The 57215-nt window shown below is 40.2% G+C and carries 72 protein-coding genes (2 of these 72 only partly in view); 70 read left to right on the plus strand and 2 right to left on the minus strand.

Annotated features, from left to right (window positions below; all coding sequences use genetic code 11):
* From fusA to UFO1_RS03090, 42 genes are all read left to right on the plus strand, one after another.
* A protein-coding gene (gene fusA, locus UFO1_RS02885; RefSeq protein ID WP_038667723.1) for an elongation factor G crosses the window boundary here: on the plus strand, nt 1-1227 show its 3' portion. Its footprint begins 852 nt before the window's first position; only the last 1227 of its 2079 coding nucleotides appear in the window; its start codon lies beyond the left edge, outside the window; its stop codon occupies nt 1225-1227.
* A gap of 30 nt (nt 1228-1257) precedes the next feature.
* Nucleotides 1258-2460, plus strand: coding sequence for an elongation factor Tu (tuf, locus tag UFO1_RS02890; RefSeq protein ID WP_038667690.1), 1203 nt, complete (start codon nt 1258-1260; stop codon nt 2458-2460).
* A 153-nt stretch (nt 2461-2613) separates the two neighbouring features.
* Nucleotides 2614-2925 carry a 30S ribosomal protein S10 gene (rpsJ, locus tag UFO1_RS02895; protein ID WP_007937730.1) on the plus strand — a complete coding sequence of 104 codons (312 nt, stop codon included), beginning with the start codon at nt 2614-2616 and terminating at the stop codon, nt 2923-2925.
* Nucleotides 2926-2939: 14 nt separating this feature from the next.
* Complete coding sequence (gene rplC / locus UFO1_RS02900; protein WP_038667726.1) at nt 2940-3581, plus strand: 50S ribosomal protein L3; 642 nt, start codon at nt 2940-2942, stop codon at nt 3579-3581.
* A gap of 80 nt (nt 3582-3661) precedes the next feature.
* The gene (gene rplD, locus UFO1_RS02905; RefSeq protein WP_038667729.1) at nt 3662-4291 is read left to right on the plus strand and encodes a 50S ribosomal protein L4; all 630 of its coding nucleotides are present in this window, start codon (nt 3662-3664) and stop codon (nt 4289-4291) included.
* Nucleotides 4291-4578: a 50S ribosomal protein L23 gene (rplW, locus tag UFO1_RS02910; RefSeq protein ID WP_038667732.1), complete on the plus strand. Its 288-nt coding sequence runs from the start codon at nt 4291-4293 to the stop codon at nt 4576-4578. Before rplD ends, rplW begins: the two co-directional genes overlap by 1 nt.
* A 30-nt stretch (nt 4579-4608) precedes the next feature.
* Nucleotides 4609-5436 (plus strand): 50S ribosomal protein L2, encoded by an 828-nt coding sequence (gene rplB / locus UFO1_RS02915; RefSeq protein WP_038667735.1) that lies wholly within the window; start codon nt 4609-4611, stop codon nt 5434-5436.
* A gap of 50 nt (nt 5437-5486) precedes the next feature.
* Nucleotides 5487-5768, plus strand: coding sequence for a 30S ribosomal protein S19 (rpsS, locus tag UFO1_RS02920; protein WP_038667738.1), 282 nt, complete (start codon nt 5487-5489; stop codon nt 5766-5768).
* 32 nt (nt 5769-5800) lie between these two features.
* The gene (rplV, locus tag UFO1_RS02925) at nt 5801-6133 is read left to right on the plus strand and encodes a 50S ribosomal protein L22 (RefSeq protein ID WP_038667741.1); all 333 of its coding nucleotides are present in this window, start codon (nt 5801-5803) and stop codon (nt 6131-6133) included.
* Between the two features lie 21 nt (nt 6134-6154).
* On the plus strand, nt 6155-6823 hold the full coding sequence (rpsC, locus tag UFO1_RS02930) for a 30S ribosomal protein S3 (RefSeq protein ID WP_038667744.1): 669 nt from the start codon (nt 6155-6157) through the stop codon (nt 6821-6823).
* Nucleotides 6823-7278, plus strand: a complete 456-nt coding sequence (gene rplP / locus UFO1_RS02935; protein WP_038667748.1) for a 50S ribosomal protein L16 — start codon at nt 6823-6825, stop codon at nt 7276-7278. Before rpsC ends, rplP begins: the two co-directional genes overlap by 1 nt.
* Nucleotides 7268-7465 (plus strand): 50S ribosomal protein L29, encoded by a 198-nt coding sequence (gene rpmC / locus UFO1_RS02940; protein WP_038667751.1) that lies wholly within the window; start codon nt 7268-7270, stop codon nt 7463-7465. The genes rplP and rpmC overlap by 11 nt, the downstream gene beginning before the upstream one ends.
* A gap of 70 nt (nt 7466-7535) precedes the next feature.
* Nucleotides 7536-7793 carry a 30S ribosomal protein S17 gene (rpsQ, locus tag UFO1_RS02945; protein WP_038667753.1) on the plus strand — a complete coding sequence of 86 codons (258 nt, stop codon included), beginning with the start codon at nt 7536-7538 and terminating at the stop codon, nt 7791-7793.
* Nucleotides 7794-7862: 69 nt separating this feature from the next.
* A complete protein-coding gene (rplN, locus tag UFO1_RS02950) occupies nt 7863-8231 on the plus strand; it encodes a 50S ribosomal protein L14 (protein WP_038667756.1) in 369 nt (122 codons plus the stop codon).
* 17 nt (nt 8232-8248) lie between these two features.
* Nucleotides 8249-8581 (plus strand): 50S ribosomal protein L24, encoded by a 333-nt coding sequence (gene rplX, locus UFO1_RS02955; protein WP_038667759.1) that lies wholly within the window; start codon nt 8249-8251, stop codon nt 8579-8581.
* 25 nt (nt 8582-8606) lie between these two features.
* Complete coding sequence (gene rplE / locus UFO1_RS02960; protein WP_038667762.1) at nt 8607-9146, plus strand: 50S ribosomal protein L5; 540 nt, start codon at nt 8607-8609, stop codon at nt 9144-9146.
* 14 nt (nt 9147-9160) lie between these two features.
* Nucleotides 9161-9346, plus strand: coding sequence for a type Z 30S ribosomal protein S14 (locus UFO1_RS02965; protein WP_038667765.1), 186 nt, complete (start codon nt 9161-9163; stop codon nt 9344-9346).
* Between the two features lie 24 nt (nt 9347-9370).
* Nucleotides 9371-9769: a 30S ribosomal protein S8 gene (rpsH, locus tag UFO1_RS02970; protein WP_038667767.1), complete on the plus strand. Its 399-nt coding sequence runs from the start codon at nt 9371-9373 to the stop codon at nt 9767-9769.
* Between the two features lie 25 nt (nt 9770-9794).
* Nucleotides 9795-10346: a 50S ribosomal protein L6 gene (gene rplF, locus UFO1_RS02975; RefSeq protein ID WP_038667770.1), complete on the plus strand. Its 552-nt coding sequence runs from the start codon at nt 9795-9797 to the stop codon at nt 10344-10346.
* Between the two features lie 25 nt (nt 10347-10371).
* The gene (gene rplR, locus UFO1_RS02980) at nt 10372-10734 is read left to right on the plus strand and encodes a 50S ribosomal protein L18 (protein ID WP_038667773.1); all 363 of its coding nucleotides are present in this window, start codon (nt 10372-10374) and stop codon (nt 10732-10734) included.
* Between the two features lie 18 nt (nt 10735-10752).
* On the plus strand, nt 10753-11253 hold the full coding sequence (gene rpsE / locus UFO1_RS02985; protein ID WP_007937696.1) for a 30S ribosomal protein S5: 501 nt from the start codon (nt 10753-10755) through the stop codon (nt 11251-11253).
* Between the two features lie 12 nt (nt 11254-11265).
* On the plus strand, nt 11266-11451 hold the full coding sequence (rpmD, locus tag UFO1_RS02990) for a 50S ribosomal protein L30 (RefSeq protein ID WP_038667776.1): 186 nt from the start codon (nt 11266-11268) through the stop codon (nt 11449-11451).
* A gap of 20 nt (nt 11452-11471) precedes the next feature.
* Nucleotides 11472-11912, plus strand: a complete 441-nt coding sequence (rplO, locus tag UFO1_RS02995) for a 50S ribosomal protein L15 (protein ID WP_038667779.1) — start codon at nt 11472-11474, stop codon at nt 11910-11912.
* Nucleotides 11913-13169: a preprotein translocase subunit SecY gene (secY, locus tag UFO1_RS03000; protein WP_038667782.1), complete on the plus strand. Its 1257-nt coding sequence runs from the start codon at nt 11913-11915 to the stop codon at nt 13167-13169.
* Between the two features lie 14 nt (nt 13170-13183).
* Entirely contained in the window at nt 13184-13831 is a 648-nt protein-coding gene (locus UFO1_RS03005) for an adenylate kinase (protein ID WP_038667785.1), read from the plus strand.
* Between the two features lie 2 nt (nt 13832-13833).
* Nucleotides 13834-14580 carry a type I methionyl aminopeptidase gene (map, locus tag UFO1_RS03010; RefSeq protein ID WP_038667788.1) on the plus strand — a complete coding sequence of 249 codons (747 nt, stop codon included), beginning with the start codon at nt 13834-13836 and terminating at the stop codon, nt 14578-14580.
* A gap of 12 nt (nt 14581-14592) precedes the next feature.
* Nucleotides 14593-14877, plus strand: coding sequence for a KOW domain-containing RNA-binding protein (locus UFO1_RS03015; protein ID WP_038667791.1), 285 nt, complete (start codon nt 14593-14595; stop codon nt 14875-14877).
* Between the two features lie 24 nt (nt 14878-14901).
* Nucleotides 14902-15120, plus strand: coding sequence for a translation initiation factor IF-1 (infA, locus tag UFO1_RS03020; protein ID WP_007937682.1), 219 nt, complete (start codon nt 14902-14904; stop codon nt 15118-15120).
* Nucleotides 15121-15196: 76 nt separating this feature from the next.
* Complete coding sequence (gene rpmJ / locus UFO1_RS03025; protein WP_007937679.1) at nt 15197-15310, plus strand: 50S ribosomal protein L36; 114 nt, start codon at nt 15197-15199, stop codon at nt 15308-15310.
* A 14-nt stretch (nt 15311-15324) separates the two neighbouring features.
* Complete coding sequence (rpsM, locus tag UFO1_RS03030; protein WP_038667794.1) at nt 15325-15699, plus strand: 30S ribosomal protein S13; 375 nt, start codon at nt 15325-15327, stop codon at nt 15697-15699.
* 14 nt (nt 15700-15713) lie between these two features.
* Nucleotides 15714-16106, plus strand: coding sequence for a 30S ribosomal protein S11 (gene rpsK / locus UFO1_RS03035; protein WP_007937671.1), 393 nt, complete (start codon nt 15714-15716; stop codon nt 16104-16106).
* A gap of 26 nt (nt 16107-16132) precedes the next feature.
* Nucleotides 16133-16768 carry a 30S ribosomal protein S4 gene (gene rpsD, locus UFO1_RS03040; protein WP_038667797.1) on the plus strand — a complete coding sequence of 212 codons (636 nt, stop codon included), beginning with the start codon at nt 16133-16135 and terminating at the stop codon, nt 16766-16768.
* 93 nt (nt 16769-16861) lie between these two features.
* Nucleotides 16862-17821: a DNA-directed RNA polymerase subunit alpha gene (locus tag UFO1_RS03045; RefSeq protein ID WP_038667800.1), complete on the plus strand. Its 960-nt coding sequence runs from the start codon at nt 16862-16864 to the stop codon at nt 17819-17821.
* Nucleotides 17822-17835: 14 nt separating this feature from the next.
* A complete protein-coding gene (rplQ, locus tag UFO1_RS03050; protein WP_038667803.1) occupies nt 17836-18174 on the plus strand; it encodes a 50S ribosomal protein L17 in 339 nt (112 codons plus the stop codon).
* Nucleotides 18175-18504: 330 nt separating this feature from the next.
* Nucleotides 18505-19338, plus strand: coding sequence for an energy-coupling factor transporter ATPase (locus UFO1_RS03055; protein WP_038667806.1), 834 nt, complete (start codon nt 18505-18507; stop codon nt 19336-19338).
* Nucleotides 19329-20186, plus strand: coding sequence for an energy-coupling factor transporter ATPase (locus tag UFO1_RS03060; protein WP_038667809.1), 858 nt, complete (start codon nt 19329-19331; stop codon nt 20184-20186). The genes UFO1_RS03055 and UFO1_RS03060 overlap by 10 nt, the downstream gene beginning before the upstream one ends.
* 1 nt (nt 20187) lies before the next feature.
* Complete coding sequence (locus UFO1_RS03065) at nt 20188-20991, plus strand: energy-coupling factor transporter transmembrane protein EcfT (RefSeq protein WP_038667812.1); 804 nt, start codon at nt 20188-20190, stop codon at nt 20989-20991.
* Nucleotides 20992-21026: 35 nt separating this feature from the next.
* Complete coding sequence (locus UFO1_RS03070; RefSeq protein WP_038667816.1) at nt 21027-23258, plus strand: UvrD-helicase domain-containing protein; 2232 nt, start codon at nt 21027-21029, stop codon at nt 23256-23258.
* A gap of 136 nt (nt 23259-23394) precedes the next feature.
* Entirely contained in the window at nt 23395-24129 is a 735-nt protein-coding gene (gene truA, locus UFO1_RS03075) for a tRNA pseudouridine(38-40) synthase TruA (protein WP_038667818.1), read from the plus strand.
* A 215-nt stretch (nt 24130-24344) separates the two neighbouring features.
* Complete coding sequence (gene rplM / locus UFO1_RS03080) at nt 24345-24782, plus strand: 50S ribosomal protein L13 (protein WP_007961573.1); 438 nt, start codon at nt 24345-24347, stop codon at nt 24780-24782.
* Between the two features lie 21 nt (nt 24783-24803).
* Entirely contained in the window at nt 24804-25196 is a 393-nt protein-coding gene (rpsI, locus tag UFO1_RS03085; protein ID WP_007937653.1) for a 30S ribosomal protein S9, read from the plus strand.
* A gap of 120 nt (nt 25197-25316) precedes the next feature.
* Nucleotides 25317-25970 (plus strand): hypothetical protein, encoded by a 654-nt coding sequence (locus UFO1_RS03090; protein WP_038667825.1) that lies wholly within the window; start codon nt 25317-25319, stop codon nt 25968-25970.
* Nucleotides 25971-26163: 193 nt separating this feature from the next.
* On the opposite strand, the gene UFO1_RS03095 is transcribed toward UFO1_RS03090, so the two are convergent.
* A complete protein-coding gene (locus UFO1_RS03095; protein ID WP_038667829.1) occupies nt 26164-26928 on the minus strand; it encodes a transglycosylase domain-containing protein in 765 nt (254 codons plus the stop codon).
* 137 nt (nt 26929-27065) lie between these two features.
* Here UFO1_RS03095 and UFO1_RS03100 point away from each other — a divergent pair, with 137 nt between their 5' ends.
* The 27 genes from UFO1_RS03100 to UFO1_RS03220 all read left to right on the plus strand — a co-directional run bounded on the left by UFO1_RS03100 (nt 27066) and on the right by UFO1_RS03220 (nt 55737).
* Entirely contained in the window at nt 27066-27782 is a 717-nt protein-coding gene (locus tag UFO1_RS03100; protein WP_236639318.1) for an N-acetylmuramoyl-L-alanine amidase, read from the plus strand.
* Nucleotides 27783-27846: 64 nt separating this feature from the next.
* Nucleotides 27847-28674 carry an AmmeMemoRadiSam system protein B gene (gene amrB, locus UFO1_RS03105; protein WP_038667835.1) on the plus strand — a complete coding sequence of 276 codons (828 nt, stop codon included), beginning with the start codon at nt 27847-27849 and terminating at the stop codon, nt 28672-28674.
* A gap of 20 nt (nt 28675-28694) precedes the next feature.
* Entirely contained in the window at nt 28695-29210 is a 516-nt protein-coding gene (amrA, locus tag UFO1_RS03110) for an AmmeMemoRadiSam system protein A (protein ID WP_038667838.1), read from the plus strand.
* Between the two features lie 156 nt (nt 29211-29366).
* Nucleotides 29367-30359, plus strand: a complete 993-nt coding sequence (gene amrS / locus UFO1_RS03115; protein ID WP_038667841.1) for an AmmeMemoRadiSam system radical SAM enzyme — start codon at nt 29367-29369, stop codon at nt 30357-30359.
* Nucleotides 30360-30545: 186 nt separating this feature from the next.
* Nucleotides 30546-31004: a YbaK/EbsC family protein gene (locus UFO1_RS03120; RefSeq protein WP_038667844.1), complete on the plus strand. Its 459-nt coding sequence runs from the start codon at nt 30546-30548 to the stop codon at nt 31002-31004.
* A 222-nt stretch (nt 31005-31226) separates the two neighbouring features.
* Nucleotides 31227-33500, plus strand: a complete 2274-nt coding sequence (locus tag UFO1_RS03125) for a diguanylate cyclase (protein ID WP_038667847.1) — start codon at nt 31227-31229, stop codon at nt 33498-33500.
* A 136-nt stretch (nt 33501-33636) separates the two neighbouring features.
* Entirely contained in the window at nt 33637-34668 is a 1032-nt protein-coding gene (argC, locus tag UFO1_RS03130) for an N-acetyl-gamma-glutamyl-phosphate reductase (protein ID WP_038667849.1), read from the plus strand.
* A gap of 30 nt (nt 34669-34698) precedes the next feature.
* Nucleotides 34699-35904 carry a bifunctional glutamate N-acetyltransferase/amino-acid acetyltransferase ArgJ gene (gene argJ, locus UFO1_RS03135; RefSeq protein WP_038667852.1) on the plus strand — a complete coding sequence of 402 codons (1206 nt, stop codon included), beginning with the start codon at nt 34699-34701 and terminating at the stop codon, nt 35902-35904.
* A 14-nt stretch (nt 35905-35918) separates the two neighbouring features.
* Entirely contained in the window at nt 35919-36803 is an 885-nt protein-coding gene (argB, locus tag UFO1_RS03140) for an acetylglutamate kinase (protein ID WP_038667854.1), read from the plus strand.
* Between the two features lie 40 nt (nt 36804-36843).
* Complete coding sequence (locus UFO1_RS03145) at nt 36844-38034, plus strand: acetylornithine transaminase (RefSeq protein WP_038667857.1); 1191 nt, start codon at nt 36844-36846, stop codon at nt 38032-38034.
* Between the two features lie 59 nt (nt 38035-38093).
* Nucleotides 38094-39026 (plus strand): ornithine carbamoyltransferase, encoded by a 933-nt coding sequence (gene argF / locus UFO1_RS03150; protein ID WP_084159915.1) that lies wholly within the window; start codon nt 38094-38096, stop codon nt 39024-39026.
* A 27-nt stretch (nt 39027-39053) separates the two neighbouring features.
* Nucleotides 39054-40268: an argininosuccinate synthase gene (locus UFO1_RS03155; protein ID WP_038667864.1), complete on the plus strand. Its 1215-nt coding sequence runs from the start codon at nt 39054-39056 to the stop codon at nt 40266-40268.
* The gene (gene argH / locus UFO1_RS03160; RefSeq protein ID WP_038667868.1) at nt 40265-41680 is read left to right on the plus strand and encodes an argininosuccinate lyase; all 1416 of its coding nucleotides are present in this window, start codon (nt 40265-40267) and stop codon (nt 41678-41680) included. Before UFO1_RS03155 ends, argH begins: the two co-directional genes overlap by 4 nt.
* A 67-nt stretch (nt 41681-41747) precedes the next feature.
* Entirely contained in the window at nt 41748-42821 is a 1074-nt protein-coding gene (locus tag UFO1_RS03165; protein ID WP_038667871.1) for a branched-chain amino acid aminotransferase, read from the plus strand.
* Between the two features lie 162 nt (nt 42822-42983).
* Complete coding sequence (gene cdaA / locus UFO1_RS03170) at nt 42984-43802, plus strand: diadenylate cyclase CdaA (RefSeq protein WP_038667874.1); 819 nt, start codon at nt 42984-42986, stop codon at nt 43800-43802.
* On the plus strand, nt 43802-44725 hold the full coding sequence (locus UFO1_RS03175) for a YbbR-like domain-containing protein (protein WP_038667877.1): 924 nt from the start codon (nt 43802-43804) through the stop codon (nt 44723-44725). The genes cdaA and UFO1_RS03175 overlap by 1 nt, the downstream gene beginning before the upstream one ends.
* 80 nt (nt 44726-44805) lie before the next feature.
* Nucleotides 44806-46401, plus strand: a complete 1596-nt coding sequence (locus tag UFO1_RS03180) for an NAD(P)/FAD-dependent oxidoreductase (RefSeq protein ID WP_038667880.1) — start codon at nt 44806-44808, stop codon at nt 46399-46401.
* Between the two features lie 43 nt (nt 46402-46444).
* Nucleotides 46445-47788, plus strand: a complete 1344-nt coding sequence (gene glmM, locus UFO1_RS03185; protein ID WP_038667883.1) for a phosphoglucosamine mutase — start codon at nt 46445-46447, stop codon at nt 47786-47788.
* Nucleotides 47789-48178: 390 nt separating this feature from the next.
* Nucleotides 48179-50008 (plus strand): glutamine--fructose-6-phosphate transaminase (isomerizing), encoded by a 1830-nt coding sequence (glmS, locus tag UFO1_RS03190; RefSeq protein WP_038667886.1) that lies wholly within the window; start codon nt 48179-48181, stop codon nt 50006-50008.
* A 931-nt stretch (nt 50009-50939) separates the two neighbouring features.
* A complete protein-coding gene (locus UFO1_RS03195; RefSeq protein ID WP_051788794.1) occupies nt 50940-51905 on the plus strand; it encodes a glycosyltransferase family 2 protein in 966 nt (321 codons plus the stop codon).
* Nucleotides 51906-51927: 22 nt separating this feature from the next.
* Nucleotides 51928-52101, plus strand: coding sequence for a HAMP domain-containing sensor histidine kinase (locus UFO1_RS26165; RefSeq protein ID WP_144390859.1), 174 nt, complete (start codon nt 51928-51930; stop codon nt 52099-52101).
* Nucleotides 52029-52187: a hypothetical protein gene (locus UFO1_RS25115; protein ID WP_158442770.1), complete on the plus strand. Its 159-nt coding sequence runs from the start codon at nt 52029-52031 to the stop codon at nt 52185-52187. Before UFO1_RS26165 ends, UFO1_RS25115 begins: the two co-directional genes overlap by 73 nt.
* A 422-nt stretch (nt 52188-52609) precedes the next feature.
* The gene (locus tag UFO1_RS03200) at nt 52610-53215 is read left to right on the plus strand and encodes an undecaprenyl-diphosphatase (protein ID WP_051788795.1); all 606 of its coding nucleotides are present in this window, start codon (nt 52610-52612) and stop codon (nt 53213-53215) included.
* A gap of 13 nt (nt 53216-53228) precedes the next feature.
* Nucleotides 53229-53780 (plus strand): RNA polymerase sigma factor, encoded by a 552-nt coding sequence (locus tag UFO1_RS03205; protein ID WP_051788796.1) that lies wholly within the window; start codon nt 53229-53231, stop codon nt 53778-53780.
* Nucleotides 53777-54253 (plus strand): anti-sigma factor, encoded by a 477-nt coding sequence (locus UFO1_RS03210; protein WP_038667889.1) that lies wholly within the window; start codon nt 53777-53779, stop codon nt 54251-54253. The genes UFO1_RS03205 and UFO1_RS03210 overlap by 4 nt, the downstream gene beginning before the upstream one ends.
* A 9-nt stretch (nt 54254-54262) precedes the next feature.
* Nucleotides 54263-55105: a hypothetical protein gene (locus tag UFO1_RS23960; RefSeq protein ID WP_051788797.1), complete on the plus strand. Its 843-nt coding sequence runs from the start codon at nt 54263-54265 to the stop codon at nt 55103-55105.
* 32 nt (nt 55106-55137) lie between these two features.
* On the plus strand, nt 55138-55737 hold the full coding sequence (locus UFO1_RS03220; protein WP_038667891.1) for a DedA family protein: 600 nt from the start codon (nt 55138-55140) through the stop codon (nt 55735-55737).
* A 348-nt stretch (nt 55738-56085) separates the two neighbouring features.
* Here UFO1_RS03220 and UFO1_RS03225 read toward each other — a convergent pair whose 3' ends face one another.
* Nucleotides 56086-56784, minus strand: a complete 699-nt coding sequence (locus UFO1_RS03225) for a polysaccharide deacetylase family protein (RefSeq protein WP_038667894.1) — start codon at nt 56782-56784, stop codon at nt 56086-56088.
* A gap of 213 nt (nt 56785-56997) precedes the next feature.
* Between UFO1_RS03225 and UFO1_RS03230 the strand changes: the two genes are divergently transcribed.
* On the plus strand, nt 56998-57215 hold the 5' portion of the coding sequence (locus tag UFO1_RS03230; RefSeq protein WP_038667897.1) for a LacI family DNA-binding transcriptional regulator. 829 nt of this gene lie beyond the right edge of the window; the window shows 218 of its 1047 coding nt (coding positions 1-218); the start codon lies at nt 56998-57000; its stop codon lies off the right edge, out of view.

The raw sequence follows: 57215 nt of genomic DNA on the forward strand, positions 1-57215 counted from the left end.
CCAGCTATTAAAGGGATTAATCCTGATACAGAAGCAGAAGACGAACGTGCAGCTGATGACAGCTTGCCATTCTCAGCTTTAGCATTCAAAATCATGGCTGACCCTTATGTAGGTAAGTTAGCATTCTTCAGAGTATACTCCGGCGAACTTTCTTCCGGGTCTTATGTATATAATTCCACTAAAGGAAAGAAAGAACGTATTGGACGTATCTTGCAGATGCATGCAAATCACCGTGAAGAAATCGAAAGAGTATACACAGGCGATATCGCTGCTGCTGTAGGACTTAAAGATACTACTACTGGTGATACTTTATGTGATGACAAAAACCAAATTATTCTTGAGTCCATGGTTTTCCCTGAACCAGTTATTTCGGTAGCTGTTGAACCTAAAACCAAAGCTGACCAAGAAAAAATGGGTATCGCACTGCAACGTTTGGCAGAAGAAGATCCTACATTCCGTGTGAATACAGATCAAGAAACTGGTCAAACCATTATTGCTGGTGTTGGTGAATTGCATTTAGAAATTATCGTTGACCGGATGCTTAGAGAATTTAAAGTGGATTGTAGCGTGGGTAAACCTCAGGTTGCTTATCGTGAAACTATCCGCAAAAAAGTTAAATCCGAAGGTAAATTTGTTCGTCAGTCTGGTGGTCGTGGACAATATGGTCATTGTTGGTTGGAAATTGAACCTCTTGAACCAGGTCAAGGTTTCATCTTCGAAAGTAAAGTTGTCGGCGGTTCCATTCCAAGAGAATATATTGCACCTATCGGAGCTGGTTGTAAAGAAGCTATGGATAATGGGGTTTTAGCGGGTTACCCTATGGTAGACATTAAAGTAACTGTACTTGAAGGTTCTTACCATGATGTTGACTCCTCTGAAATGGCATTTAAAATAGCTGGTTCAATGGGCTTTAAAGCTGGTTGCGCAAAAGCCGGTGCTGTAATCTTGGAACCATACATGAAAGTAGAAGTTATTGTTCCAGAAGAATACATGGGCGATGTAATTGGCGATTTGAACTCACGTCGTGGACGCATAGAAGGTATGGAAGCAAATAACGGCTCCCAATCCATCAAAGCATTTGTGCCATTGGCTGAAATGTTTGGTTATGTAACTGACTTACGTTCAAAAACTCAAGGTCGCGGTAACTACTCAATGGGCTTTGCTCATTATGATGAAGTACCAAGAAGTATAGCTGAAGCGATTATCGCCAAAGTAAAAGGCGTATAATCCTGGAGAAATAAAGGAGGCAAAAATACAATGGCAAAGAAAAAGTTTGAAAGAAATAAACCACATATTAACATTGGAACAATTGGTCACGTCGATCATGGTAAGACATCTTTAACAGCTGCAATTACTATGACTCTTTCCAAACATGGTGGCGGAGAATTCATGGCTTATGACATGATCGATAAAGCTCCAGAAGAAAGAGAACGTGGTATTACAATTAATACAGCTCACGTTGAGTATGAAACTGAAAAACGTCACTATGCTCACGTTGACTGCCCAGGCCATGCTGATTATGTAAAAAACATGATCACTGGTGCTGCACAAATGGATGGAGCGATTCTAGTAGTAAGTGCTGCTGATGGCCCTATGCCACAAACACGTGAACATATTCTATTGTCTCGTCAAGTAGGCGTACCTTCAATGGTAGTGTTCTTGAACAAAGCTGACTTGGTTGATGATGAAGAATTAATCGAATTAGTTGAAATGGAAGTTCGTGAACTTCTTTCCAGCTATGATTTCCCTGGTGATGATATTCCTGTAGTTTGTGGTTCCGCTGTACAAGCACTTAACTGCGGTTGTGCAAGTCGCGAATGCAAATGGTGCGGTAAAATATTCGAATTAATGGATGCGGTAGATGAATACATCCCAACTCCTGTTCGTGCAACAGACAGACCTTTCTTGATGCCTGTTGAGGACGTGTTCACGATTACTGGTCGTGGTACAGTTGCTACTGGCCGTGTAGAACGTGGCGAAATCAAAGTTGGCGACAACATTGAAATCGTTGGTATGACTGAAAAGCCTAGAACTGTTGTTGTAACAGGCGTAGAAATGTTCCGTAAATTGTTGGATTCAGCAGTAGCTGGTGATAACATTGGTGCATTATTACGTGGTGTTGAGCGTAAAGATATCGAGCGCGGTCAAGTATTGGCTAAGCCTGGTACAATTAAACCTCACACAAAATATAAAGCAGAAGTATACGTGTTGTCTAAAGAAGAAGGCGGCCGTCATACTCCATTCTTTACAAACTACCGTCCACAATTCTACTTCCGTACAACAGATGTTACTGGTGTAGTACATTTGCCAGAAGGTGTAGAAATGGTAATGCCTGGTGACAACATTCAAATGTCAATTGAGTTAATTACTCCAATTGCAATTGAAGAAGGTTTACGTTTCGCGATTCGCGAAGGTGGCCGTACTGTTGGTGCTGGCGTAGTAACTGCTATTGAAGCGTAATGAACTTATTGGGGCGGCTATAGTCAGCCGCCCCAATAAAACTGGTTTTTATTCTATAAGTATGCGATGACGTGAAAGGTTGCCTGCAGGCTGCAGGGGGAATTTTCACGGAGAATGTCCGTTCTAGAAACTGGGCGATAAGGAGGAAATACAATGGCTAAACAACAAAAAATCAGAATTCGTCTTAAAGCGTATGATCATAAAGCACTTGATCAAAGTGCGGTAAAAATAGTGGACACTGCAAAAAGAACAGGTGCTATGGTTTCCGGGCCAATTCCACTTCCTACGGAGAAAAATATTTTCACTGTCTTGCGTTCACCACATGTCAATAAGGATTCCCGGGAACAATTTGAAATGCGTACCCACAAACGTCTGATTGACATTCTTGAGCCGACTTCCAAGACCGTTGATGCGTTAATGCGTCTGGATCTTCCGGCTGGTGTTGACATTGAAATCAAGCTGTAGGAGGAGGTGTAATAATGGCTAAAGGAATTTTAGGTAAAAAACTTGGTATGACACAAATTTTTACTCCAGATGGTAAAATGGTTCCTGTAACTGTAATAGAAGCAGGTAACAGTGTCGTGTTACAAAATAAAACTGTTGAAAATGATGGCTACAATGCGGTGCAGTTGGGTTTTGGCACTGTTAAAGATAAAAGCGTTACTAGCCCAATGAAAGGTCATTTTGCCAAAGCAGGCGTTAAACCTGTTAAGCTTATTCGCGAAATTAGATTGGCTGAAGCGTCTGAATATACTGTTGGTCAAGAAATTGGCGTAGATATATTCGCTGAAGGCGATATAGTTGATGTTACTGGTACTGCAAAAGGTAAAGGTTTTGCTGGTGTTATCAAACGTTGGAACTTTAGACGTGGACCTATGGCCCATGGTTCTAAATCACATCGCGAGCCAGGTTCTATGGGACCTAGGATGAGCGGCGGCGGCGGTAAAGTATTCAAAGGCAAAAAATTACCTGGTCGCATGGGTAATCAAAAAGTTACGGTACAGCGTTTGACTGTTGTTAGAGTAGATGCTGAACGGAATTTGATTTTGATAAAAGGCGGTATTCCTGGTCCTAAAGGTAGCTTTATGATGATTAAGAATACTGTAAAACCTAAAAAATAATCTCGCGGGTTCGCTGGTTTGTGGTTAGTTAAGCTCGCTTCAAATCTCGAACCTCGAACCACGAAAGGAGGATGTGCTATATGCCGAAAGTAGCAGTATATGATATCACTGGTGCAAAAACTGGTGAAATGGAATTAAATGATAGCGTTTTTGGTGTTGAAGTTAATGAATCCGTACTACATCAAGCAGTAGTAATGCAGCTTGCTAGTCAACGTTTAGGTACAGCTTCAACTAAAACTAGAGGTCTAGTACGTGGCGGTGGTAGAAAACCTTGGAAACAAAAGGGCACAGGTCGTGCGCGCGCTGGTAGTACCCGTTCCCCAATTTGGGTAGGTGGTGGTACTACATTTGGTCCGCAACCTCGTTCTTATGCGTTCAGCATGCCAAGAAAACAACGTCGTCTAGCAATTAAATCTGCTTTAACTGCAAAACTTCAAGATGGAGAATTGGTAGTAGTAGACAGCATTGCTTTTGATGCACCAAAGACTAAAAATGTAATCGACATGTTGAGTAGTTTTAACACTACAAGCAAGAAAAACTTAATCATTACTGGTGAAATGTTGGAAAATGTTGAAAAGTCAGCACGAAATATTCCTGGCGTTAAAGCAATTCCCGCTGCCAGTAGTTTAAATGTATATGATCTTTTGTATCATGACAAAGTGTTTGTTACTAAAGATGCAATCACCCGTATTGAGGAGGTGCTAGCCTAATGCAAAATTTGCGCGATGTACTTATTCGTCCGCTTGTTACTGAGAAAACCACTGCTATGATGGAAGAAAACAAATATACTTTCGTTGTACCATTGAGAGTTAATAAAGTTGAAATACGTCAAGCAGTAGAACAAATTTTCAAAGTAAAAGTACTAGCTGTGCACACCGTTCGTGTGATGGGTAAAACCAAACGTATGGGCAAGACACAAGGTAAGCGTCCAGATTACAAGAAAGCAATTGTAAAACTGGCTCCTGGTCAGAATATAGAATTCTTTGAAGGTGTGTAATCTGAAATTTATTAAGAAGGAGGGGCAACAATGGCAGTAAAAAGCTTTAAACCTTATACTCCAAGCCGAAGATTTATGACTGCGTCTAATTTTGAAGAAATTACCGCAGATAAACCAGAGCGTTCGCTAGTTGAGCGTCTACAACAACATGCTGGCCGTAATAACCAAGGTCGTATGACTGTTAGACATCAAGGCGGCGGCCATAAACGCCTGTATAGAATTATTGATTTTAAACGTAATAAAGACGGAATCGTAGCGAAAGTAGCTACTATCGAGTATGATCCTAATCGTTCTGCTCGCATCGCTCTACTTCACTATGCAGACGGCGAAAAACGTTACATTTTGGCTCCTAATGGCCTAAAAGTTGACGATAAAGTTATGAGTGGTCCTGAAGCGGATATTAAAGTAGGTAACGCGTTACCAATTAAAAATATTCCTGTAGGTACTCAACTTCATAATATCGAACTTAAAATCGGCAAAGGCGGACAAATGGTTCGTTCTGCTGGTGCATCTGCACAGCTCATGGCAAAAGAAGGCGAGCATGCACTTTTAAGATTACCATCTGGTGAACAACGTAAAGTGCATATTAATTGTAAAGCAACCATTGGCCAAGTGGGTAACTTGGAACATGAAAACATTACAATTGGTAAAGCTGGTCGTTCTCGTTGGCTTGGCATTCGTCCTGCTAACCGTGGTGTTGCGATGAATCCGATTGATCATCCACATGGTGGTGGTGAAGGTCATTCCCCAGTTGGACGTAAACATCCTGTTACACCTTGGGGTAAACATGCTTATGGTGTTAAAACTCGTCGTAATAAAACATCGAATAAGATGATTGTTAAAAGACGTACGAAGTAATTAAAGCCTGAGTTTACGGGCTAACTGGATAGAGAAGGGAGGCTAATCAAGTGTCCAGATCAATTAAAAAGGGACCTTATGTTCATCCGAGTGTGATGAAGAAAATTGATGCAATGAATGCAGCTGGTGAAAAGAAAGTTATTAAGACCTGGTCGCGTAGTTCTACCATTCTTCCTAATTTTGTCGGACATACCGTTGCAGTACATGATGGACGTAAACACGTACCTGTCTATGTTACTGAAGATATGGTAGGTCACAAACTAGGTGAGTTTGCACCTACTCGCACATATAAAGGGCATTCTGGTTCGGAAAAATCCACATCATTACGGTAATGTGGTGAAAGTTACTGGAAGGGGGTTAGTATATGGAAGCTAAAGCAATTGCAAGACACATTCGCATTGCTCCACGTAAAATTCGAGTTGTTATTGACTTGATTCGTGGTAAAAACATTGGTGAAGCTTATGCAATTTTGAAACATACGCCGAAAGTTGGATCTGAAGTTCTATTGAAATTACTCCAATCGGCGATTGCAAACGCAGAACACAATTTTGATATGAATTCCGATAAACTTTACGTTTCTGCAGCGTATGTTGACCAAGGACCTACATTAAAACGTATTCATCCGCGGTCACGTGGGCAAGCTTTTAAAATTTTAAAACGCAGCAGTCATGTAACAGTTGTTGTAAACGAAAGATAACTAGCGAAGGAGGGAAACAAAGTGGGTCAAAAAATTCATCCTCATGGGTTACGCCTTGGGATCATTAAGACTTGGGATGCTAAGTGGTATGCTGGTAAAGACTTTGCTGATAATTTGCATGAAGATATTAAAATTCGTAAATTTATCAAAACAAAAGCTTTCACCGCTGGTATATCCAAAGTAGTTATTGAACGAGCTGCTAACCGTGTTAAAGTTGTTATTCATACTGCAAAACCTGGTATGATCATTGGTCGTGGTGGCGCCGGTATTGAAGAGTTGAAAAAGAACTTAAAAACGCTTACTGGTAAGCAAGTTGATATAAACATTGCGGAAGTTAGACAACCAGATATGGATGCACAATTGGTTGCAGAAAATATTGCTGCTCAATTGGAAAGACGTATTGCTTTCCGCCGTGCTATGAAACAATCGATCCAACGCACTATGCGTATGGGCGCAAAAGGTATTAAAGTAATGTGTGGCGGTCGTTTAGGCGGCGCTGAGATTGCTAGAAGTGAAGCTGCCCGCGAAGGTAGTATTCCTCTTCACACTCTTAGAGCTGACATTGACTATGGTACAGCTGAAGCTCATACTACTTATGGCTTAATTGGCGTAAAAGTATGGATTTATAAAGGCGAAATTTTGCCAGAAGTAAAAAAAGCCGCTGCCGCTGTTGAAGGGAGCGAAAAATAATGCTACTGCCAAAAAGAGTGAAACATCGTAAACAATTCCGCGGTCGTATGAAAGGTAAAGCCCAAAGAGGCAATACCGTAAGTCATGGCGAGTTCGGTTTGGCAGCGTTAGAACCAGCTTGGATTACTAACCGTCAAATTGAGGCAGCTCGTATTGCAATGACTCGCTACATTAAACGTGGTGGTAAAGTTTGGATTAAAATATTCCCAGATAAACCGATTACAGCAAAACCTGCTGAAACTCGTATGGGTAGTGGTAAAGGTTCAACCGAATACTGGGTAGCAGTCGTTAAACCAGGTCGTGTAATGTTTGAAATGGATGGCGTTAGCGAAGAAGTGGCTAAAGAAGCTATGCGCTTAGCTGCTCATAAACTTCCTATTAAAACAAAGTTTGTTAAACGGGAAGCTGTTGCTGAACCGCAAGAAGAAGTGGGTGGTGAAGTACATGAAGGTTAAAGATTTCCGTGAAATGAACGCAACTGAACTTAACCAGAAAATAGCTGTACTTAAAGAAGAATTATTTAACCTCAGATTTCAACTAGCTACTGGTCAGTTGGAAAATCCTATGCGGATTAAAGAAGTTAAAAAAAGTATTGCTAGAGTTAAGACAATTCAGCGCGAACAAGAAATGAAACAAGCGTAGCGTTCTAATAAACGTTCTTAAGTAATAAAGCCGTTAATAGTAAGTAAGAACGGAAGGAGGCTAATTGGACGTGAGTGAAAGAAATGACCGTAAGGTTAAAATAGGTAAAGTAATTAGCGATAAAATGGATAAAACCATCGTTGTAGCTATTGAACGTTTGGAACAACATCCTCTTTATAAGAAATCAATAAAGAAGACTGTTAAATTTAAAGCTCATGATGAAAACAATGATAGTCATATTGGCGATATTGTAGAGATCATGGAAACTCGTCCGCTGTCTAAAGATAAGCGCTGGAGAGTTGTGGAAGTTATTGAAAGAGCTAAATAAGTGAGGTTTGGAGTTCGCAGTTCGAAAAATTGAACCTCGGACCTCTAACCTCGATAAGGAGGGAACAGGATGATTCAACAACAAACAATCCTTAATGTTGCTGATAACAGCGGTGCGAAACAAATCATGTGCATCAGGGCATTAGGCGGTTCTTACCGTAGATATGCTAACATTGGTGATGTTATTGTTGCAGCAGTAAAAGCTGCTTCTCCAGGCGGTGCAGTTAAAAAAGGTGATGTAGTAAAAGCCGTAGTAGTTCGTTCAAGAAAAGGCTTACGTCGCCCTGATGGTTCTTACATCCGCTTTGATGAGAATGCCGCAGTTATTATTAAGGAAGATAAAAGCCCTAGAGGGACTCGTATATTTGGGCCAGTAGCGAGAGAACTGCGTGAGAAAGATTTTATGAAGATTATCTCGCTGGCGCCGGAAGTAATCTAAGTTAGGAGGTATCCGGAATGTCAGAAGCGAAAAAATTACACGTCAAAAAAGGCGATAAAATTGTTATTTTGTCTGGTAAAGATAAAGGAAAATCAGGCAAAATAATCCAAGCATTGCCGAAAAAGAGTAAAGTTGTAGTAGAAGGTCTTAATACAGTAAAACGTCATACAAAACCTTCACAAAACTTGCCTCAAGGCGGAATTATCGTAAAAGAAGCTCCGTTACATTCAGCAAAAGTTATGCTGGTGTGCCCTGCTTGCGATAAACCAACACGCATTAAAAAAACGTCTCTTGCAAGTGGAGCATTCGTTCGTACTTGTAAAAAATGTGGCGAAGTTATTGATAAATAATCACGCAGAAAGGAGGTAACTACACTTGTCCAGAATGAAAGAAAAGTATAGTGATGAAGTAGCCAAAGCGTTAATGGAAAAATTTGGTTACAAAAACATTATGGAAATTCCTAAAATTGAAAAAGTGGTTTTAAATATGGGCGTAGGAGAAGCAGTTAGCAATCCTAAAGTCCTAGATGTTGCAATCAATGATATGACGATTATTGCCGGTCAAAAACCAGTAGTAACTCGTGCAAAAAAATCAATTGCTGCATTTAAAGTCCGTGAAGGTATGCCAATCGGCGCTAAAGTTACCCTGCGTGGGCAACGTATGTATGAGTTTTTAGATAAACTATTAAACATTGCATTACCACGTGTTCGCGATTTCCGCGGCGTTAGCCCAAAATCTTTTGATGGTCGTGGTAACTATTCTATGGGGATTAAAGAACAATTAATATTCCCTGAAATTGAGTATGACAAAGTGGATAAAGTTCGTGGTATGGATATTATTATCGTAACCACTGCGAAAACGGATGAAGAGGCACGCGAACTGTTAAAGCTTATGGGCATGCCGTTCAGTGCGTAAAAGGAGGGACACTCGTGGCCAAGAAAGCATTAATTGAAAAATGGAAGCTCGAACCTAAGTTTAGCGTGCGTAAGCACAATAGATGTAAGGTCTGCGGTCGTCCACATGGTTACTTACGTAAATTTGAAATGTGCCGTATTTGTTTTAGGGAATTGAGCTATAAAGGTGTCATTCCTGGGATAACTAAGGCTAGCTGGTAGATTACAGGAAGGAGGTAATGTTAAATGGTAATGACCGATCCAATTGCAGATATGCTTACTCGTATTCGTAATGCAAACTCGGTTTATCATGATAAAGTAGAAATTCCTGCTTCAAAAATTAAGCAAGCAATTGCTCAAGTTCTAAAGGCAGAAGGCTTTATTAAGGATTTTGAAATTGTTAAAGATGATAAACAAGGTGTGCTAAGAGCAAGTTTAAAATATGGACCTAATCGTGAAAAGGTAATTACTGGCATTAAACGTATTTCAAAACCTGGATTGCGTGTATATGCAAGAAAAGATCAAATGCCCCGCGTATTGGGTGGCCTAGGAGTTGCAATTATTTCAACTTCTAAGGGAATTATGACTGATAAGCAAGCTCGCCGCGATGGACTTGGTGGCGAAGTATTAGCTTTCGTCTGGTAATTTTTGTAGTTAAGGAGGTGCACATATGTCAAGAATCGGTAGAATGCCGATTGCTATTCCTGCCGGCGTAACTGTTACGATTGGCGAAGGCAATTTGGTATCTGTAAAAGGCCCTAAAGGCGAATTGACTCGTGCCATTCATAAAGATATGATATTGGAACTAGAAGACAATACCCTTGTTGTAAAAAGGCCTTCAGATGAAAAACAACATAGATCATTGCATGGTTTGACTCGTACCTTATTGTCCAACATGGTAACTGGTGTTACTCAAGGTTTCACAAAAACTCTTGAAATTGTTGGCGTTGGTTACAGAGCAGCAAAAGTAGGTAACAAAGTAGCATTAACATTAGGTTTCTCTCATCCTTTAGAAGTTGAGCCTCCTACTGGCATGTCTCTAGATGTTCCTGCTCCAAACAGAATTGTTGTTTCTGGTATTAATAAAGAAGATGTTGGCGCGTTAGCAGCTAAAATCCGTAAGTATAGACAACCTGAACCTTATAAAGGTAAAGGCGTTCGTTATGAAGGTGAAGTTGTTCGCCGTAAAGTAGGTAAAGCAGGCGGTAAAGGTAAGAAGTAGATTTTAAGCGAAAGGAGTGACCACTTTGCTTCGTAAAGGAATTAAGAATGAGGCTAGGCAAAAACGCCATTTACGTGTACGTAAACTTGTTACAGGTACTGCAGCAAGACCACGTTTAAATGTATTTCGTAGCTTAAGTCATATTTATGCACAAGTTATTGATGATGTTACTGGTACTACTTTGGTAGCGGCTAGTACTATGGATAAAGATTTAGGCTTAACATATGGCGGTAATACAGAAGCAGCTAAGGCTGTAGGTGCAGCAGTTGCAACACGTGCATTAGCAAAAGGTATTAACAAAGTGGTATTTGACCGTGGTGGTTATATTTATCATGGTAGAGTAGCAGCTTTGGCCCAAGCAGCGCGTGAAGCAGGGCTGGAATTTTAAGCAAAAGGAGGTAAATGAATGTCCAGAATTGATTACACAACTCTCGATTTAAAAGAGAAAGTTGTATTCATAAACAGGGTTGCTAAAGTAGTAAAAGGCGGTCGCCGTTTTTCCTTTAGTGCGCTAGTTGTTGTTGGTGACGAAAATGGTCACGTTGGAGCTGGCTTAGGTAAAGCTGGTGAAGTGCCTGAAGCAATCAGAAAAGGTGTGGAAGATGCTAAAAAGAACTTAATTAACGTTCCTTTGGTAGGCACCACTATTCCTCATCAAATTTTAGGTGTATTCGGCGCTGGTAAAGTATTTATGAAACCTGCATCGGAAGGTACTGGTGTTATTGCTGGTGGTCCAGCACGTGCTGTACTTGAACTTGCCGGGATTCATGATATCTTAACTAAATCCCTTGGTTCTTCTAATGCTAATAACATGGTACGTGCTACTTTAACCGGTTTGAAGCAATTGAAACGTGCTGAAGAAGTAGCCGCACTTCGCGGTAAAACCGTTCAGGAACTTTTGGGTTAAGGAGGAATTATAATGGCAACACTCAAAATCACTCTTACCAGAAGCCTGATCGGCAGACCAGAAGATCAACGAGCTACTGTAAAGGCTCTGGGGCTTAAGAAAACAAATACTTTCGTAATGCAACAAGATACTCCAGTTATCCGCGGCATGGTTCGCAAAGTGGAGCATTTAGTTACGGTTGAAGAAATACAAGACTAATTAGAGAGGAGGCGCTAATAATGAAATTGCATGAATTAGCACCTACGCCTGGTTCAAAGAAAGTGCGCACTCGTGTTGGTCGCGGCTTGGGTTCAGGTCTTGGCAAAACATCGGGTAAAGGTCATAAAGGTCAGAATTCTCGCGCTGGCGGCGGTACTCGTCCTGGTTTTGAAGGCGGTCAAATGCCTCTTTACCGTAGATTGCCAAAACGCGGTTTTTACAACAAATTTGCAAAAGATTATGCAGAAGTAAATATTTCTGACTTGAATCGTTTTGAAAATGGTTCAGTTGTTGACCCTGTAGCTTTAGTTGAAACTGGTGTATTGAAAAATGTTCGTGACGGCGTACGTATCTTGGGTAACGGCGAACTGACAAAATCACTTACTGTAATTGCTAACGGCTTCACTAAGTCAGCTGAAGAAAAAATTATAGCAGCTGGCGGAAAAGTTGAGGTGGTCTAAGTGCTTTCTGCTCTGTCCAATATACTAAAGATCACTGAGCTTAGACAAAAGGTAGTTTTTACCCTAGCCATGTTTTTAGTATTCAGAGCTGGAACGCATATTCCAGTTCCTGGAGTAGATGTTTCTGTTATTGAACAAATGTTTTCTAGTGGTAACCTATTTGGTTTACTAGATTTGTTTTCTGGTGGAGCATTAAGTAAGTTTTCCATCTTTGCAATGAGTATTACACCCTATATTAATGCTTCTATTATTATGCAGCTCATAACTGTTGTTGTCCCAACCTTTGAACAATGGTCTAAAGAGGGCGAGGAAGGTCGTAAAAAGTTAACACAAATTACTCGTTACGGCACCGTTCTTCTAGGATTTATTCAGGCAATTGGTATGGCAATTGGACTGAAAGCCGCAATTATTAATCCAGGCATTGCTTCTACAATATTGATTGCATTGACACTTACAGCAGGAACTACTTTCCTAATGTGGCTTGGAGAGCAAATTACTGAAAAAGGTATTGGTAATGGCATTTCGCTAATTATCTTTGCCGGGATTGTATCAAGATTACCTGATGGTTTGTATATGTTATATCAATATCTTGCCGCAGGTACCATTAATTTCTTCAATGTATTGTTATTCGTGATTATTGCTGTGGCCATGATTGTTTTGGTAATTGCCATTACACAAGGTCAACGAAGAATTCCGGTACAATATGCTAAACGAGTAGTTGGTCGTAAAACCTATGGTGGTCACTCTACTCACATTCCGCTGAAAGTAAATCAAGCGGGAGTTATACCAATAATCTTTGCGTCATCCGTGCTGATGTTTCCAGTAACTATTGCCCAGTTTGTTGATATTCCCTGGGTAAAAACCGTGGCAGGCTGGTTTGCGTGGGGTACGCCGCTACAAACAACATTGTATGCGCTACTCATTATTTTCTTCACGTATTTCTATACTGCGGTTACTTTGAACATATCGGATATGGCAGAGAACATGAAAAAATACGGTGGTTTTATTCCAGGACTGCGCCCGGGTAAACCGACTGCTGATTATTTGGATCGAGTCATGACCAGAATCACCCTTGCAGGTTCAGTGTTTCTTGCAGGTATTGCCATACTGCCCAACTTTATTGCAGCTGTGACAAATATTCCAGGGTTAAATTTTGGCGGTACCGCCCTTTTAATTGTGGTAGGCGTGGCACTTGACACAATGAAGCAAATAGAGGCCATTGTTCTAATGCGTCACTATCAAGGCTTTATGAAGTAGGGAGGTCGCTTCGCATGTATATCCTGTTAATGGGACCGCCTGGGGCTGGTAAAGGTACACAGGCGGCTGAATTAGTTGCAGAGTTTCAAGTCCCCCACATATCAACAGGCGATATGTTTCGTGCTGCTGTAAAGGAAGGAACTGAACTTGGCAAACAAGCGAAAGCTTGTATGGATGCTGGGCAACTAGTACCTGATAGTATCACTATTGGGATAGTAAAAGAAAGACTGGCTAAACCCGATTGTCATAAAGGTTTTATTCTAGATGGGTTCCCGCGTACAATTGAACAAGCGAACGCTTTAGATGGTACACTGGTTGAACTCGGAATAAAACTAGATCGTGTAGTTAACATCACTGTTCCTACGGAAGATTTAATTAGTCGCATGACAGGGCGTCGTATCTGCAAAGGTTGTGGCGCTACCTTCCATGTATTATTTAATCCTTCTACAGTTGACGGTAAATGTGATAAATGCGATGGTGAATTATATCAACGTGCTGATGATACGGAAGAAACAGTTACAAAGCGTTTATCCGTATATAACGGTCAGACGAAACCATTAATTGAATACTATCAAGACAAAGGTCTTTATAGCGAAATTGATGGACGTCAAGCGATCGATAAGGTATTTTCTGATATAGTTCACAGCTTGAGGGGCGAGTAGGTATGATCATCCTTAAATCAGAGCGGGAAATCAATTACTTGCGTGATGCAGGTAAGATAGTGGCTGAAACACTAGATGAAGTTAAAAAAGCTGTTAAGCCCGGAGTCACTACGCTAGATCTGGATCAGATTGCCGAAAAATATATTAAAAGCCGTGATGCTATCCCTGCTTTTAAGGGATACCATGGTTTTGCAGGAAACATTTGTTCTTCAATAAATGAAGAAGTAGTACATGGCATTCCAGGGTTAAGAAAGTTAAAAACTGGAGATAATGTTAGTATTGATATTGGAGCGGTAATAAATGGATACAATGGTGATGCCGCGATTACAGTGCCTGTTGGTGAAGTAGATGCTGAAGTGCAAAAGCTTTTGGATGTTACAGAAGAGTCTTTGTATAAAGGTATTGAACAAGCCGTCATAGGCAATCGTCTAAGCGACATTTCCCATGCCGTTCAGATTCACGCAGAACAACATGGATTTGGTGTAGTGCGTGATTATGTTGGGCATGGCATTGGACGGAGTATGCATGAAGATCCTCAAGTGCCAAATTATGGCGCTCCTGGCCGTGGTCCACGATTAAAGGCTGGTATGACCTTGGCCATAGAGCCGATGGTCAATCTGGGCACATATGAAGTAAAGACACTTGACGACGGTTGGACGGTTGTAACTCTTGACGGCAAGCGCTCAGCGCATTTTGAACATTCAATTGCTATCACGGATGGTAAGCCGGAGATTCTAACTAAGTTATAGGGGGCAGCTCTGGTGTCAGTCGTGAATATATCAATGGGGCAACTTGTTACTAGTGTTGCCGGACGTGATCAAATGCAAGTTTATCTTGTAGTTGGGATTAAAAATAATAAGATTCTCTCACTGGTTAACGGTAGAGAACGAAAAATTGCTAATCCCAAGCAAAAAAACATCCGGCATGTTAATGTTCTTAAATCGATTGCCAAAGGTCTGGCGGAAAAACTTCAATCTGGTATGAAAATTACAGACGAAGAAATCCGCCAAGCCATTCAGGTTTTATACAAGCCAGATAATCTGTGATAAGCGGACGAGGAGGGATATCTCGTGTCCAAGCAAGATGTAATTGAGGTTGAAGGTACGGTTGTCGAAGCCTTGCCTAATGCTATGTTCCAGGTCAAACTGGAAAATGAGCATGTCGTATTGGCGCATGTATCAGGTAAGATCCGCATGAACTTTATCCGGATTTTACCTGGGGATAGAGTAACTGTAGAGCTTACGCCTTATGACTTAAAGCGTGGCCGTATTACCTACCGTTTCAAATAGCGGATTCGTAAGGTAAGTGCTTTCGGTATCAATCGATAGCGCGAGTTCGTGAATATATGAAAAGGAGGACTGGCAAATGAAAGTGAGACCGTCGGTCAAACCCATTTGTGAAAAATGCAAGGTAATTAAACGTAATGGACATGTAATGGTGATTTGTGAAAATCCTAAACATAAACAAAAGCAAGGATAGGAGGTGTACTATAGATGGCACGTATTGCCGGAATAGATTTACCACGTGATAAAAGAATCGAAATATCTTTAACATATATTTATGGTATCGGTCTTAAAACTTCAAGGGATATCTTGGCACTTACTGGGATTAATCCTGACACACGTACTCGTGATTTAACCGAAGAAGAGGTTGTCAAACTACGTGATGCTATTGATAAAAACCTTAGAGTAGAAGGCGACTTGCGTCGTGAGCAGTCACTTAACATTAAGCGTCTGATTGAAATCGGCTGCTATCGTGGTAAACGTCATCGTATGGGTCTTCCTGTACGTGGTCAACGTACTAAGACGAATGCCCGTACTCGCAAAGGTCCAAAACGGACTGTTGGAGCGAAAAAGAAAAAAGCGTAGAGGAGGGATAAAGATTGGTTGCTAAGAAAGCTATTAGACCAAAAAGAAAAGAACGTAAAAATATTGAGCATGGTCAAGCGCATATTCGTTCTACTTTCAATAATACAATTGTGACTATTTCCGATACAAAGGGTAATGTTTTGTCTTGGGCTAGTGCGGGTGGACTTGGATTTAGAGGTTCCCGTAAAAGTACTCCATTTGCTGCACAAATGGCAGCAGAAACAGCTGCTAAAGCTGCAATGGAACATGGACTTAAACAAGTTGAAGTTTTTGTAAAAGGACCTGGCTCAGGTCGGGAAGCAGCCATTAGATCACTACAGGCATCTGGTTTAGAAGTAAGTTCTATTAAAGATTGTACGCCTGTACCTCATAATGGATGTCGTCCACCTAAGCGTAGAAGAGTATAAGAAGTTTCGGGAGGTGTTAAATATACATGGCTAGATATACAGGACCTGTTTGTAGACAATGCCGTCGTGAAGGCACAAAATTATATCTAAAAGGCGAAAGATGCTATACGGACAAATGTTCAATAGCTAAACGTGCGTATGCACCTGGTCAACATGGCCAAGGCCAAACACGTAAAAAAGTTTCAGAATATGGAATTCAATTGAGAGAAAAACAAAAAGCACGTCGTGTTTATGGTATTTTGGAAACTCAATTCCGTTCTTATTTTGACAAAGCTGATCGTCAAAAAGGTATTACTGGTGAAAACTTACTAGTATTACTAGAAAGAAGATTGGATAATGTGGTATATCGTCTTGGTTTCGCAGCAAGCCGTACGCAAGCTAGACAATTGGTTCGCCACAGACATTTCACTGTTAATGGAAAGAGAGTAGATATTCCATCTTATTTAATTAAACCAGGTGATGTAATTGCAGTACGCGAAAGCAGCAAAGAATCACCATTAATTAAAGAAATTACAGAATCTCTTGCTCACAAAACAGTGGCGCCTTGGTTGGAAAGACCAACTCAAGATGTAATGAATGGAACAGTATTGCGTTACCCCACTCGTGAGGAAATTGATACTCCAATTCAAGAGCATCTGATTGTCGAATTGTACTCTAGATAATCAAGGTATGCTTTTTGAAAAAAGTCCGAATGTATGCCCTCAACCGTGGGTATGGCGTAACTTAATTGTACGCAAAGAGGAGGGTTTTTCCAAATGATCGAAATCGAAAAACCGAAAATTGAAATAGTAGAGCTTAGTGAAGACAGCCGTTATGGTAAGTTCGTCTGCGAACCACTTGAACGTGGTTATGGTACAACACTTGGCAACAGTTTGCGTCGTATATTGCTGTCCTCCCTGCAGGGGGCCGCAATTACAGCCGTCAAAATTGAGGGTGTTCTTCATGAGTTTTCTACTATTCCTGGTGTTCGGGAAGACGTTACCGACATTATCCTGAATTTGAAAACATTGCGCTTAAAAATGCACAGCGACGAACCAAAGACATTGAGGATTGAATGTTTAACTGAAGGGGAAGTTACAGCAGGTGATATTATTGCTGACCCAGATATTGAAGTTCTAAATCCTGAACTGCACTTGGCGACCGTTGATGCTAGTGGTTCTCTTAAAATGGAAATAACCGTAGAACGTGGTCGTGGCTATGTTCCTGGCGACAAGAACAAAAAACCGGATCATGTGATTGGTATTATTCCTATTGACTCCATATTTTCACCTATTCAGAGAGTTAACTATCAGATCACAGATACTCGTGTCGGGAACGTCACTGATTATGATAAATTAACGCTGGAAGTATGGACCGACGGAAGTATTCGTCCGGAAGAGGCTGTTAGCAAATCTGCTAGTATTATGGTAGCTCATTTGAAGCTATTCCAAAACTTAGCAGGTATTATTCCTGAGGAAGATAGTATGGATGGCACTTTTACCGAAGTGGTAGAAGAGGGCAACTCCAAAATCATGGATATGACCATTGAAGATTTGGATCTATCTGTACGTTCTTACAACTGCTTAAAGCGGGCAGGAATTAATTCTGTGGCAGATTTAGTGCAAAAATCCGAAGATGACATGATGAAGGTACGTAACCTTGGTCGTAAATCAATGGAAGAAGTAAAGAAAAAATTAATCGAGCTAGGTCTTGGACTTAGCGAAGAGGAAGAATAAAGGGAGGGAAGAAAATGGGCTATAGAAAGTTAGGACGAGACTCTAGCGCACGTAAGGCGTTGTTTCGCAGCATCTTGACTTCCTTCTTTGCAAACGAGCGTATTGAAACAACAGAAGCAAAAGCAAAAGAAATCAACGGTCTTGCTGAAAAGATGATTACTTTGGCTAAGCGCGGTGACTTACATGCTCGCCGTCAAGTGTTATCAAGCCTCATGGATGAAGAAGTAGTTACAAAATTGTTTGACATAATTGCCCCTAAATATGCTACGCGTCAAGGCGGTTATACCCGTATTATGAAATTGGGACCGCGTCGTGGAGATGCAGCACCAATGGTAATATTGGAACTGGTCTAACGTTTGCAATTGGGCCAGGTGACAAAGGCATATACTTGGCCTCGTCGCCTGGTTATTGTGGTTTATAGGGAAAAGGCGGCCTTTACGGGCCGCCTTTATTTCTAGGTGAAAGTATATATTTTTTTGAGGATAGAGCGATGGGAGACGAAATGATTGAACCACAGAGGCACAGAGAACACAGAGCGAATATATTCGATAGTGTTTTCTGATTTTTTGGGTTAATTATCTTTTGTATTCTCAGCGTTCTCTGCGCCTCTGCGGTTCAAAACGTTCTATGTCTTAGAGAATTTGAAGTGATTTCACTATCATTTCGATATAAAGGGGAACGATATGGGAGAGTTTATTAGTGTGAAAGATATGTGCCATACCTATGCTAGCCATGAAGGTGAACAAGTACAGGCACTTGATCATATAAACGTATCGATTGCTAAGGGCGAATTTGTCGCCATTATTGGCACAAATGGTTCAGGGAAATCGACTTTAGCCAAACATTTCAATGCACTCTTAATTCCTACAGAGGGAGAATGTATAGTAAATGGATTAAATACACTCGACCTGGATCATGTTTGGAAAATTAGGCAGGCAGTTGGTATGGTGTTTCAAAATCCGGATAATCAAATTGTAGCTACGATAGTAGAAGAAGATATCGCTTTTGGTCCCGAAAATTTAGGGGTAGAACCAGCTGAAATTCGACGCCGAGTAGCTGAAGCTTTAAAAGACGTAGGTATGGAAGAGTATCGTAATCATAGTCCTCATTTATTATCTGGAGGTCAAAAACAACGTGTGGCGATTGCTGGTGTGCTTGCCATGCGTTCTAACTGTTTGGTATTAGATGAACCAACAGCTATGCTAGACCCTCAGGGGAGACGGGAAGTATTATCGACAGTATTAAGGCTGCATCGTGAGCAGAAAATAACAATCGTATACATTACTCATTTCATGGAGGAAGCAGTAGCCGCTGACAGGGTAATTGTTATGGGACAGGGAAAAGTTGTTATGGAAGGTACCCCAAAAGACGTATTTAGCCAAGTAACTCTCTTAAAGGAATTAGGTCTAGATGTGCCTGTAGCAGCAGAACTCTCCTACCATCTAAGGCAACGTGGTATAAATATTCCAGAGACAGTGATAACAGACGAGGCATTGGTGGTGGCTGTATGTCCATAAAATTGCAAGAAGTGACGTATGTGTATATGTCAAAAACTCCTTATGAAAAAATAGCAATTAAAAAAATTAATTTAGAAATAAAACGAGGCGAATTTGTAGCGATTATTGGCCATACTGGATCAGGCAAATCAACACTCGTACAGCATTTAAATGGTTTATTAAAACCCACATCAGGTACAGTTAGTATTGATGGGGAAAATATCCATAGTAAAGGACCAGCAGCAGGGCAAGCTAAACGCAGTGTCGGCATGGTATTTCAATACCCCGAGCACCAATTATTTGAAGAAACCGTATATGAAGACATTGCTTTTGGCCCGCGTAATCTTGGCATACCAGAAGCGGAAATCGATGATCGGGTGAAAAAGGCCCTTTCATTTGTCGGTCTTGATTTTGACAAGTTTGCTAAGCGCACTCCTTTTCAGTTAAGTGGCGGTCAAATGAGACGTGTAGCCATTGCTGGAGTTGTTGCTTTAGAACCACAATACCTAATATTAGATGAACCATCAGCAGGTCTTGATCCCCGGGGACGTGATGAAATTTTTAGCCAAATTATGAATCTATCCCAGGCTACAGGAATTACCGTTGTATTAGTATCACACAATATGGAAGATGTAGCACGGATGGCGAGTCGTCTTTTAGTAATGAAGGATGGGGAAATTAGCTTAGATGGATCGCCTAAAGATATTTTCGCTGACTATCAGGCAGAGCTACAACAAGCAGGTGTTGACGTACCTCCTCTTACTATACTTATGAATAAATTTAGGCAGCATGGTCTACCAGTTGATGCGACGGCAATAACAATGGATGTTGCTGCGGACAGTGTATATAATGCAGTGAGGAGGGGTTAATTTGTTGAAAGATATTATGTTAGGGCAATACTTTCCAGGAACTTCTTTCATTCACTTATTAGATCCTCGGACTAAAATTATTAGTACCTTATTATTTATTAGCAGTATTTTTTTGGCGGATAATTATCAGGCATATTCTATACTAGCTATTTTTGTTGGGGTAATAATATTATCCGCAAACATACCTGTTACCATGATGCTGCGCTCATTAAAGCCATTATGGATGATTATTGTACTGACCTTACTTATTCATATTTTTACGACACCAGGAAATGTATTATATACCATGGGACCCCTAGCGGTGACACATGAAGGAGTACGGCAGGGGATTCTTATGACCATGCGGCTTGTTTTTTTAATTATGGTATCTTCTTTATTAACTTTTACTACATCTCCTATTGCTTTGACAGATGGAATTGAGCGATTGCTCAAACCTTTCAAGAAAATAGGACTTCCCGCGCATGAATTAGCAATGATGATGACCATTGCTCTACGCTTTATTCCTACATTACTTGAAGAGACGGATCGCATTATGAAGGCTCAAATGGCCAGAGGGGCCGATTTCTCCTCGGGAAATATAGTACGACGTGCTCGCAATATGATACCCTTATTAGTACCTCTATTTATTAGTGCTTTCCGGCGTGCCGATGAATTAGCGACAGCTATGGAAGCGCGATGCTATCGGGGGGGAGATCAACGGACTCGGATGAAAGAACTACAAATCGAAAATAGAGACTGGTGGGCCTATGGGATATTATGTTTAGTCATCGGGGTTCTAGTTGCAATGAGAACATATAGACAATAAACTCTGAGACTTTTAGAGAAAAGGTAGGAGGTTATATGGTTAAAGACCATCCAGATTATGCATTAGAAAAAGCGCACTTAGAGAAGACATTGATTGAGATGAATGAAATTATCTCTTCATTAGAAGCAGATATTGAGAAAAGAACGCAGCAGATGCGTATATCATTAGAACATAAAGATAAAATTAGCACCTATGTTCATTCCATGATGAAGAATGATAATGGGGAAAAAATTTATGATATACAAGAAGCTTTGGACAGTCCCTATTTTGGCCGAGTTGATTTCAGGGAAGATGATACAGAAAAATATGAGAGTTTCTATATCGGTCGGGTAAAAATTACTCGATTAGATATTCTTACAATACAAGATATATTAGTTTTTGACTGGCGGGATCCTGTGGCCACTATCTTTTATGAGTGTCAAGATGGAAGAGCTAGTTATGACGTACTAGATCGATATCATTACAGTGGTGATGTGAATTTAAAAAGGCAATATAAAATTGTCCAAAGTATACTAGAAAAAATATCTGATGATTATATTTTTGATCAACTGGCTTCCCGTCAAAAGGAGGCTTTACTTGCTGACCCCTTTTTAACGGAACGCTTACTACAAGGCACTAGCAATAAGTTAAAGGATATTGTTACATCCATTCGGGCAGAGCAAAATAAAATTATCCGCGAAACCTTACATCAAATTATTATCATTCAAGGAGTAGCAGGATCGGGGAAGAGTACAATTGGCCTCCATCGATTATCCTACCTTTTATATAATGAAAAATTAGACCCACAAAAGATGATGGTCATAGCTCCTAATAAATTGTTTCTTGATTATATTTGTGAATTACTGCCAGAGATAGATGCGGATGATGTTAGACAATTAACCTTTACGGATGTAGTGAACGAAATAACCCAAACTACTTTTTCTATTACCCAGGATGAAAAAGCCCAACTCTTTTTGGAAAGTAAGGTACAAGATAGTAGGCGGGAACAGTTAGGAGCCGTTGCGAAAGTAAAAGGATCTTTAGAATTTATGCAAGTATTAGAGGCATGGATCGAGAAAAAGATAGAAAAATTTTGTGTAAAATTGAAAGAAATCCGTCTGTTTGATGATAAACTTCTCATCACAAAAGAACAGCAGATTGAAAAATTCATGGAAGGTAGTACGTCGAGTACTCCTTATAACGAAAGAGTAAAGACTTTAACTGGTTATATTCACTTTCGACTGAGGAATTTTCTCGAAGTGTTAGAAATTGAACAACAACGTAAAGTAGGTAGTACCGACAAGATCTATGAACAATACACAAGACAAGCAACGCAATTTCTGGCAAGTCACTTTTTAAAGTGGTCTTGTGATGATATTATAGCTTCCTATATTGAAGTCTTTAGTAATAAAAGTATTTTTAAACCATTTAAAAAGAAAAACTATGATGTTCCTTTTATTACAGAGTATTCCCTAGGGATTTTGCAGGAGGGAAAGGTCGAAAAAGAAGACTTAGCACCTCTTTGTTATCTGACCTACTTGGTAATCGGCTGGAATCATATAATGAAATTTGAACATATTGTGGTGGATGAAGCGCAGGATTTAAATGCCTTAGAATTTATGATACTCAAGCTATTATCTAAAAATAGCTCCTTTACGATTATGGGGGATATATCCCAAGGAATTACCTCTTACCGGAGTATTGAGAGTTGGCAAGTATTGATGAAAGAAGTATTTGCTGACGTAAAGTCTGTCTATCGTGAAGTCAATTATAGCTACCGTTCTGCACGTGAAATTGTAGAATGTTTTAATAAGGTTATGCCCAAAGGGCATTCAGCTGCGATTCCCGTATATGAAATAGGAAAAGATCCAGTATACCAACAAGTAAAAACAGAGGATGAGACTGTGGCGGCGATAGAGGATGCCATAAAAGGATTTAAAGAGAGAGACTGTAAATCCATCGGGATTATTACTAAGTTAGAAAGTAGCAGCATTTCCTTATACCATGCACTTAGGGAAAAGGGAATCGATCAGGAGGATCTGCATTTAATCACCAGTGATACCCTTTCTTATCAAGGCGGTATTTCGATTCTTCCAGTCGGCTTAGCCAAAGGATTAGAATTTGATGGTGTCATTATGTGCAATGCATCAGATAAGGAGTTTAAGAATAATAACTTCGATGCGAAGTTACTATACGTAGCTTTGTCTCGCCCGTTATATTATTTACATATCTTATATCGTGGTAATCTTACACCCTTGTTAATGGAGAAAGTTAAGACTAACGATTAACGCAGAGAGCGCAAAGATGCACAGAGACGTGTTATATACCCCTTTGTGTTCTCTGTGTCCGCGTAAGCGGCTTTACGTCCTCTGCGTTAAAAAAAATTTCGTTAAGTATATATAGTGAGTGACGAGGTGTGTAAATATGCGTAATATTAAATTAACAATCGCTTATGATGGGACAGCCTATCATGGCTTTCAACGCCAGCTAAATGCGATTGCAATACAACAAGTACTAGAAGACAAATTGGCGAAAGTATTCGGCCATAACTTTCGAATTCATATGGCTGGCAGAACAGACGCTGGGGTGCATGCTTATGGCCAGGTGGTCAATTTTAAGACTAGCTGCCCAATCCCTGTAGATCGTATTGTAATTGCATCCAGAAAGGTACTGCCTTACGATATTGTAGTTACACATGCAGAAGAAGTTCCTGACAGTTTTGATGCGCAGTACAGTGCGAAAAGTAAAATCTATGTTTATAAAATTTATCAGCATACGGTGCCCGATCCTTTTTTGCGAAATTTAATTTGGACCATTCCCCAGACCTTAAATGTCGCAGCTATGGAAAAAGCGATGCAAATTATATTGGGAACTCACGATTTCTCCGCTTTTCGTGCTTCTGGCGGTTCGTCTGTCAGCCCGGTTCGTACTATTATGGAAGTTAAATGTCAGTTGCAGGATAAGGTATTAGAGCTTTCCTTTTGGGGAGATGGCTTCTTGTATCATATGGTGCGCAACTTAACAGGTACTTTAGTGAATGTGGGCTTAGGAAGGACTTCTGAAGAAGGATTTAAGGCTATATTAGAGGGGCGAGATAGGAAGAAGGCAGGGGCTACAGCACCTGCTCATGGGCTCTATTTAAAAGAAGTGTTCTACTAAATTAAGTTGGGGAAAACTCGAAATCTGTGGGTAATTTCCTTTAAAATGTGGATAACTCAAAAAAAAATGATTTTACATGACGATAATTCTTGACATTGGGCAGGGAATTTAATACAATGTTTTTATGAGATTTATGCCATGACTTCCGTTAGCCCCGGAGCTCAAGGATACAAAATCAATTTTTTTTGTAATGTTGTGACAAGGAGGTATATCGCATGAAAACATTTATGGCAAATGCTGCCACCATAGAACGTAAGTGGTATGTTGTAGATGCTGAAGGTAAAACTTTAGGTAGATTAGCTGCCGAAGTAGCAAAAGTTCTTCGCGGCAAACATAAACCGACTTTTACTCCGCATGTTGATACTGGTGACCATGTTATCGTTATCAACGCAGATAAAGTAGCATTAACAGGTAAAAAATTAGTGCAAAAAACTTATTTCCGTCATTCTGGTTATGTAGGTGGAACTACATTCGTTACTGCTGGCAAAATGCTTGCGGACAAGCCAGAAAGAGTGCTTGAGTTGGCTATTAGGGGTATGTTACCTAAGAACCGTCTTGGCCGCCAAATGTATCGTAAATTGCAAGTATATCGTGGTGCTGAGCATCCGCATGCTGCACAATTACCTGAAGTATTAGAAATTAACGTAAGATAATCCGGAAAGGAGGAACATATTATGGCATTGGTTACTTACTACGGCACAGGTCGCAGAAAAACCTCGGTTGCCAGAGTTCGTCTGGTTCCGGGTGAAGGCAATATTCTTGTTAACGACCGTACTATTGCAGAATATTTTGGTCGCAAAACATTAGAACTTATTGTAAAACAACCGCTTAATTTGACAGAAACTCTTGGCAAATATAATGTACTAATTAAAGTGGAGGGCGGCGGTCCTTCAGGACAAGCTGGCGCTGTTCGTCACGGTATTTCTCGTGCATTACTTAAAGTGGATGCTGAGTATCGCCCATCTTTGAAAAAAGCTGGTTTCCTTACTCGTGACCCACGGGAAAAAGAGCGTCGTAAATACGGCTTGAAGAAAGCTCGTAAAGCGTCTCAGTTCTCCAAACGTTAATATTGTTTTATACAAAATCCAGAAAGAGTTACTCTTTCTGGATTTTTTATGTCTAGCAGGAAATAGGATAAATAAGGTATAATAAGAAGAAAGAAACGAAAAAGATGGAAGGAGTTAGTTATGAGAAAAATAACATTGTTGATCTGTTCTATGTTGTTTTTATTTTCTAGTGTAGCCTTTGCTAGTTTGGATGACACTAAACTATCGATTGAAAAACAATATGGAGATTACCGCTTGCTGATTGATTCTGATAATCAATTGTGGACCAAAGCTGATTGGGAAGCCAAAGGAGCGAAAAGAGCGAAGGCAGCATCTTATCGATATTCCTTTAGTCGTCAAGGAATTGGCGTACAGATGGAAGTCATGTATGCAAATAACAAACCTGATGCCTTAGTAGTCGCTCAGCGGTTCACACCTGACATGCCAATTACAATAAAAGAAATGAAAAAGTATTTTCCAGAAGTGTACGCTTTAACAAAAGCGCCAAAAGCTAATTTTTTTGCAACCTATAGCTCCATAAGCCGAAATTTTCAAGAGGGACAATCTCCTGTAAGCATGGGAGTACTTATTAGAGAATTATCAAATGGAAACTATTACACTTTATTAGCCTTCAATGTTCAAGATGAAGGACGTTTGCTAAAAAATATTGAGTATATTAGTGAAGATACATATATTAGGGAGTTTACCATAGAACGTGCATCACGCACGACAGTACATGATACTATGGATACAAGCAAGCCAGATTGGCAGCCAATAAAAAATTACTTTAATTAAAAAAGAGGCCATTGGCCTCTTTTTTATTATGCTAAAGATGTTAAGGTCTACAAACCACAAAGACACAATGCCGTTAACACGGCACACAAAGGATAAACTATAAGTAGAACTTTTTCGTAAACATCTCTTTGTGTCCTTTGTGTCTTTGTGGTTTGAATATTTTGTGTATGTTTTGAAGACACAAGTGTTTTATTTATTTTGCTAGCCTGATGGGAGCCGATTTGGCCTCCTCGGCTGTTTGTGGCCCAAGGAAACCTTGGCGGCTCATGACAGAGAGAACAATAGCCTGTCGATGTTTTGCAGCATTAAAATCAACGTAGGGTGAATTAAGAGATGGAGCGGTAGGTAGTCCTGCCAATAGGGCGCATTCGGCCAAATTAAGATTGACGGGTGCTTTATCAAAGTAGATTTTTGCCGCATCACCAATTCCATAAGCACCAGAGCCAAAATAAATCGTATTTAAATACATTTCTAAGATTTCCTCTTTGGAATAGCGCAGTTCCATATCCATCGCCAGTAAAAACTCTTCTGCCTTTCGGCCATAGGTTTTGTCTTGTGTAAGAAACAAGTTTTTGACAAGTTGCTGGGTAATGGTACTGCCGCCTTCCGTAAAATCTCCTGTTTGCATATTTACTAACATAGCCCTTAGTATTCCTTCAATATCAAAGCCAAAATGACGATAAAAACGACTGTCCTCTACTGCAATAATAGCTTGCTGCATTGTTAGAGGAATATATTGTATTTTTACATATTTCTTTTTATCTAGCTTTTCATCTACAGCACTTTTTAAAGCGATCATCCGATATGGACGCTCCCAAGAACTAGATAAGTGGCTGTTGATAGCTTGAGAGGAGGGGATAGCGGGTAATGATCCTTTTAGAAAGCTAGTGCCACCGGCCCAAGCAAAGGATAAAATAAATAATATCATCAAGAGCATTATCAATCTGCCAAATCTCATATGTAGCCTCCTAGTATGTCCTACTATTATTTTACCTCACTGCATGATGTTTGGCTATACGTGCTTTTTTACGTATAATACAAAAATTCGTTGCATAAAGTTAAAGGAGAGTGTCGTATAGTAGGGAGTTGTATAGAATGAAGTTATTTCTTCTGAGAAAATCCAGTTTGAAAAAGGTCTTTATGCTAAGCGTGACTATGGCAGTACTTCATTTTTTAACAATGCAATATATTCTAGGCGATGATATACAAAATGTGGACATGTCAGTACTCTCTGGGCATAGCATTACCATTGATCCTGGACATGGAGGCATTGACAGTGGCGCAACTGCCAATGAGGTGGATGAAAAGGATGTTACCTTATTGATTTCTATGAAACTAGCGACCCTATTAGAGCAGTATGGTGGGAAGGTCGTACTTACAAGGGATAAGGATATTGATTATTACACAAAGGGCAAGGGCGGCAAACGTAATGATTTATTAGAGCGTGTTAAGAGAATTGAGGAGTCAAAAGCTGATGTTTTTCTTAGCATACATTGCAACGCTTATCGAGGGGCAAATTTGACGGGAGCTCAGGTTTTTTATAATCCTCAGCTAGAAGAAAATAAGATATTGGCAGAACGATTACAACAAGTTCTTAAACAATTTCCTCCAGGAAATAAGCGTCAAGCAAAAGAGGATTCTCATATTCTATTATTAAAACAAATAAATACGCCAGGAGTACTCATTGAAACAGGATATTTAACAAGCAAAGAGGAAGCCTTATTATTAACAGATGAAAATTATCAACAGAAGATGGTGGAGAATATTGCGAAGGCGCTAGCGTATCATTTCTATAAAAATGCGGCAAAATAGAAGCTATACTGAGTTAAACAAAGAAGGAGACTAATAGGCCTTATAACTAGAAAGGAGCAGTCATATGAAAAATTTAGGAATTTGTGCTCTTATGCCTCATCCTCCCATTATGATACCTGAAATAGGAAAAGGTGAGTTGGATAAAATAAAAAATACAGTTACTGCTGTTGAAGAAGCAGCAAGGAGGATCAAGGAGTTTAATCCCCAAACCATTGTTTTAATGACTCCTCATGGTCCCGCCTTTGAAGATGCGGTAAGTATTAGTGTTCACCCTCGGCTGAAAGGGAACTTCTCTTCCTTTGGAGTCCCAGATGTTTCTTTAGGATTTGAGACAGATAGTTTACTTGTAAGGCATATTCTTAAGAAAGCCGATCGCCTAGGCGTAAACATCGTAGAGTTAACAGATGACATGGCTAAGAACTATAGATTGAAGTTAGAACTTGACCACGGGGCATTGGTACCCCTTTATTATCTGTATAAAGCAGGATTTAAGGGACAATTGGTTCATATTTCAGTAGGTATGCTTTCCTATGAAGAGATGTATACCTTTGGTAAAGCAGTACAGGGAGCCATTGGCATGGTTGATAAGCGAGTTGTTGTCATTGCCTCTGGTGATTTGTCCCATCGATTAACCCCTGATGCACCTGCGGGCTATAGTCCCCAAGCTGCCGAATTCGATCGGCAGGTTATGGAAGCGGTAGAGAATGTAAACATAAAATCCCTACTAGAAATCGATCGGGATCTTGTAGAGGTTGCAGGAGAATGTGGCCTTAGACCGATCTTTTTTCTCATGGGAGTCGTGGGCGGGCTTAAAGCTACGGGAGAAAATCTGTCTTATGAAGGTCCCTTTGGTGTAGGTTATGGAGTATCCTTAATTAATGTGACTAAATAAGGTAGAAGGAGGTGTTAATTATGACTGATGAAAGTAGCGTTGTAGGACTAGCTAGGGCTAGTTTACAGCATTTTTTAGAGAAGGGCAGTGTTTTGCCAGTACCGAATACTTTGCCCGAAGAATTAAAGGGGCAGAAAGGCGCCTTTGTCTCTTTAAAGAAACAAGGCGAATTACGAGGCTGTATTGGTACCTTTAGGCCGACTCGATCTAACATTGCCAGTGAAATTATCTACAACGCGATTAGCGCTGGTACAGAAGATCCTAGATTTTGGCCAGTAGAATTAGAAGAACTGCCCGAAATTACGATTTCTGTAGACATATTAGAAGCACCGGAGCAAATAGACAGCGTGGACAAGCTAGATCCACAGCAGTATGGCGTGATCGTTAAACAGGGAAGACGAAGTGGACTCCTTTTACCCATGCTAGAGGGTGTTAACACTGTGGCAGAACAAATTAGCATAGCTAGAGAAAAAGCAGGCATTGGTGCTGAGGAAGAAATAGGACTATATCGATTTTCTGTAACCCGTTATACATAATGTTATCTATTTTTTTATTAAATGCTAAACTGAATAAGTGTTACGAACCACAAAGACACAATACCGCTACGCGGTACACAAAGAGGACGTCTATAGTGTTCTTTGTGTCTTTGTGGTTCAATAAGTTCGCTAAAAAATCATAATGGAGTGACTTAAATGCGGGAGGCTATGTATTATCGGCCCCATGAGCAAGGTTTGCGCTGCAGTCTATGTCCTAAAGAATGCATAATCAGAGAAGGAGCAACTGGTTTTTGCCGGGTACGTAAAAACATAGGCAATACACTATATACTGCAAATTATGGTGAGTGCTCGTCTTATGCTCTTGATCCTATAGAGAAAAAACCTTTATATCATTTTTATCCAGGTAGCACTATTTTATCTCTTGGTACTTGGGGTTGTAATTTTTCCTGTTCTTTCTGTCAGAACTGGGAGATTGCGCAAGAGGATCCTAAGACGATGAAACTGTCGCCAGATCAAGCAGTAGAATTGGCTAGACAAGAGAAGAAAAACAGGAATATAGGGTTAGCTTATACCTATTCTGAACCAAGTGTATGGTATGAATATGTTCTTGATACTGCTAAAGCTGTTAAGCAGGCAGGTATGAAAAATGTACTAATAACCAATGGTTTTATCAACCGAGAGCCTCTAGAGGAAATTCTGCCATATATTGATGCGATGAATATTGATATTAAGGCATTTAACAAAGAATACTACCAGAAGGTATGTGCAGGAGAGTTGGAAGATGTCAAAGAAACGGTAGCGTTAGCATCTTCTGCATGTCATGTAGAGATTACCACGCTGTTAGTTCCAGGGCTAAATGATAAAAAGGATGAAATTGAGCAATTGACCACTTGGTTGGGGAAGATAAATGCGGACATCCCTCTTCATTTTTCTCGATACTTTCCAAATTACAAAATGGATTTACCTTCGACTCCTGAAAGCACCATGATAATGGCGCAAGAAATAGCAAGGAAACAGTTACATTATGTATACCTTGGAAATTTGGGGGAAAAAGGGATTAATACATATTGTCCCCAATGTGATAAATTAGTTATTGATAGAAAAAAGTGGCAAAGTGAGATGGAGAATAGAAATATATGTCCTCAATGCAAAAATCCAATTCATATAATTGGTGAGGTTAGTATTTAAAAATACCTATTTTATAATCAAAAAGAGAGTAAAAGTACCCTACAATTAGCAAAATTGTAGGGTACTTTTGCGAAAGTATAGAGTAGTTTGTTTAGATAGCAGGAAATGGAGGAAAGTTGCATAATACTATCTTTTATGATACAAATGTTCTTAGAAGTTGATTGATTGTAGCAGGGAGAGGGTAATATGCCATTAGAACGTGTTAAAAAGTTTCTAAGTCAATTTCCTGACCTAGAAATCATTTTATTTGATCAAAGTACTCATACAGCAGAGCTAGCGGCGCAAGCATTAGGTGTTTTGCCAGCACAAATAGCAAAAACCCTAGTATTTCTTGCGGATACAGCACCATTATTGGTGGTAACCTGCGGTGATAAAAAAATAAATACCAAAAAACTAGCTAAGAATCTTAGTTGTAAAAAAGTCCGATTTGCCGATGAACAAACAGTGGTAGATGCTACTGGTTTTTTTCCAGGTGGTGTTTCGCCGATAGGATTGCTTACAGATGTACCTGTTTACTTAGACCAAAGTTTATGGGATTTTTCGATTGTTTACGCTGCGGCTGGTACTGCTAATTCGGCTTTGCCAATAAAACCTGACCGCTTATGTGAAATTACTAAAGCGAAAATCATTGACGTTTGTTGTTGAATTTGCAATGTGAAAATACCTAAGAACCACTTTCTATGGGAGTGGTTCTTAGTATTTATTAGAATAATTGATTTCATAAGTTTAGATAGCAAAAAACGAAGGAAATTAAGAATATTTGTCGAAGTTATTACGGATATGTGCATTTTTACCAACTACAGAAAAGCTGCTTTTCTCGCCTTGAGATTGCACTGTAGATAACTATAAACTGTTGTGGAGGCGAAGATGAAAGTAAAAGCTTCTTTTTTAGCTTTCCTAACCGTAGTAACCATTCTTTTTGGCGTGTTTGTTTTTACCAAAATAGATCAACAACAATATCAAGAAAAGGTTCGGGGAGAAGTGTTAGGTCAGTTGCGGGCCATCCAGGCTAAATTGGAAGGGGAGTTGAATGCGAGGTTATCGATAGAAAAAGGACTCAGCGCCTTTGTATTAACCCATCTTCAGATACATCCTCAGCATGAGATTACCCAAACAGAGCTAGAACAGTTTGGCACAGAATTTATGCCTCAATTTTCAGGAATAAAAAGTATTTCTTTAGTGCAAGACAGTATAATTACTCATGTATATCCTTTAAAAGGTAATGAAATAGCGATCGGCGCAAATATTTCTCTGTTAAATGATCAACGTAAGGTCTTTGAAATGGTAAAGGAAAGCCGAAGTAGTATGCTTGCTGGGCCAGTGAACTTGTTTCAAGGGGGGAGGAAGCTAATTAGTCGTACCCCGATTTATTGGACCCCTAAGGGCGGAGCGGAAGCAGTTTATTGGGGCCAAGTTAGTCTTGTGCTATCCCAAGAAACCTTATTTGCAGAAGCAGGGCTGTATGACCCAGCACTTTTAGTTGATGTTGCGATTCGTGGTCGGGATGGGCTGGGCAGCGAAGGAGAAGTATTTTGGGGTAATGAAGATGTTTTTACAGGGAACCCTGTTATTGTAAATGTGAAAGTTGGCAACGGCTCTTGGCAGTTAGCTGCAACACCCCTCTCCGGTTGGGAAGCCAAGAGTCCAAATTTTGTTTGGATTTGGGTGATAGGTGGATTCTTAGCTTTTACCTTAGGAGTATTAGTATGGTCGTTAATCTATACCCAGGAAATGCAGAAGTCCTTAAAATTAAGCGAAGAACGATTTCGCCAAATGTTTACCAAGCAAGAAGCGATTATGTATTTAGTAGACCCAGATACATTTGATATTATCGATGCGAACGAAGCAGCCCAAGCTTTTTATGGTTATAGTTTAGACATATTTAGAAAAATGAAAGTGACGGATTTAAATCTTCTCTCAGATCCAGAGATGAAAGAGATATTTACTACCGCATGCGGCGAAAGAAAAGGACACAAGGAATTTAAACACCGCTTGGCTACTGGGGATATTCGGGATGTTGAGGTTCATTCGACCTTGATACCTTTAAATACGAAAGAGTTTTTCTTTTCTATTGTTCATGATATTTCAGAGCGGAAGAAAGCAGAAGAGCGTTTGCAATATGTAACCTTTCATGATTCACTTACAGGCTTATATGCAAGGTCTTATTTTGATGAAGAAATACACCGCCTTGATCAACGTCTTAGCGGCGCAGTAGGTTTAATCGTTTGCGATTTAGATGGCTTAAAACTTGTCAACGATACTTTGGGTCATGAAAGTGGCGACCAAATGCTAATTAATGCTGCTACGATTCTCAGAAATTGTTTTCGCGGCAGCGATGTGGTAGCTAGAATTGGTGGTGACGAATTTGTTGTTATCATGAAGGACAGCTCTAAGGAGCAAATGCAAGAGGCTTGTGAGCGATTAAAGGATGGGATTCGGTCTCATAATAAGGAACACCAGGGAGTGCCTGTTAGCTTATCTATAGGATTTGCCATAAGTAATAGCCCACTACTAGTTATGAGAGAGCTTTTTAAAGAAGCCGATAACAATATGTACCGGGAAAAGCTGCACCGTGGCCAAAAGGCGCGCAGCGCAATTGTACAAACTGTTGTCGATCTTTTGGCGGAGCGAGATTATATCATGGAAGGGCACGGAGATCGATTACAAGAGATGGTTTCTAGCCTGGCGAAAGCAATCGGCTTATCCAAAAGAAAAATCAATGATTTATGTCTGTTAGCTCAGTTTCATGACATTGGAAAAGTAGGAGTACCCCAAAGTATTCTGCTTAAAAAAGATTCACTTACATTAGAAGAAACAATGGAAATGAGACGCCATTGTGAGATTGGTCAACGGATTGCATTGTCTTCACCAGATCTAACACCCATTGCAGATTGGATCTTGAAACATCAGGAATGGTGGGATGGTACAGGTTATCCCTTAGGGATAGCTGGAGAAGACATTCCTCTTGAATGCCGCATTTTAGCGATTGCAGACGCCTATGATGCTATGACAAATGATAGGCCATATCGTAAGGCTTTAAGTTCAACTGCCGCGATTCATGAGTTAAGGCGATGTGCGGGAACCCAATTTGATCCAGCACTAGTGGCAAAGTTTTGTGAAATTGTCGGGATTGATAGTTAGGGATAGAATAATTGTCCTAAATAGGAGTGCAAAATATAAAAATGCGGCATCCTATAGTAGGAAAAAGTAGTAAAAAACTATTGCATTATTATACATGTATAATGTATAATTATAAACATTATAAGGGGGGACGGCAATGAAAGTTAGTATTATCGGCGCAACAGGGTATACTGGGTCAGAATTATTGAGAATCTTGTTCAGTCATCCAGAAGTGGAAATTGCTAATATTACTTCAGAAAGCCAGACAGGTGGAAATATTACAGATGCATATCCTCATTTGGCAGGATGTTATGATAAAAAATTGACAAGTATGAAGGATCTTAGTCAATTTGCTGACAGTCAAGCTGTGTTTATTGGTTTACCCCATGGGCATGCTATGAGTATTGGAAAACAATTAGCCGATCAAGGTATTAAGGTCATTGATTTAGGAGCAGATTATCGTTTTCGTGATGAGTCAGTATATGAGGCTTGGTACAAGGTGCCACACACCCATTTAAATTCCGGCGCCGTGTACGGTCTAACTGAGTTGTACCGTGAACAGATAAGGGCGGCAAGCATTGTTGGTAATGCAGGTTGTTATACGACCGCCAGTATTTTGGCGTTAGCACCTTTAGCAAAATATCAATTAATCGATATGAAAAATATTGTAGTAGATGCGAAATCTGGAGTTTCAGGCGCAGGACGTGGACTTAGTCTAAATACCCACTTTACCGAGATGTCCGAAAATCTAAAAGCATATAATATAGGTGGTCATCGCCATACACCTGAAATTGAGCAGGCCTTGCAGGAACTCGCAGGGCAAGAATCAATTATTAGCTTCACGCCTCATTTGATTCCTATGGCAAGAGGAATCTTAAGCACTTGTTATGCTACTTTAAAAGAAGGGGTAACACCAGAAGCAATTGATCAGGCGTTTTATGAAATGTATGGGCAGGAATACTTTATTAGACTCCTAGGGAGGGGCGGGTATCCAGCGACGAAACATACAAGAGGATCTAATTTCTGTGACTTAGGCTGGCATATTGACACCCGCACGAATCGTGTGGTTGTTGTATCAGCGATTGATAATTTAGTTAAGGGGGCGGCAGGTCAAGCCGTACAGAACTTTAACGTAATGTTTGGTCTTAACGAAACTAGCGGTTTAAAACAAGTAGCTTTATATCCTTGATGTAGGATAGTTAAATAAGGAGGCATATTTATGTATACAGAAATTAAAGGTGGCATTACAGCACCAAAAGGATTTAAGGCTGCCGGAGTGCAAGCTGGAATAAAAAAGAGCGGTAAACATGATGTAGCAGTTATCTATAGTACGGTACCTGCCAGTGTAGCGGGAGTTTTTACGAAAAACACTATGGCAGCAGCTCCTGTTGCTGTTTCTCGTTTAGCTTTGGAAAGTGGCGTTGCTTCTGCCATTGTAGTTAACTCTGGCTGCGCGAATGCATGTACCGGTGAGCAGGGACTGCAAGATGCTATGGCTATGACAAAATTGACGGCTGAATTACTAAGTATACCAAAAGAAGACGTTCTTGTAGCATCTACTGGAATTATTGGCGTGACTCTCCCTATGGAAAAAGTAAATGCCGGTATTAAAGCAGCTGTTGCTGAGTTAGGTCAAGATGAACAAGAAAAATCCATGTTGGCGATTATGACTACAGATACTTTTCCCAAGAGCTGCGTTTATGAATTTGAGTTAGGTGGAGTTCCTGTACGAATTGCAGGCATTGCGAAAGGTTCAGGGATGATTCATCCGAATATGGCAACAATGCTAGCCTTTATCACTACGGATGCAGCCATTGCTCCTGCTATGCTAAAACAAGCACTGACGGATGCGGTCAACGTATCTTTTAATATGATATCCGTAGATGGAGACACTAGTACCAATGATATGGCAAGTGTCCTTGCTAATGGATTAGCAGGTAATAAAAAAATTGAGAGCATGGATGAAGATTATGCTGCCTTTACGAAAGTACTGACAGATGTATGTATTTATTTAGCAAAACAAATTGTCGTTGATGGTGAAGGGGCTACCAAATTTTTAGAAATAAAGGTACGGGGAGCTGTCAGTTTTGACGATGCAAAAAAAGCGGCTATGGCAATCTCTAAATCACCTTTGGTTAAAACCGCTTTCTTTGGTCAAGATGCGAATTGGGGACGTATCTTGTGTGCAGTAGGTTATTCGGAAGCAGCGGCCGACCCGACGAAAGTATCCTTGTCGATTGGTGATATGACCATTGTAAAACAAGGAATGGGAATTGCTCTTGATGAACAAGCACTCAAGAAAATTATGGCGGAAGAAGAGATTAAGGTAGTGGTAGACTTAGGGTTAGGCCAAGAGGAAGCTACCATGTGGACCTGCGACTTCTCCTACGAATATGTGAAAATTAATGGGGAATATCATACATAAGAGGGGGCTGGAATGTGAAGAATTCATTGGAAACTGCCGCGGTATTAATTGAGACTTTACCGTACATGCAAGATTTTTATGGCAAAACAGTTGTTATAAAATATGGCGGTAATGCTATGATTAATAGCGAACTAAAAAATAGCGTAATTCAAGATATTACTCTTTTAAAATATGTAGGCATGAGGCCTATTGTTGTACATGGCGGCGGTCCCGAGATTACTAGTGTTTTAAATAAATTAGGTAAAAAAACGGAATTTGTCAGTGGTCTTAGGGTAACAGATGCGGAAACCGTATCCATTGCAGAAATGGTCTTAGTAGGCAAAATTAATACAGAGATCGTAAATCTGTTAAATCGGAATGGCTCTAAAGCCGTAGGGTTAAGTGGTAAAGATGCAGATCTGATTATGGCCAAAAAACATTTTGCTGAAGTACATGAAAATGGCAAAGTCAGTATGGTAGATATCGGATTTGTCGGTGAAGTTGATAAGATCAATACGGATATATTAAATACACTCTTAGACAGTGGTTATATCCCCGTTATTGCACCGATTGGTGTAGGGAAAAGTGGGGAAAGTTATAATATTAATGCAGACTATGTTGCAGGGGAAGTTGCAGGAGCTTTGGGAGCGGAAAAATTGCTGATGCTTACGGATGTAGAAGGCATCTATCGTGATTATAAAGATAAAAGCTCCTTCATTTCCTCGTTATCCTTAGTAGAAGCGCAGAAAATGATTGCAGAGGGGTCCATTGGCGGCGGTATGATTCCTAAAGTGGAAACTTGTATCAAAGCTTTAGAAGGCGGCACTGGAAAAACCCATATTATTGATGGAAGGCAGCCTCACTCCATACTACTTGAAATTTTCACTTCTCAGGGAATTGGCACACAGGTTGTAAAGTAAGAGTGTTTTCATAAAACACTGAATATGAGGAGGGCGTAATGTGAATACACAAGATGTGATCCAAGTTGTTGAAGACTATTACATGCCAGTCTTTGCGCGCTACAACATTGTATTGTCCCATGGTGAAGGGCCTTATGTTTACGATAAGGATGGTAAAAAATATTTAGATTTCTTGGCAGGTATTGCTGTTAATGTGCTAGGCCATGCTCATCCGAAGTTAGTAACAGCCATTGCTGAGCAAGCTGGAAAATTAATTCATTGCTCGAACCTGTATTATACAGAGGTTCAAGCTAAGCTAGTAAAAAAACTAGCGGCAGTCAGTGGCTTAGATAAAGTATTTATTGCCAATAGTGGGGCAGAAGCCAATGAAGGGGCAATGAAGCTAGCCCGCAAATATGCAAAACAAATCAATCCGAATAAGGTGGAAATTATTACGGCTACCCATTGTTTTCACGGCCGTACCTTAGCAACCTTAACTGCTACTGCCCAACCTAAATACCAGGAAGGGTACGAACCTTTGCCTGGAGGTTTCAAGTATGTCCCATTTAATGATATAGAGGCTTTAAAAGCGGCTGTATCAGAAACGACTTGTGCAATTCTTTTGGAACCCATTCAAGGTGAAGGCGGCATTAACATGCCTGATGCAAGTTATTTTAAACAAGTTCGTGAATTATGTGATGAAACAGGAGTACTTTTAATTTTGGATGAGATCCAAACGGGTATGGGGCGTACGGGCACTATGTTTGCATATGAACAATTCGGTATTGTGCCTGACATTGTAACTATAGCCAAAGGATTAGGCGGAGGAGTACCAATTGGTGCTTTCATTGCTAGTGACAAAGTGGCTTCCGTGTTTCATAGTGGTGATCATGGTTCTACATTCGGCGGAAATCCATTAGCTTCCGCTGCAGCCAATGCAGTACTGGATGTTATGGAAAATGAGAAATTATTAGAAAATGCCGCTAACATAGGCAATTATTTAGAAAAAGGCTTATTAGTACTTCAAGCAAAATATCCTAAACTGATTACAGAAGTAAGGGGAAAAGGCTTGATGCTTGGAGCAGAGCTAACAGTTCCAGGTAGAGAAATTGTCAACCAATGCTTAATAAAGGGCGTCATTATAAACTGTACTGCAGGTAATGTATTACGGTTTGTACCACCACTTAATATTGAGCGGGTACATGTGGATGAAGTGCTAGCGGTATTAGATGCCGTACTAGCAGCAGTATAAAGGGTAAAAAAGAGAATTATATCACAAGGATGATATAAAGATGTATGGGGGTTTTTGTTGTGGGTATAGAGGTGAAAGATTTAATATCTATTCATGATTTGTCGACTAAGGAAATCAATGACATAATGGACTTGGCTAAAACGCTAAAGGCACAATTGAAAAACGGTGAAGAACATCATTTACTAAAAGGCAAAACCTTGGGAATGATCTTCCAAAAGGCTTCCACTCGTACAAGAGTATCCTTTGAAGTAGGTATGTGGCAGTTAGGTGGCGCAGCGTTATTTCTAAATGCGAATGATTTGCAGATTGGCCGAGGAGAACCTGTCAAAGATACTGCCCGTGTATTATCGCGGTATGTAGATGGTATCATGATTCGTACCTTTTCCCATGATGAAGTAATAGAACTAGCAGAGTATGCTACTATTCCAGTAATTAATGCTCTCACAGATTTGATGCATCCTTGCCAAGCACTAACCGATATCTTTACTGTTCTTGAACATAAGGGAAGATTGCAAGGCTTGAAAATGGCTTATATTGGCGATGGCAATAACATGGTAAATTCGCTGCTGCAGGCTTGCGCGAAAGTGGGGATGGATATCTCCATCGCAACTCCTAAAGGGTATGAACCCGATGCTGCAATTGTGGCAGAAGCACTAGAAGTTGCTGCTGTGACGGGGAGTAAGATTGTATTATGCCAAGATCCTTTTGAGGCAGCCAAGGATGCAGATGTTTTCTATACCGATGTATGGGCGAGTATGGGCAAAGAAATCGAGCAGGAAGATCGCCGAGAAGTATTCGTTAACTATCAGGTTAATGATGAACTTCTTAGTGTTGCAAAAGCCGATTCTATAGTGCTGCATTGTTTACCAGCTCATAGAGGAGAAGAAATTACAGAAGAAGTATTGGAAAGCGAACAATCCGTTGTTTTTGATCAAGCGGAAAACCGCCTTCACGTGCAAAAAGCAATTATGGTATTATTAATGGGAAAATAGAAAAGCTACATAAGGGGGATTATAAAGATGAGTGATATTAAAAAAGTCGTATTAGCGTATTCAGGAGGCTTAGATACCTCTGTTATTATTCCGTGGTTAAAAGAAAACTACAATTGTGAAGTAATTGCTATGTGCGCCGATGTAGGGCAAGGGGATGAATTGGCCCCTGTACATGATAAAGCGCTAAAATCAGGAGCTAGCAAAGTCTATATTGAAGATTTAAAACAAGAGTTTGTAGAAAGCTATGTTTGGCCTACTTTGAAGGCTGGTGCAGTGTATGAAGGAAAATATCTGTTAGGTACTTCTTTTGCTAGACCTATTATTGCCAAAGCATTAGTAGCCATTGCAGAAAAAGAAGGCGCAGATGCCATTGCTCATGGTGCTACAGGTAAGGGAAATGACCAAGTACGTTTTGAGCTTACCGTAAAAGCATTAGCACCTCATTTAAAAATTATTGCTCCTTGGAGACTTTGGGATATTCGCTCTCGTGAAGATGCTTTTGATTATGCAGAAAAACACAACATTCCTATTCCAGTAGCAAAGAGCCGTCCTTATAGCATGGATCGCAATATCTGGCATTTAAGTCATGAAGGCGCAGATTTAGAAAATCCAGCAAATGAGCCAATGGATGATGTTTATATGGTGTCAAAATCCCCTGAGAATGCACCAGACAAAGCAGCTTATGTAGACATTTGCTTTGAAAAAGGGATTCCAGTAGCCATTGATGGTGAAAAAATGGGTGCAGTAGCATTATTAGAAAAGCTAAACACTCTTGGTGCTGAACATGGTATTGGTATTACGGATATTGTAGAAAATCGTTTAGTCGGGATGAAATCTCGTGGCGTATATGAGAATCCAGGCGGATCGATTTTATACTATGCTCATAGAGAATTAGAGTATTTAACATTGGATCGTGCAACGATGCATTACAAAGAACAAGTTGCCATTCGTTATGCAGAACTTGTATATGACGGAATGTGGTTCTCTCCACTAAAAGAATCTCTTGATGCATTTGTGGATTCTACCCAGCAGACTGTAACTGGTACGGTTCGCTTGAAATTATATAAAGGCAATATCATGAGTGCTGGATCTAAATCTCCTTACTCTTTGTACCATGAAGGCTTTGTAACTTTTGGTCGTGACGAAGTGTATAACCAAAAAGATGCAGAAGGATTTATTAACCTTTTCGGCTTACCTTTAAAAGTAAGAGCGTTAATGATGAAAGAGGCGGAAAAGAAATGAGTAAGTTATGGGGCGGTAGATTTGCCAAAAATACAGATGTAATGGTGGAGGAATTTACCTCCTCCATTTCTTTTGATCAGCGCATGTACGGAGAAGACATTGCTGGAAGTATTGCTCATGCCACCATGCTGGCTAAATGCGGCATTATTGCACAGGAAGAAGCAGATACAATTATTGAAGGACTCAAAACTATTTTGGCTGATATTGAAGCTGGAAACTTCAGTTTTGAAATTGCCTTAGAAGATATTCATATGAATATCGAAAAAAGGTTAACAGACCGTATAGGAGCAGTCGGTGGAAAGCTTCATACAGCTCGTAGCCGTAATGACCAAGTAGCATTAGATACCCATATGTATTTAAAACACGAAATTGGGGCTATTGGTACATTAATCCAAGATTTGCAGCAGGCAATTGTGGAAGTAGCGCAAAAATATCAATCCGTAGTTATGCCTGGCTATACTCATTTGCAACGGGCGCAGCCCATTCTATTTTCTCATCATATGATGGCTTACTTTTTTATGTTAACCCGTGATTTTAGAAGATTAAAGGGTGTATGGGAAGGTACGGACATTATGCCACTAGGAGCAGGGGCACTTGCGGGTACAACTTTTCCCATTGATAGGCATTTTGTAGCGGAACAATTGAACTTTAGTAAGGTTTATGAAAATAGTATGGACGCTGTCAGCGATAGAGATTATATTTTAGAATTCTTATCTTGTGCTTCCATTCTCATGATGCACTTAAGCCGTATTAGTGAAGAAATTATTCTTTGGTCTTCGGCAGAATTTTCCTTTATTGAACTCGATGATAGTCATTGTACCGGTTCTAGCATCATGCCTCAGAAAAAAAATCCAGATGTGGCGGAACTAGTAAGAGGAAAAACAGGGCGGGTTTTTGGTCACTTAATGGCTTTATTGACGACAGCGAAAGGCTTGCCTCTTGCCTACAATAAAGACTTACAAGAAGACAAAGAGGGTATGTTTGATACCATTGATACCTTAAAATTCAGTTTAAGCGTCTATGCTTCCATGCTGAGAGCTATGAAAGTAAATGATAAGGTTATGGGAGCAGCAGTACGTAATGACTTTTCCAATGCTACCGACATGGCAGATTATTTAGTAAAAAAAGGACTGCCTTTCCGCCAAGCTCATGAGGTAGTAGGGAAATGCGTGGCCTATTGCTTAGGAAACGATAAATGGCTGATGGATTTATCCTTAGCTGAGTTCAAAGAATTTTCCCCCTTGTTCGAGTCTGACATTATAGAAGCGATAAAAGTAGAAACTTGTGTGGATGCGCGTAATTCTTATGGTGGAACTTCGTCTACGGGAGTAAAACGTGAATTTACGGTAGCCCAAGAGATCCTTTCAAAACAGCAAAGCGTACTTGACATGTATACAAAAGGCAATATATAATAACCATAAATGTTACAACGTTACACAATATACAGCTTTTTTTTTAATGACAAGGAGGCGCTCTGGTATGACTGAGATTGCAGTTAAAATGAAAGAAACAGTAGGTACTATGCCACCTGAGGAAAAATTGGGATTTGGCACATACTTTACGGATCATATGTTTACTATGGATTATAATCCACAGAAAGGTTGGCACAACCCTACCGTTGCCCCTTATAATGAGTTTTCTGTTTTTCCAGCGGCTATGGTTTTTCACTATGGGCAGGCTATCTTTGAAGGTATGAAAGCATTTCGGACGGAAGATGATCGCATTGTTATATTCCGTACCAAAGATTATTTGGAACGGTTCAATCGATCGGCGGATGCTCTTTGCATACCAAACATTGATGTGGCTGCAGTAACAGAAGGCTTAAAGAAAGTCGTGGAAGTTGATAAAAAGTGGGTACCAACGAAAGTCGGTACAGCTTTATATATCAGACCATTTATTATTGCTACAGATCCATATGTAGGGGTAAAAGTATCTGATACCTATAAATTATTCATTTTATTATCGCCAGTAGGAGCCTATTATGCGGCGGGATTTGATCCTGTTAGTATAAAAGTAGAAGATAAATATGTTCGTGCTACCTTAGGCGGTTTGGGAGAAGCAAAAACTCCTGCAAATTATGCAATGAGTCTTAGGGCGCAAGAAGAAGCAAAAAAAGAAGGCTTTGCTCAAGTATTGTGGTTAGATGCTGTGGAGCGTAAATATATTGAAGAAGTTGGTACGATGAATATCTTCTTCAAAATCAACGGTGAAATAGTTACTCCCGATTTAGTGGGTAGTATTTTAGGTGGTATGACAAGAAGAACTGTACTGGAACTGGCTAAGGCATGGGGGATAAAAACTTCTGAACGACGTATATCCGTGGAAGAAATTTTTGAAGCTCATGAAAAAGGTCAACTGGAAGAAGTGTTTGGTACAGGTACAGCTGCTGTTATTTCACCTGTTGGCGAATTGTCTTGGAAGGGCAAAAAAATTGTCATTAATCATAATAAGACAGGGGAATTTGCTCAAAAATTGTTTGATACAGTAACTGGTATACAATATGGTAAATTAGAAGATAAATTCAACTGGATTGATGAAGTAACGAAATTATAAGACGAGAATCGAAGCATATAAAATTAATACCTCCTTTTTTTAGGGAGGTATTAATTTTTTTTTTGACTAGAAGATAAATAATAAAGGTTTTCCGTAATATTGGGTAGAATAAATTAATATTTATTGTTATTATTCTTACGATTATGATGAGGAGTTTGGCCTATGTTGCTACAAATTCAAGGAATTATCTCAACCATTAGCTTATTGGATCTTGTGGATATGGTTATCGTGGCTTTTGTTCTGTATAAACTGTATGTGATGATACGAGATACTAGAGCCTTAGCTCTACTAAAAGGGCTGATCGTTCTCTTGATTGCTACAGTTATCAGTAAATGGCTAGGTCTTAACGTCATTAACTGGCTACTGAATAAAACCATGACCGTGGTGCTGGTTGCCCTACCGGTTGTTTTTCAGCCGGAACTTAGGCGTACCCTAGAGCAGTTAGGGAGAGGAAAGTTATTCAAGAAGAGTGTATTCTTAGATGAACAAGAACAAGAAAATCTACTAGATGAGTTAGGTAAAGCCGTAGCTGTATTAGCCAAAAACAAAATTGGTGCCCTTATTGTACTAGAGAGAGAAACAGGACTTAGTGATTATATTGAGACGGGGATTAAAGTAGATGGCCTTGTTTCTAATGAATTTTTAATTAATATTTTTATCCCGAATACTCCAATGCATGATGGAGCTGCTATTTTAAGAGGAAATCGCATTATGGCGGCAGGCTGTCTTTTGCCATTGACAGATGATCGTAGCTTGAATAAAGAATTGGGCACAAGACACAGGGCTGCTATTGGCATCACAGAGCAAACCGATTCGGCCGTAGTAGTGGTAAGTGAAGAAACAGGTATTATTTCCTTGTCGCGAGGTGGCAGACTCGTTAGAGATCTAGATGCTAATTCTTTAAAAGAAAAATTACGGCCACTGTTTGCCAGTAAAAACCATACACTTGGTAATTTCTTAAACTGGAGGCAGTTTTCATAATGGATAGATTACCGAAGACAAATCTAACAGCAAAGATCGTGGCTCTTGTTTTAGCGGTTATCCTATGGGTGTATGTAATGAATGAACAAAATCCTCCCGTTGAAGTAAATATGGAAGTGCCGTTAGAAATACGCAATACTTCCAGTTCTTTAGTGCCTGTAGATATTCCCGAATTTGTACGCATTAGGGTACGTGGGCCACGGACTTTGATCGCTGGACTTTCTCAGCAAGATATAAAAACATATGTTGATTTGCGAGGGTTAACTGAAGGACTTAATACAGTCAAGGTTCATACTACCGTTCCGACGAGTATGGAAGTAGTAGAAGTGATCCCTGAACGAGTTACCTTTCGCCTAGACCGTGTTGCAAATAGGCAGGTGCCGATTGAAGTTAGGTTAGCCGGATCGCCTTCGATTGATAGTGTTGTGGAGAAAATTAATTACAGCACCGCTCATGTAGTGGTAGAAGGGCCGAAAGGTTTATTAGATACAGTAGTTAAAGCGGTTGCTACAGTGGATGTTTCCGGGAAGAATACTGATTTTACTATATCTGCCCCTCTTATTTTGCTGGATCAGAATGGTAAAGAAATGGGAGAAGGAGTAAGTTTTAATCCGGGAAATGTGTCTGTTACCCTATCTTTTGCACCTAGTGTTAGCAAAAAAGTTATCGATACCAAACCTAGTGTTACTGGGGAATTGCCAAAGGGTTATATTATAAAACAGATTATAACGAATCCACCTAGAGTTGAAGTAAGTGGCGCTCCTAACGTGGTAGAAAAAACAGACTTTATCTATACGGAACCTATCAGTTTGGATGGCATAGACAAAGATAAAGAGTTCGAAGTCAAGCTAATAGGAAAAGAGGGCATTGTGGTTCCGAAGAAGAGTATAAAAGTGAATATTAGTGTAATAAAACAGCAATGATAGAAATACAGAAAAGAAAAAGTATAGGTATGGATGGATACCATACCTTACTTTCCTATAATAAAGGAGCGAAAAGCTAGTTGTTACGGATAATAAATATGCGGGTGCTGCTGGATACCAATACAACAATCAATAAGTTAGCAGCAAAAAGGCTGAAATTACCACCCCAAGCTGTGCTTGAGGTGGTCATTGTACGTAGGGCTCTTGATGCCCGTCGAAAAAATAACATAAGTTTTGTATACACTCTTGATGTAAAGACGGCGGTTCCAGAGGGGCAAGTCTTATCCCGCTTAAAGGGGGATAAGGATGTATCCCAGGTGGCTGAATATGTACCTGAACCCATTATATTGGGACTAGAAAAATTAGAACATCCTCCTGTAGTCATTGGTTTGGGGCCAGCAGGTATGCTAGCAGCCCTAACCTTAGCGAAACATGGTTATCGTCCGTTGGTTTTAGAACGGGGACGAAAAATCGAAGATCGTACGAAAGATGTTAGTAAGTTTTGGCAGACAGGAAATTTTGACCCCATTTCCAACGTGCAGTTTGGAGAAGGGGGCGCAGGAACTTTTTCTGATGGAAAACTGACTACACGTGTAAATGATCCGTTAATGCGTCAGGTGCTGGAGCTTTTCGTTAAGGCGGGAGCACCCCAAGAGATTACTTATCTTCATAAACCACATATTGGCACTGATAAACTGAGAGATGTTGTAAAGAATATACGGCAAGAAATCATCGCATTAGGCGGCCAAGTGGAGTTCGAAGCCAAGGTAACAGATGTTGATATAAAGGATGGACAGTTAAAAGGACTGGTTGTCAATGAAAATCGGTATATTCCTTGTTCGGTAGCTTTACTAGGTATTGGTCACAGCGCTCGGGATACCTATGAGATGCTTCACAAACAAGGTGTTGCTATGGAGGCAAAAGCCTTTGCCATTGGTGTCCGTATTGAACATCCCCAGGATGTAATTGATGTATCTCAGTATGGTATTTCGGCGGGGCATTCCCAGCTGCCTGCTGCGGATTATGCTCTTGTGTATCATGATAAAGACGCAGGCCGCACTGCCTACTCTTTTTGCATGTGCCCAGGTGGCCTAGTAGTAGCTGCCTCCTCTGAAACAGGAGGGGTAGTCACCAATGGGATGAGCCTGTATAATAGAGCATCAGGAGTAGCCAATAGTGCTTTGGTAGTTAATGTTACTCCAGAGGATTTTGGCAATGAAATATTGGGTGGTATTGCATTCCAGCGCAAATATGAACAATTAGCATTTTCCGTTGGTGGCAGTAATTACCATGCACCGTTACAGACGGTGGGAGATTTTTTGGCAGGGACAACAGGTAGTACTACTTTTATTACAAAACCAAGTTATCGGCCGGGAACAGTTGCCACTGATTTGCGGCAATGCTTACCACAGTTTGTTACTGATACACTTGCGAAAGCATTGCCAGAATTTGAGCGAAAGATCAAAGGTTTTGCTCATCCCGAGGCTATCATGACAGGGGTGGAGACAAGAACCTCTGCACCTGTGCGTATTATAAGAAAAAGTGATTTTATTTCTTTGAATACAGAAGGGTTATATCCGATTGGGGAAGGCGCTGGTTATGCAGGTGGTATCATGAGTGCAGCTCTTGATGGCCTGAACTCTGCAATTGCTATTATTAAACAATATAAGGTGTAAGGGCAACAGATCGTTGCCTAGAGAAGGGAGTAAGTAGATAGATATGGGTAGACTTTTTGGAACAGACGGAGTACGTGGGGTAGCCAATACTCAATTAACACCAGAATTGGCCTTTAAATTAGGTTGGGCAGCAACGACACATTTTGGCAGAGAACATCACACAAGTCCAACTATGTTAATCGGGCGAGATACACGGGTTTCAGGACATATGCTAGAAGCAGCTTTGGCAGCGGGGATTTGTTCTGCAGGAGGACAGGCTGTATTATTAGGCGTTGTACCAACTCCTGCAGTGGCGTATTTAGCCGGAAAGATAAATGCCCAAGCAGGTGTAGTGATTTCTGCATCTCACAATCCATATCCAGATAACGGGATCAAATTTTTTGCCGGTACAGGCTATAAATTACCTGATGCGGTAGAAGATGAATTGGAAGAATTGGTAAGTAACTATAAAGAAGACATGGATCGCCCTGTTGCCGATGGCATTGGTACCATTGTTCATCGACATGATTTGCTGAAGGTTTATATTGATTATTTAGTAAGTACTGTAGATGTTGATTTTAAAGGCCTAAAGATGGTAGTCGATTGCGCGAATGGAGCGGCTTATGAAGTAGGGCCTATTGTATACCAGCGTTTGGGTGCTGAGGTTATTACCATAAATAACAAGCCAACAGGTACAAATATTAACGATAAATGTGGCTCTACCCATATGGAGGAATTACAGAAAGCAGTTGTAGATCATCAAGCGCATTTTGGCATTGCCCATGATGGGGATGCAGACCGTTGCCTAGCGGTAGATGAAAAGGGCGAAATCATCGATGGCGATCAAATGATGGTTATCTGTACATTAGACCGCTTAAAAGAAAATAAACTAAAAGACAATACTCTTGTTGCTACGGTTATGAGTAATATCGGCTTGTACCAAGCGATAAAAAAGGCAGGGGGAAAAGTCGAAGTAACGGCAGTTGGTGACCGCTATGTACTAGAAGCCATGCTAGAAAAGTCATTAATGCTAGGCGGCGAGCAGTCAGGACACGTTATTTTTGCTGAGTATAGCACAACAGGTGATGGCGTATTAACCGCATTGCAATTAATTGCTGCTTTGAAAAAAAGTGGTAAAAGTATGTCGGAATTAGCTTCTGTTATGACCCGATATCCTCAATTGCTTGTGAATGTTCGCGTAGAAAGCAAAGATGGCTGGGAAGAAAATCACGCGATTAAAGCTGCCATTGATAAAGGGAATTTAGAATTAGGTGATAATGGTCGTATTTTAGTGCGTCCCTCTGGCACGGAGCAATTGATTCGTGTAATGGCAGAAGGACCGAGTATGGAAGAACTAGATCGTATTGTAAATGAAATTGCTGCAGTTGTAAAAAAAGAACAAGGATGAGTTGACCAAAGTCACTCTTTATATTACAATGAGATATGCAAAGGAGCACACTAGTGCTCCTTTGCATATGTATACTATAAATGGAGGTGAGAAATGGATAAGCAACGGAATTTTAGTAGAAACTATTCTTTACTAGACTAAGAACAGTTATGGTGTAATAGCGCTGGAGCTTGCTTATCATTATTCACATTTTAGTGGTATCCTTTAGTAAGGGATATTCAAGCAAGCAGACGAGGAAGAGGTTTATCGAAAATTCAGCGGATACCTCTCGGCTACTCTGCGGCCGCCAAACAGCGACAAAACTGTAGGGCAACTTACAGGACAAAACGTCTGAGGCAGATTTAACAGAATGATTTGATTTTTGTATTGAAATTTAGGAGGAATTACCATATGTGTGGTATTGTTGGTTATATCGGCCCTAAACAGGCCTCAACATTTTTGATTGAAGGTTTAAGTAAATTAGAGTACCGGGGTTATGACTCTGCCGGTATTGCTGTATATGATGGAACTCAGGTTCATGTAGAAAAAAGTGTAGGTCGTTTGGCTAACTTAGAAAAAAAATTAGATAATGAGCAATTAATCGGTAATCTAGGAATTGGTCATACTCGTTGGGCAACTCATGGTCGTCCTTCCGATGTAAATTCTCATCCTCATACAGATTGTACTGGGGATTTTGTAGTCGTGCATAATGGTATCATTGAAAACTATATGCACCTCAAAGAAAAACTGATTGCCAAAGGCCATGTTTTTACTTCTGAAACAGATACAGAAGTAGTGGCTCATTTAGTAGAAGAGCATTACAAAGGTGATTTTGAAGCGGCAGTTAAAAAAGTATTGTCTGAAATTGAAGGCTCTTATGCATTGGTCTTTATGACCAAACATGAACCAGATAAGATTATTTGTACGAAACAAGATAATCCTTTGGTTATTGGCTTGGGTGAAGGGGAAAACTTTATTGCTTCCGACATTCCTGCTATCATTAACCGTACTCGTAAAACCTATATTTTAAGTGACGGAGAATTGGCTGTTGTCACGAAGGACTCTGTATGGGTTATGAATCGTCAAGGTGTACCCATTACTAAAAAAGTATTTGAAGTAAATTGGGATGCAGAAGCTGCTGAAAAAGGCGGCTATGAGCATTTCATGATCAAAGAGATCTATGAACAACCAAAAGCAATTCGCGAAACCATGTCAAGCCGTTTAGCAAAAGATGATAGCCATATCATACTAGACGAATTGAAATGGACGAAGCACGAAATAGCAGCTATTAAGAAAGTTGTAATCGTAGCTTGCGGTACAGCGTATCATGCTGGTATCGTAGGAAAATATTATATTGAATCATTAGCGCGCATTCCTGTAGAGGTAGATGTTGCCTCTGAATTCCGTTACCGTTCGCCGTTAGTGGATGAAAATACGCTAGCTATCGTAGTCAGCCAGTCAGGTGAAACCCTAGATACCTTAGCTGCTTTGAAAGAAGCCAAACGCCTTGGTGCCAAAACTTTGGCAATTACCAACGTAGTCGGTTCTTCCATTTCCCGTGAAGCGGATCAAGTAATTTATACTTGGGCAGGTCCAGAAATCGCAGTAGCTTCTACAAAAGCATATACTACTCAGCTTGTGAGTATGGCAATGCTGGCAATTTATATTGCCGGACTACGTGAGAACATTTCAGCCGAACGCAGTCGCGAACTTATTTCCGGATTGCGGAACCTACCTGCTCAATTGCATGAAATCCTTGAAGATGTAGAATCCATTAAGACTTTTGCTCAACAGTATGGTTTTAACGAAGATGTATTCTTCATTGGACGTTCATTAGATTACGCAGTAGCATTAGAAGGTGCTCTCAAACTAAAAGAAATTTCCTATATTCATGCAGAAGCTTATGCTGCTGGTGAATTGAAACATGGTACGTTAGCTCTTATCATTGAAGGTGTACCTGTTATCGCCCTAGCTACGCAACATGATGTATATGATAAAACCCTAAGTAATATTAAGGAAGTCAAAGCCCGTGATGCTGTTGTTATCGGTATAGCCCAGCAAGGTGATGACCAAATTAACAAATACGTAGATCACGCTATATTCATCCCTCAAGCTGACAAATTCTTGGCTCCAATACTTGCAGTCATCCCACTTCAATTATTGGCATACTACGCTGCTATCACTCGTGGTTGTGACGTAGATAAACCAAGAAACTTGGCGAAGTCAGTAACTGTAGAATAGTAAAATGATGAACCGCCCCTGTCCTCAAAATGCTTGAGGGTAGGGGCGGTTTTTTTGACAAGAAACGTCCTCATTGTCATTTTGGTTATGTTCTACATAAATGGGTAATTTTCCGCAAAAAGGAATATTTATGTTGAAAGATATTTTAATTTATTATATTATAGATGGGTTGCGAATTTAATACTTTATATATTAACTTAATTTACAGGTTTCGAAAGGTGGAATAATATATGTATGAATTAATAAAATATGGATCAGTTGGGTTATGTCTAGCTTTTATAATATATGCTATTTATTTAACGGCAACAGGTAAAGCTAAGTTTCAACAAAAGAAAAAATAAAAGCAGGGCATAATAGTAACAAATAAGGGTAACATGTAGAGTTATTTTCTCTATTACCCCTTTATTTTTTATAATCTATACGCCGATATAGGGCGCGACGGAAGCAGATGGGGACGTGGTTTTGTCTTTGTTTAAGGCAACTATTACCCCAAATTGGGCACTCGTGGTAGTGACATAGATAAACCAAGGAATTTGGATAAGTCAGTAACTGTAGAATAATAAAAAATGATAACCGCCCCTATCCTCTAAATACTTGAGGATAGGGGCGGTTTCTGCATTTAATAATTAGAGTTTTTGTTCTTTTTAGAAAGAAATTTTTTGCTGTATGGAAGGGAAAGAGTCAATTTTTACTATAAGTCAAGTCTGACCCCGATTACTGCTTACTGTAATTTTTGCACCAGAACCAAGGTTTTTTCACTTTGTTTTCAGACTTATACGTTATATTGATAGGATAAGCTTACCCATAATCTTTCTCCCATTAACACGAATAATACAAATAAGGTCATCCTTGTTAGTAAGTTATATCTATAGGACAGATATAATGCTGATTAATAGGAGAGCAACATTAACTAAAAAGGAGAGATATTAGTATGCAACATATTTCAATTGTGGTACCTGTTTTTAACGAACAGGAGAATATAAAGATATTTTACCAAGAGGTATGTAACTATATGGAACCACTAGGTTATTTATTTGAATTGATTTTTGTTGATGATGGTTCCACTGATGGAACCATTCTCATTCTTGAGGAGTTATCTAAGGCAGATACAAGGGTTCAAGCACTTCTCCTGGCCCGTAATTTTGGACACCAAGTAGCATTGACCTGTGGTCTTGATTACGCAAAAGGTGATGCGGTCATTACCATGGATGGCGACATGCAGCACCCGCCAGAAATGCTGCCTCTGCTACTAGGTAAATGGGAAGAAGGCTTCCAGGTGGTTCAGACCATTCGAGTTGATACACGAGATGTTTCTTTGTTTAAGAAATGTACATCTGCTATGTTCTATCGTTTAATCAATGCCATGTCTGATATTCATATCGTGGAAGGCGGATCGGATTTTCGATTACTAGATAAAAAAGTTGTACAGACTTTTCGGCGCTTTAAAGAAAAAGCTCGGTTTATTAGAGGAATCATTGGGGCAATGGGTTACAGGCAGGTACAGGTGGAGTTTGTAGCTCCACCTCGTTATGCAGGTAAGTCCAAATTCTCGGTGAGAAAAATGTTTACCTTTGCCCTAGATGGCATTACTGCATACTCAAAATTACCTCTACGCTTTGCCCTTTATCTGGGGTTGTTTTTTGGTTTCCTGAGTTTCGCGCTGACGCTAAATGTTTTGTATACCAAAACTTTCACTTCAGATGCCATTCCTGGGTGGGCTACAATCGCGGCTAGCGTACTGTTACTTGGTGGTCTTCAACTCGTTGGCTTGGGAATTGTTGGTGAATATGTGGGGCGTATTTTTGAAGAAGTCAAGCAACGCCCTCTTTATTGGGTGTGTGATGAATTGAAGAGTAGTGCACAAGTTAGACCTAAACAAAAGAATACGGTAGCGTGATAATGCTAATTCTGGCAACTATTTGAAAGTATCTATACAAGAAAAAGCTGGACTTGGACTGTCAATCGTTAAAGGGATAGTAAAGGCTCATAATGGGACAATCAAGGTAGAAAGTACGCCGAGGTGGGGAGTGCCTATTGTTATGACATCGGATTTTTGGATTACGCTCAAAAGGACAATGCTACACGTGATGTGATTCGTACAGCAAAGTATAAAAAAGAACTTGTTGATCGTAGAGTTATGGAAAAGTTTCATATTAAGAACGTATTGGGAACGGCATAGGCTCGACTGGGGAATAGTGACAGAGGAAGAACTAGATAAAAATTATAGCCTGAAGTCAAGGTAGATGCAAAAACAGGCTCGGTTATCAAAGTCGAGCATGATGACGATACCGAAACAAATGATGATGCAAACGGATAAAGCGTAGCATACTAAGAGAGCCTTATTGCCCAATCGTGGTGAAAAGGCTCTCTTTTCCTTATAGAATTTAATTTATAGTGAAAGCTAAAGGAATATATATATTCTTGCTGAAGAGGGTGAAGACATGACGAAGGTTTTACTTGTTGAAGATGAAGTGAATATGGGCTTGGAGTCAAGAAAGTGTTATACTTCCTGATGACCTAAAAAAAGTTTTGCTAGGCGTGAACTTTTTTGGCATGCTCATTGTCTTATAGTATGTAATAGCAAAAAAGGAGGAAAAAATTATGTTCTATGATAACACTCTATTATCTATGATTAATGGATTATCTGGGCATTCAGTTTGGATAGATAAAGTCATTATGATGGTTTCAGAGTACGGGCCGGTGGTATTTGGTTTGTACTTGATAGGACTATGGTTTAGCGGCAATTCAATAAGTGAGGTCACAGAGAACCGCAAGCGTGCTTTATATGCTTTTTTTGCAGCAATGCTAGCTATGGGAATGAACCAGCTAATTAGCCATGTTTGGTATCGTAACCGTCCCTATTTGGATCAACCAGTAAACCGGTTGCTGCAAGGCGCACAAGATGCTTCTTTCCCTAGTGACCATGCCGCTGGTGCGTTTTCCATTGCGGGCAGTCTCTTCGGACGCACAGTGGGCAGTAATCTTTTGATGGCCTTTGCTATCCTAGTAGCGTTATCACGGGTGTATGTGGGGCTGCACTATCCGAGTGATATCCTTGGTGGGATGGCGACCGGCCTTGTCAGTAGTTGGCTGATTGAACGCAATAAAGGACTGCTGGATAAACCGGTCACATTGCTACTCGCCATATGGACTATTATTGAGACAAAGTTGCACCTGCCTGTTCCGACACGGGCAAATAACCGCTAGTTAGGTGATGGATTTGGACGAACGCATAATAGCATATGTGAGCAAGGCCCGTGCAGGCGATAAAGAAGCTTTCGGCCAGCTGGTAACTGAATTTCAAATGCGGGTCTTTCGCGTGGCTTATGGTATTGTAGGCCACAGAGAGGATGCTGAAAATATTGCGCAGGATACTTTTGTGAAAGCCTATCGCTCCATAAGCGAATTGAAGGCCGATGTTACTTTCTATAGTTGGCTGATGCGTATTGCTGCAAATACCAGTATAAATTATAGAAAAAGTATGCACCGTCAGCAATTTGTTCCAATAGATGAAATTACTGAACCCATAGACCTTGGGGAAACGCCGGAAGGGGCTATGGAAAGAGTACAAAGCAATGAGCGGGTAGCAGCATTGCTCAACCAGCTGCCACATGAACACCGGGCAGTATTGGCACTTAGGGAACTTGGCGGTTTTTCTTATGACGAGATAGCAGGGATTCTTGATATTCCCTTAGGAACAGTAAAATCACGCATGAATCATGGCCGCGATAAATTACGGCGGCTGGTGAGGAAGGGAGGAACAAAATTGTGAACTGCACTACCTGCTCCGAATTTATTTATGATTATCTGGATAATGATGTTGATAATCAAACCCGTTGCGAACTAGAAATCCACTTGGCAGAATGTGAAGCTTGTAGGTTAGAGTTGATGGAAGTTAAGGAAGGCATGAATATGTACCACAATTGGGGAACAAGTATGGAATTGAGCACTGAGTTTACTGCGGAGGTATTAATACAGCTGGCTGACACGAAAACGGTATCTGCATATCCGATATTTCGAATCGTAGGTGTTAGTCTGATCAGTATATTGGCAATGCTTGCTTTCTTTGTTTCGCCTGTTTTGTATTCGCTAGGAACCGTAGCGTTCGATCTATTCGTCAATATCCTGCCGTTGCCAGGAATATTTCTTGCTGAGTTTCCTGTGGCGCAAACGACTAGCTTGGCTATTCTGGGCACCATGCTAGCGGGTATGACTTGGGTGATGCGGTATGCAATTGAATTGTAGGAGGTACGTATGAAGATAAAGAAGTTCGCGATACGCTTAGCTTTTACACTGGGAATGATTTTAATGCTTGCCCTGCCAGTATGGGCGGCAGCGCCGCTGACGGGTGGTAACATTGTAAATTTTGGCGATACAGAAGTACCAGTAGGCACCACGGTAAAAAATGTTCTTGTTATTGGCGGCCATGCTACCATTGCTGGCACAATCAGCGATGAAGTTATGGTCATCAACGGCAATTTGACGTTACTGCCATCGGCCTCTGTACGTGACCATGCTATCGTGCTAGGCGGCAACCTTTTGACGGAAGAGGGTGCCCAAATTGGTAAAGGCGTGTTTCGGATTGGCGGCGACTTTGCTTTTGTCAATATGCTAATGGCTGCAGGTGTAGTTACTACTGGTTTATGGATAGTCAATGCTATAATTACGGCCATTCTATTAATCTGGCCTGTCATTCTGGCATGGATATGGCGCTCCGGGGTAGAAGATGTGAGTGCAATGATTCGTGGTAACATTAAACGGACCATTGCCGTCGGTGGGTTAGGGCTTATGACAATGCTTGTTCTGATTGTGATGTTGGCCATTAGCATAGTGGGTATACCGGTGGCGGTGTTGGTAATGCTATTAGGTGTAAGCGTGTTTGCCACTGGCATAGGTGGCATGTGCCACGCAATAGGTCATTACTTGCCGCTCTTGCCAGAACAGGACAAGATGGGGAGGGTTCGTGTGACCTTTGTCGGAGCTGTTATGACTGCCTTGTTGTATAACGTCCCTGCATTAGGTTTCTTGGCGCTGTTTATTGTGGCTGCTACGGCTGTTGGCGGTATAATATTGAAAGTTTTTAAGAAAAAATCATGATCATAAATTAAGTATAAATGGAGATGAGTGTCATGGAACAATTTTTTCATGTCGTTATAGATTATATTACCCAGTGGGGTTATGCAGCAATTGTTATTGGGATGGCATTGGAAAGCGCCTGTATCCCCGTTCCTAGTGAACTTATCTTTGGTTTCGCAGGCTATCTAGTATATCTAGGCCAATTGGATTTTACGATGGCGGTTGTTGCTGGGGTAATCGGCGGCCTTATAGGCTCAATTATTGCCTATTTGGTGGGTTATTATGGCGGACAACCGTTAGTCGCCAAGTATGGTCGATATTTTTTATTGTCGAAACACAATGTCGATATGGCGCAGCGGTGGTTTGATCGTTACGGGATAAAGGCTACTTTTTTCAGTCGGTTACTCCCTGTTGTCCGAACCTTTATTTCCCTTCCGGCTGGGTTTGCGCAAGTCAATTTTGGCAAATTTGTTATTTACACGTTGTTGGGGTCCATTCCTTGGACAATCGGACTAACTTACGCAGGCATGGTATTAGGCGAGAACTGGGAGGCATTAAATGCCATTGGTCACAAGGCGAGTCTAATAGTTGCCGCGGGTCTGATTTTCATTGCTGTCTATTATTATCGGAGAAATCATACCCAACCTGTCTGAAGTAATATTGGATGCAGGTCGATAGGTCATTATTTAAAAGGACTAAGTGGTACTCGCCTATCAAAGAAAAATTTTTGACGATAGAACAGCGGTGGCAGGTGCTTTATATTGTAGCAAGCTTGGGCATTAGCGCTTTGATGTTAACGGCTTTTGGCATACTCGCTTGGGAAACCTTATTCCGCAACACAATGGTACTTTCTGATGATAGCTTTGTTTGGCTCATCCGCTATTTTGCTAATCTTGTCCTAGATAGGATTAGGGATGATTTTGGAGAAAAGAGTGGGGTATTTCTAAACTATAATAAGACCCATATCCTCAGAGTTCTAGAGGATATGGGTCTTATTATAGTTAGGGCTTTGTTTCATAATATTGAAGTAGTTCGCTTACTGTTACGAATTCATAACCGAGAGATCGAAGGCTGTCAATAATGAACTCAAGGGCCTCAGGTGTAGATGAGGGGGATATTCCATCATGTAAGAGAATAATACTTCCTGGCTTAATGTCTTTTAATACCGAATTTACGATGTTACCTACTGGAGGATAACGCCAATCTTGGGTATCAATTGACCAGAGAATTGTGAGATAACCGTTGTCTCGAGCCAAATTTATGATTTTATCGTTATAAGATCCCCCTGGTGGGCGAAAAAGAGTAGGTTTAGGGGCGACTGTTAAAATTACTTTTTCGGTCTTATTTAGTTCCTCTTCCAGTTGACTTTTACGTAGTTTAGTTAAATTAGGATGGCTATAAGTATGAGTACCAACTTCATGGCCGTCCTCAATTTCTTGCTGAACAAGCGTAGGAAACCGTTCAACCCGTTCACCTACTACAAAGAAAGTAGCTTTTATGCCTTTTTCTTTCAAAATACCCAAAATTTCAGATGTTGTTGTTTTAAGAGGGCCATCATCGAATGTTAATGCGACGACCTTTCGAGAAGTAGGCACGTTTTTAATAGTGGGTGTAAGATCTATCAAATGGTCTTCCAATTTCATGCCAATCCCTATAGCGAGAAAAAAGAAGAGGCCCCATATTCCTTGTGAAAATTTCATAGCGAACTCCTTATTCAATAATCTAATAGATTATACGTTCAAGTTTCTGAAATTATTCAGTGTAATAATTTTTGTAATCGACAAGTCTATATAGGGCGCGACGGAAGCAGACGGGGAATGTTGATTTTCTCATTGGAATAATTGGCGGTGACAGGGAATATGTATTACAGAGGTAAAACTAAAACCGGTTACAATGCAAAGGAATGTTGAAAAATGAGTATTAACATATATGATATTGCTAAAAAGGCAGGTGTCTCATCGGCAACGGTATCAAGGGTTATCAATAATAAACCACATGTGCGTGAAGAGACGAAAAGTAAGATTTTGGATATTATTTCCTCGATGAATTACACGCCCAATGCTTTAGCCCGTAGGCTTAGTACGGGTAATACCCTGAATATTGGATTTTTGATTCCAGATATTGAAAATCC

Origin of the sequence: Pelosinus sp. UFO1 (assembly GCF_000725345.1) — a bacterium.
In the GTDB taxonomy this organism is placed as follows: Bacteria; Bacillota; Negativicutes; order DSM-13327; family DSM-13327; genus Pelosinus.

Coding starts and splice junctions, on each gene's coding strand:
- UFO1_RS03060 (WP_038667809.1), top strand. CDS start 19,329: ATGTCCATAAAATTGCAAGAAGTGACGTATGTGTATATGTCAAAAACT.
- amrA (WP_038667838.1), top strand. CDS start 28,695: ATGACTGATGAAAGTAGCGTTGTAGGACTAGCTAGGGCTAGTTTACAG.
- UFO1_RS03155 (WP_038667864.1), top strand. CDS start 39,054: ATGAGTGATATTAAAAAAGTCGTATTAGCGTATTCAGGAGGCTTAGAT.
- UFO1_RS23960 (WP_051788797.1), top strand. CDS start 54,263: ATGAAGATAAAGAAGTTCGCGATACGCTTAGCTTTTACACTGGGAATG.
- argC (WP_038667849.1), top strand. CDS start 33,637: ATGAAAGTTAGTATTATCGGCGCAACAGGGTATACTGGGTCAGAATTA.
- rpsI (WP_007937653.1), top strand. CDS start 24,804: ATGGCATTGGTTACTTACTACGGCACAGGTCGCAGAAAAACCTCGGTT.
- UFO1_RS03055 (WP_038667806.1), top strand. CDS start 18,505: ATGGGAGAGTTTATTAGTGTGAAAGATATGTGCCATACCTATGCTAGC.
- UFO1_RS03125 (WP_038667847.1), top strand. CDS start 31,227: ATGAAAGTAAAAGCTTCTTTTTTAGCTTTCCTAACCGTAGTAACCATT.
- rplM (WP_007961573.1), top strand. CDS start 24,345: ATGAAAACATTTATGGCAAATGCTGCCACCATAGAACGTAAGTGGTAT.
- UFO1_RS03175 (WP_038667877.1), top strand. CDS start 43,802: ATGGATAGATTACCGAAGACAAATCTAACAGCAAAGATCGTGGCTCTT.
- UFO1_RS03070 (WP_038667816.1), top strand. CDS start 21,027: ATGGTTAAAGACCATCCAGATTATGCATTAGAAAAAGCGCACTTAGAG.
- rplQ (WP_038667803.1), top strand. CDS start 17,836: ATGGGCTATAGAAAGTTAGGACGAGACTCTAGCGCACGTAAGGCGTTG.
- rplP (WP_038667748.1), top strand. CDS start 6,823: ATGCTACTGCCAAAAAGAGTGAAACATCGTAAACAATTCCGCGGTCGT.
- rpsE (WP_007937696.1), top strand. CDS start 10,753: ATGTCCAGAATTGATTACACAACTCTCGATTTAAAAGAGAAAGTTGTA.
- UFO1_RS03100 (WP_236639318.1), top strand. CDS start 27,066: ATGAAGTTATTTCTTCTGAGAAAATCCAGTTTGAAAAAGGTCTTTATG.
- rplF (WP_038667770.1), top strand. CDS start 9,795: ATGTCAAGAATCGGTAGAATGCCGATTGCTATTCCTGCCGGCGTAACT.
- rpmJ (WP_007937679.1), top strand. CDS start 15,197: ATGAAAGTGAGACCGTCGGTCAAACCCATTTGTGAAAAATGCAAGGTA.
- UFO1_RS03225 (WP_038667894.1), bottom strand. CDS start 56,784: ATGAAATTTTCACAAGGAATATGGGGCCTCTTCTTTTTTCTCGCTATA.
- UFO1_RS03090 (WP_038667825.1), top strand. CDS start 25,317: ATGAGAAAAATAACATTGTTGATCTGTTCTATGTTGTTTTTATTTTCT.
- rplN (WP_038667756.1), top strand. CDS start 7,863: ATGATTCAACAACAAACAATCCTTAATGTTGCTGATAACAGCGGTGCG.
- UFO1_RS03195 (WP_051788794.1), top strand. CDS start 50,940: ATGCAACATATTTCAATTGTGGTACCTGTTTTTAACGAACAGGAGAAT.
- rplX (WP_038667759.1), top strand. CDS start 8,249: ATGTCAGAAGCGAAAAAATTACACGTCAAAAAAGGCGATAAAATTGTT.
- truA (WP_038667818.1), top strand. CDS start 23,395: ATGCGTAATATTAAATTAACAATCGCTTATGATGGGACAGCCTATCAT.
- rpsH (WP_038667767.1), top strand. CDS start 9,371: ATGGTAATGACCGATCCAATTGCAGATATGCTTACTCGTATTCGTAAT.
- cdaA (WP_038667874.1), top strand. CDS start 42,984: ATGTTGCTACAAATTCAAGGAATTATCTCAACCATTAGCTTATTGGAT.
- glmM (WP_038667883.1), top strand. CDS start 46,445: ATGGGTAGACTTTTTGGAACAGACGGAGTACGTGGGGTAGCCAATACT.
- UFO1_RS03200 (WP_051788795.1), top strand. CDS start 52,610: ATGTTCTATGATAACACTCTATTATCTATGATTAATGGATTATCTGGG.
- UFO1_RS03045 (WP_038667800.1), top strand. CDS start 16,862: ATGATCGAAATCGAAAAACCGAAAATTGAAATAGTAGAGCTTAGTGAA.
- UFO1_RS03220 (WP_038667891.1), top strand. CDS start 55,138: ATGGAACAATTTTTTCATGTCGTTATAGATTATATTACCCAGTGGGGT.
- rplW (WP_038667732.1), top strand. CDS start 4,291: ATGCAAAATTTGCGCGATGTACTTATTCGTCCGCTTGTTACTGAGAAA.
- rplB (WP_038667735.1), top strand. CDS start 4,609: ATGGCAGTAAAAAGCTTTAAACCTTATACTCCAAGCCGAAGATTTATG.
- tuf (WP_038667690.1), top strand. CDS start 1,258: ATGGCAAAGAAAAAGTTTGAAAGAAATAAACCACATATTAACATTGGA.
- UFO1_RS03095 (WP_038667829.1), bottom strand. CDS start 26,928: ATGAGATTTGGCAGATTGATAATGCTCTTGATGATATTATTTATTTTA.
- rpsJ (WP_007937730.1), top strand. CDS start 2,614: ATGGCTAAACAACAAAAAATCAGAATTCGTCTTAAAGCGTATGATCAT.
- amrB (WP_038667835.1), top strand. CDS start 27,847: ATGAAAAATTTAGGAATTTGTGCTCTTATGCCTCATCCTCCCATTATG.
- glmS (WP_038667886.1), top strand. CDS start 48,179: ATGTGTGGTATTGTTGGTTATATCGGCCCTAAACAGGCCTCAACATTT.
- rpmD (WP_038667776.1), top strand. CDS start 11,266: ATGGCAACACTCAAAATCACTCTTACCAGAAGCCTGATCGGCAGACCA.
- rpmC (WP_038667751.1), top strand. CDS start 7,268: ATGAAGGTTAAAGATTTCCGTGAAATGAACGCAACTGAACTTAACCAG.
- UFO1_RS03005 (WP_038667785.1), top strand. CDS start 13,184: ATGTATATCCTGTTAATGGGACCGCCTGGGGCTGGTAAAGGTACACAG.
- map (WP_038667788.1), top strand. CDS start 13,834: ATGATCATCCTTAAATCAGAGCGGGAAATCAATTACTTGCGTGATGCA.
- rplO (WP_038667779.1), top strand. CDS start 11,472: ATGAAATTGCATGAATTAGCACCTACGCCTGGTTCAAAGAAAGTGCGC.
- argH (WP_038667868.1), top strand. CDS start 40,265: ATGAGTAAGTTATGGGGCGGTAGATTTGCCAAAAATACAGATGTAATG.
- rpsM (WP_038667794.1), top strand. CDS start 15,325: ATGGCACGTATTGCCGGAATAGATTTACCACGTGATAAAAGAATCGAA.
- rplC (WP_038667726.1), top strand. CDS start 2,940: ATGGCTAAAGGAATTTTAGGTAAAAAACTTGGTATGACACAAATTTTT.
- UFO1_RS03165 (WP_038667871.1), top strand. CDS start 41,748: ATGACTGAGATTGCAGTTAAAATGAAAGAAACAGTAGGTACTATGCCA.
- argJ (WP_038667852.1), top strand. CDS start 34,699: ATGTATACAGAAATTAAAGGTGGCATTACAGCACCAAAAGGATTTAAG.
- rplD (WP_038667729.1), top strand. CDS start 3,662: ATGCCGAAAGTAGCAGTATATGATATCACTGGTGCAAAAACTGGTGAA.
- rpsD (WP_038667797.1), top strand. CDS start 16,133: ATGGCTAGATATACAGGACCTGTTTGTAGACAATGCCGTCGTGAAGGC.
- UFO1_RS03120 (WP_038667844.1), top strand. CDS start 30,546: ATGCCATTAGAACGTGTTAAAAAGTTTCTAAGTCAATTTCCTGACCTA.
- amrS (WP_038667841.1), top strand. CDS start 29,367: ATGCGGGAGGCTATGTATTATCGGCCCCATGAGCAAGGTTTGCGCTGC.
- rplV (WP_038667741.1), top strand. CDS start 5,801: ATGGAAGCTAAAGCAATTGCAAGACACATTCGCATTGCTCCACGTAAA.